Annotated in this window: 56 protein-coding genes (1 of these 56 running past the window's edge); 18 read left to right on the forward strand and 38 right to left on the reverse strand. The window is 55.5% G+C overall.

The genetic code is table 11. The features are described from left to right. Together QHG98_06610 and acs are read right to left on the reverse strand one after the other, a co-directional pair. Positions 1 to 750: AMP-binding protein (locus QHG98_06610; GenBank protein ID MDH7597388.1), on the reverse strand; the 750-nt coding region annotated here is incomplete at its 3' end. Between the two features lie 326 nt (positions 751 to 1,076). Beyond that, positions 1,077 to 3,059 (reverse strand): acetate--CoA ligase, encoded by a 1,983-nt coding sequence (gene acs / locus QHG98_06615; GenBank protein MDH7597389.1) that lies wholly within the window; start codon positions 3,057 to 3,059, stop codon positions 1,077 to 1,079. Positions 3,060 to 3,432: 373 nt separating this feature from the next. On the opposite strand from acs, the gene QHG98_06620 reads away from it, so the two are divergent. The 4 genes from QHG98_06620 (at position 3,433) to QHG98_06635 (ending at position 8,133) form a co-directional block, all read left to right on the forward strand. After that, positions 3,433 to 4,704, forward strand: coding sequence for an AAA family ATPase (locus tag QHG98_06620; GenBank protein MDH7597390.1), 1,272 nt, complete (start codon positions 3,433 to 3,435; stop codon positions 4,702 to 4,704). Positions 4,705 to 4,801: 97 nt separating this feature from the next. After that, complete coding sequence (locus tag QHG98_06625; GenBank protein MDH7597391.1) at positions 4,802 to 5,536, forward strand: hypothetical protein; 735 nt, start codon at positions 4,802 to 4,804, stop codon at positions 5,534 to 5,536. After that, the gene (locus tag QHG98_06630; protein MDH7597392.1) at positions 5,508 to 6,989 is read left to right on the forward strand and encodes a VWA domain-containing protein; all 1,482 of its coding nucleotides are present in this window, start codon (positions 5,508 to 5,510) and stop codon (positions 6,987 to 6,989) included. Before QHG98_06625 ends, QHG98_06630 begins: the two co-directional genes overlap by 29 nt. 217 nt (positions 6,990 to 7,206) lie before the next feature. After that, the gene (locus tag QHG98_06635; protein ID MDH7597393.1) at positions 7,207 to 8,133 is read left to right on the forward strand and encodes a deoxyhypusine synthase; all 927 of its coding nucleotides are present in this window, start codon (positions 7,207 to 7,209) and stop codon (positions 8,131 to 8,133) included. A gap of 625 nt (positions 8,134 to 8,758) precedes the next feature. Here QHG98_06635 and QHG98_06640 read toward each other — a convergent pair. The 9 genes from QHG98_06640 to QHG98_06680 all read right to left on the reverse strand — a co-directional run bounded on the left by QHG98_06640 (position 8,759) and on the right by QHG98_06680 (position 15,425). Then, positions 8,759 to 9,199: a Tfx family DNA-binding protein gene (locus QHG98_06640; GenBank protein MDH7597394.1), complete on the reverse strand. Its 441-nt coding sequence runs from the start codon at positions 9,197 to 9,199 to the stop codon at positions 8,759 to 8,761. Beyond that, positions 9,174 to 9,935 carry a phosphate ABC transporter ATP-binding protein gene (locus tag QHG98_06645; protein ID MDH7597395.1) on the reverse strand — a complete coding sequence of 254 codons (762 nt, stop codon included), beginning with the start codon at positions 9,933 to 9,935 and terminating at the stop codon, positions 9,174 to 9,176. Before QHG98_06645 ends, QHG98_06640 begins: the two co-directional genes overlap by 26 nt. Before the next feature lie 2 nt (positions 9,936 to 9,937). Further along, positions 9,938 to 10,624 carry an ABC transporter permease gene (locus QHG98_06650; GenBank protein MDH7597396.1) on the reverse strand — a complete coding sequence of 229 codons (687 nt, stop codon included), beginning with the start codon at positions 10,622 to 10,624 and terminating at the stop codon, positions 9,938 to 9,940. Continuing rightward, complete coding sequence (locus tag QHG98_06655) at positions 10,617 to 11,495, reverse strand: substrate-binding domain-containing protein (protein ID MDH7597397.1); 879 nt, start codon at positions 11,493 to 11,495, stop codon at positions 10,617 to 10,619. Before QHG98_06655 ends, QHG98_06650 begins: the two co-directional genes overlap by 8 nt. Positions 11,496 to 12,037: 542 nt before the next feature. Beyond that, entirely contained in the window at positions 12,038 to 12,412 is a 375-nt protein-coding gene (locus tag QHG98_06660) for a putative zinc-binding protein (GenBank protein ID MDH7597398.1), read from the reverse strand. 2 nt (positions 12,413 to 12,414) lie between these two features. Continuing rightward, a complete protein-coding gene (locus QHG98_06665; protein MDH7597399.1) occupies positions 12,415 to 12,648 on the reverse strand; it encodes a thioredoxin family protein in 234 nt (77 codons plus the stop codon). 17 nt (positions 12,649 to 12,665) lie between these two features. After that, positions 12,666 to 13,835 (reverse strand): rhodanese-like domain-containing protein, encoded by a 1,170-nt coding sequence (locus QHG98_06670; GenBank protein MDH7597400.1) that lies wholly within the window; start codon positions 13,833 to 13,835, stop codon positions 12,666 to 12,668. A gap of 284 nt (positions 13,836 to 14,119) precedes the next feature. Beyond that, a complete protein-coding gene (larE, locus tag QHG98_06675; GenBank protein MDH7597401.1) occupies positions 14,120 to 14,974 on the reverse strand; it encodes an ATP-dependent sacrificial sulfur transferase LarE in 855 nt (284 codons plus the stop codon). Next, positions 14,958 to 15,425, reverse strand: coding sequence for a pseudouridine synthase (locus tag QHG98_06680; GenBank protein ID MDH7597402.1), 468 nt, complete (start codon positions 15,423 to 15,425; stop codon positions 14,958 to 14,960). The genes larE and QHG98_06680 overlap by 17 nt, the downstream gene beginning before the upstream one ends. A gap of 111 nt (positions 15,426 to 15,536) precedes the next feature. Between QHG98_06680 and QHG98_06685 the strand changes: the two genes are divergently transcribed. From QHG98_06685 to QHG98_06705, 5 genes are read left to right on the forward strand one after another with little or no spacing between them, the layout of a single operon-like run. After that, positions 15,537 to 17,036, forward strand: coding sequence for an acetyl-CoA carboxylase biotin carboxylase subunit (locus QHG98_06685; protein ID MDH7597403.1), 1,500 nt, complete (start codon positions 15,537 to 15,539; stop codon positions 17,034 to 17,036). Continuing rightward, positions 17,014 to 18,012, forward strand: a complete 999-nt coding sequence (locus tag QHG98_06690) for a biotin--[acetyl-CoA-carboxylase] ligase (GenBank protein ID MDH7597404.1) — start codon at positions 17,014 to 17,016, stop codon at positions 18,010 to 18,012. The genes QHG98_06685 and QHG98_06690 overlap by 23 nt, the downstream gene beginning before the upstream one ends. After that, a complete protein-coding gene (locus QHG98_06695; GenBank protein ID MDH7597405.1) occupies positions 17,999 to 18,373 on the forward strand; it encodes a Mov34/MPN/PAD-1 family protein in 375 nt (124 codons plus the stop codon). Before QHG98_06690 ends, QHG98_06695 begins: the two co-directional genes overlap by 14 nt. 58 nt (positions 18,374 to 18,431) lie before the next feature. Continuing rightward, on the forward strand, positions 18,432 to 18,851 hold the full coding sequence (locus tag QHG98_06700) for an FAD synthase (protein MDH7597406.1): 420 nt from the start codon (positions 18,432 to 18,434) through the stop codon (positions 18,849 to 18,851). Between the two features lie 53 nt (positions 18,852 to 18,904). After that, positions 18,905 to 19,369: a phosphopantetheine adenylyltransferase gene (locus QHG98_06705; protein MDH7597407.1), complete on the forward strand. Its 465-nt coding sequence runs from the start codon at positions 18,905 to 18,907 to the stop codon at positions 19,367 to 19,369. 140 nt (positions 19,370 to 19,509) lie between these two features. On the opposite strand, the gene QHG98_06710 is transcribed toward QHG98_06705, so the two are convergent. The 6 genes from QHG98_06710 to QHG98_06735 form a co-directional block, all read right to left on the reverse strand. Further along, positions 19,510 to 20,151: a PHP domain-containing protein gene (locus QHG98_06710; protein ID MDH7597408.1), complete on the reverse strand. Its 642-nt coding sequence runs from the start codon at positions 20,149 to 20,151 to the stop codon at positions 19,510 to 19,512. Beyond that, positions 20,148 to 21,386 (reverse strand): 3-isopropylmalate dehydratase large subunit, encoded by a 1,239-nt coding sequence (locus QHG98_06715; protein MDH7597409.1) that lies wholly within the window; start codon positions 21,384 to 21,386, stop codon positions 20,148 to 20,150. The genes QHG98_06710 and QHG98_06715 overlap by 4 nt, the downstream gene beginning before the upstream one ends. Positions 21,387 to 21,693: 307 nt before the next feature. Further along, the gene (locus QHG98_06720; GenBank protein ID MDH7597410.1) at positions 21,694 to 23,652 is read right to left on the reverse strand and encodes a NosD domain-containing protein; all 1,959 of its coding nucleotides are present in this window, start codon (positions 23,650 to 23,652) and stop codon (positions 21,694 to 21,696) included. Positions 23,653 to 24,137: 485 nt separating this feature from the next. Next, a complete protein-coding gene (argH, locus tag QHG98_06725; GenBank protein ID MDH7597411.1) occupies positions 24,138 to 25,634 on the reverse strand; it encodes an argininosuccinate lyase in 1,497 nt (498 codons plus the stop codon). Between the two features lie 104 nt (positions 25,635 to 25,738). Next, positions 25,739 to 26,911, reverse strand: a complete 1,173-nt coding sequence (locus QHG98_06730) for a redox-regulated ATPase YchF (protein ID MDH7597412.1) — start codon at positions 26,909 to 26,911, stop codon at positions 25,739 to 25,741. A 55-nt stretch (positions 26,912 to 26,966) separates the two neighbouring features. After that, positions 26,967 to 28,055, reverse strand: a complete 1,089-nt coding sequence (locus QHG98_06735) for a Coenzyme F420 hydrogenase/dehydrogenase, beta subunit C-terminal domain (protein MDH7597413.1) — start codon at positions 28,053 to 28,055, stop codon at positions 26,967 to 26,969. Positions 28,056 to 28,124: 69 nt separating this feature from the next. Here QHG98_06735 and QHG98_06740 point away from each other — a divergent pair, with 69 nt between their 5' ends. Next, a complete protein-coding gene (locus QHG98_06740) occupies positions 28,125 to 29,132 on the forward strand; it encodes a hydantoinase/oxoprolinase family protein (protein MDH7597414.1) in 1,008 nt (335 codons plus the stop codon). Here QHG98_06740 and QHG98_06745 read toward each other — a convergent pair. The 14 genes from QHG98_06745 to QHG98_06810 form a co-directional block, all read right to left on the reverse strand. Then, positions 29,079 to 30,635, reverse strand: a complete 1,557-nt coding sequence (locus QHG98_06745) for a site-2 protease family protein (GenBank protein ID MDH7597415.1) — start codon at positions 30,633 to 30,635, stop codon at positions 29,079 to 29,081. The two genes, QHG98_06740 and QHG98_06745, sit on opposite strands and share 54 nt — an antisense overlap. 1 nt (position 30,636) lies before the next feature. Then, positions 30,637 to 31,161, reverse strand: a complete 525-nt coding sequence (locus QHG98_06750) for a KH domain-containing protein (protein ID MDH7597416.1) — start codon at positions 31,159 to 31,161, stop codon at positions 30,637 to 30,639. Beyond that, positions 31,162 to 31,959 (reverse strand): serine protein kinase RIO, encoded by a 798-nt coding sequence (locus QHG98_06755; GenBank protein ID MDH7597417.1) that lies wholly within the window; start codon positions 31,957 to 31,959, stop codon positions 31,162 to 31,164. Beyond that, positions 31,956 to 32,267 carry a translation initiation factor eIF-1A gene (gene eif1A, locus QHG98_06760; protein MDH7597418.1) on the reverse strand — a complete coding sequence of 104 codons (312 nt, stop codon included), beginning with the start codon at positions 32,265 to 32,267 and terminating at the stop codon, positions 31,956 to 31,958. Before eif1A ends, QHG98_06755 begins: the two co-directional genes overlap by 4 nt. Before the next feature lie 537 nt (positions 32,268 to 32,804). Beyond that, positions 32,805 to 33,983 (reverse strand): cofactor-independent phosphoglycerate mutase, encoded by a 1,179-nt coding sequence (locus tag QHG98_06765; GenBank protein MDH7597419.1) that lies wholly within the window; start codon positions 33,981 to 33,983, stop codon positions 32,805 to 32,807. A gap of 6 nt (positions 33,984 to 33,989) precedes the next feature. Next, complete coding sequence (gene mcrC, locus QHG98_06770) at positions 33,990 to 34,619, reverse strand: methyl-coenzyme M reductase I operon protein C (protein MDH7597420.1); 630 nt, start codon at positions 34,617 to 34,619, stop codon at positions 33,990 to 33,992. Positions 34,620 to 35,349: 730 nt separating this feature from the next. Further along, positions 35,350 to 37,326: a DUF460 domain-containing protein gene (locus QHG98_06775; GenBank protein ID MDH7597421.1), complete on the reverse strand. Its 1,977-nt coding sequence runs from the start codon at positions 37,324 to 37,326 to the stop codon at positions 35,350 to 35,352. Beyond that, positions 37,319 to 38,182: an RIO1 family regulatory kinase/ATPase gene (locus QHG98_06780; GenBank protein MDH7597422.1), complete on the reverse strand. Its 864-nt coding sequence runs from the start codon at positions 38,180 to 38,182 to the stop codon at positions 37,319 to 37,321. The genes QHG98_06775 and QHG98_06780 overlap by 8 nt, the downstream gene beginning before the upstream one ends. A gap of 23 nt (positions 38,183 to 38,205) precedes the next feature. Further along, positions 38,206 to 39,414: an isocitrate/isopropylmalate family dehydrogenase gene (locus QHG98_06785; GenBank protein MDH7597423.1), complete on the reverse strand. Its 1,209-nt coding sequence runs from the start codon at positions 39,412 to 39,414 to the stop codon at positions 38,206 to 38,208. 126 nt (positions 39,415 to 39,540) lie between these two features. Next, complete coding sequence (locus QHG98_06790; protein MDH7597424.1) at positions 39,541 to 40,017, reverse strand: phosphoribosylformylglycinamidine synthase subunit PurS; 477 nt, start codon at positions 40,015 to 40,017, stop codon at positions 39,541 to 39,543. Next, complete coding sequence (gene purQ, locus QHG98_06795) at positions 40,014 to 40,802, reverse strand: phosphoribosylformylglycinamidine synthase I (GenBank protein MDH7597425.1); 789 nt, start codon at positions 40,800 to 40,802, stop codon at positions 40,014 to 40,016. Before purQ ends, QHG98_06790 begins: the two co-directional genes overlap by 4 nt. After that, the gene (gene purL, locus QHG98_06800) at positions 40,799 to 43,105 is read right to left on the reverse strand and encodes a phosphoribosylformylglycinamidine synthase subunit PurL (GenBank protein ID MDH7597426.1); all 2,307 of its coding nucleotides are present in this window, start codon (positions 43,103 to 43,105) and stop codon (positions 40,799 to 40,801) included. The genes purQ and purL overlap by 4 nt, the downstream gene beginning before the upstream one ends. Before the next feature lie 326 nt (positions 43,106 to 43,431). Continuing rightward, positions 43,432 to 43,845, reverse strand: a complete 414-nt coding sequence (locus QHG98_06805; GenBank protein ID MDH7597427.1) for a hypothetical protein — start codon at positions 43,843 to 43,845, stop codon at positions 43,432 to 43,434. A 339-nt stretch (positions 43,846 to 44,184) separates the two neighbouring features. Continuing rightward, positions 44,185 to 45,174: a glycerophosphodiester phosphodiesterase family protein gene (locus QHG98_06810; protein ID MDH7597428.1), complete on the reverse strand. Its 990-nt coding sequence runs from the start codon at positions 45,172 to 45,174 to the stop codon at positions 44,185 to 44,187. A gap of 139 nt (positions 45,175 to 45,313) precedes the next feature. Between QHG98_06810 and pscS the strand changes: the two genes are divergently transcribed. Further along, positions 45,314 to 46,480, forward strand: a complete 1,167-nt coding sequence (gene pscS, locus QHG98_06815; protein ID MDH7597429.1) for an O-phospho-L-seryl-tRNA:Cys-tRNA synthase — start codon at positions 45,314 to 45,316, stop codon at positions 46,478 to 46,480. A gap of 14 nt (positions 46,481 to 46,494) precedes the next feature. Here the strand turns inward: pscS and QHG98_06820 are convergent, their stop codons facing one another. Beyond that, positions 46,495 to 46,761, reverse strand: coding sequence for a hypothetical protein (locus tag QHG98_06820; protein ID MDH7597430.1), 267 nt, complete (start codon positions 46,759 to 46,761; stop codon positions 46,495 to 46,497). A 128-nt stretch (positions 46,762 to 46,889) separates the two neighbouring features. On the opposite strand from QHG98_06820, the gene cfbA reads away from it, so the two are divergent. From cfbA to cfbD, 3 genes are read left to right on the forward strand one after another with little or no spacing between them, the layout of a single operon-like run. Then, the gene (cfbA, locus tag QHG98_06825) at positions 46,890 to 47,279 is read left to right on the forward strand and encodes a sirohydrochlorin nickelochelatase (GenBank protein MDH7597431.1); all 390 of its coding nucleotides are present in this window, start codon (positions 46,890 to 46,892) and stop codon (positions 47,277 to 47,279) included. A 5-nt stretch (positions 47,280 to 47,284) separates the two neighbouring features. After that, positions 47,285 to 48,493 (forward strand): coenzyme F430 synthase, encoded by a 1,209-nt coding sequence (cfbE, locus tag QHG98_06830; GenBank protein MDH7597432.1) that lies wholly within the window; start codon positions 47,285 to 47,287, stop codon positions 48,491 to 48,493. Between the two features lie 5 nt (positions 48,494 to 48,498). Beyond that, positions 48,499 to 49,620, forward strand: coding sequence for a Ni-sirohydrochlorin a,c-diamide reductive cyclase catalytic subunit (cfbD, locus tag QHG98_06835; protein MDH7597433.1), 1,122 nt, complete (start codon positions 48,499 to 48,501; stop codon positions 49,618 to 49,620). 144 nt (positions 49,621 to 49,764) lie between these two features. On the opposite strand, the gene QHG98_06840 is transcribed toward cfbD, so the two are convergent. Both QHG98_06840 and QHG98_06845 read right to left on the reverse strand, forming a co-directional pair. Continuing rightward, a complete protein-coding gene (locus QHG98_06840; GenBank protein MDH7597434.1) occupies positions 49,765 to 50,064 on the reverse strand; it encodes a YunC family protein in 300 nt (99 codons plus the stop codon). Positions 50,065 to 50,204: 140 nt separating this feature from the next. Further along, positions 50,205 to 51,092, reverse strand: a complete 888-nt coding sequence (locus QHG98_06845; protein MDH7597435.1) for a radical SAM protein — start codon at positions 51,090 to 51,092, stop codon at positions 50,205 to 50,207. 247 nt (positions 51,093 to 51,339) lie between these two features. Here QHG98_06845 and QHG98_06850 point away from each other — a divergent pair, with 247 nt between their 5' ends. The 4 genes from QHG98_06850 to ilvC are packed head-to-tail and all read left to right on the forward strand — an operon-like array spanning position 51,340 to position 55,987. Next, a complete protein-coding gene (locus QHG98_06850; protein ID MDH7597436.1) occupies positions 51,340 to 52,812 on the forward strand; it encodes a 2-isopropylmalate synthase in 1,473 nt (490 codons plus the stop codon). Further along, a complete protein-coding gene (locus tag QHG98_06855; GenBank protein MDH7597437.1) occupies positions 52,809 to 54,482 on the forward strand; it encodes an acetolactate synthase large subunit in 1,674 nt (557 codons plus the stop codon). The genes QHG98_06850 and QHG98_06855 overlap by 4 nt, the downstream gene beginning before the upstream one ends. Continuing rightward, on the forward strand, positions 54,479 to 54,976 hold the full coding sequence (gene ilvN / locus QHG98_06860) for an acetolactate synthase small subunit (protein MDH7597438.1): 498 nt from the start codon (positions 54,479 to 54,481) through the stop codon (positions 54,974 to 54,976). The genes QHG98_06855 and ilvN overlap by 4 nt, the downstream gene beginning before the upstream one ends. Positions 54,977 to 54,988: 12 nt before the next feature. After that, on the forward strand, positions 54,989 to 55,987 hold the full coding sequence (ilvC, locus tag QHG98_06865; GenBank protein ID MDH7597439.1) for a ketol-acid reductoisomerase: 999 nt from the start codon (positions 54,989 to 54,991) through the stop codon (positions 55,985 to 55,987). A 95-nt stretch (positions 55,988 to 56,082) separates the two neighbouring features. Here ilvC and QHG98_06870 read toward each other — a convergent pair whose 3' ends face one another. From QHG98_06870 to QHG98_06885, 4 genes are all read right to left on the reverse strand, one after another. Then, a complete protein-coding gene (locus tag QHG98_06870) occupies positions 56,083 to 56,403 on the reverse strand; it encodes a PDGLE domain-containing protein (protein MDH7597440.1) in 321 nt (106 codons plus the stop codon). A gap of 11 nt (positions 56,404 to 56,414) precedes the next feature. Continuing rightward, positions 56,415 to 57,104 carry a cobalt transporter CbiM gene (cbiM, locus tag QHG98_06875; GenBank protein MDH7597441.1) on the reverse strand — a complete coding sequence of 230 codons (690 nt, stop codon included), beginning with the start codon at positions 57,102 to 57,104 and terminating at the stop codon, positions 56,415 to 56,417. Positions 57,105 to 57,199: 95 nt separating this feature from the next. Continuing rightward, entirely contained in the window at positions 57,200 to 57,658 is a 459-nt protein-coding gene (locus QHG98_06880; GenBank protein MDH7597442.1) for a hypothetical protein, read from the reverse strand. After that, a protein-coding gene (locus QHG98_06885) for a hypothetical protein (protein MDH7597443.1) crosses the window boundary here: on the reverse strand, positions 57,651 to 57,671 show its final stretch. The gene runs 903 nt beyond the window's last position; only the last 21 of its 924 coding nucleotides appear in the window; its start codon lies off the right edge, out of view; the stop codon is at positions 57,651 to 57,653. The genes QHG98_06880 and QHG98_06885 overlap by 8 nt, the downstream gene beginning before the upstream one ends.

Raw genomic sequence — 57,671 nt, forward strand, 5'->3', positions numbered from 1 at the left:
ATCGCGGCCCTCCTTCATCGGGACGTCAAGCCCTGCCCTCTTGACCACAACAACCTTCTCGACGCTCGGGGCGTTCTGGACGGCCTCATCGACGTTCGGCTTGAGCGGGAGCGGCTTGCCACGCCTGTAGAAGCCATCCGTTGTCACAACAACCTTCGATTCCGCATCGAGCACCCTGCTCTGGAGGCCTCCAGCGCTGAATCCCGAGAAGACCACGCTGTGGATCGCGCCGATCTTTGCGCATGCGAGCATCGCTATCGGCGTCTCCGGGATCATGGGCATGTATATGCTGACCCTGTCGCCCTTCTTCACACCAAGACTCTTCAGGCCGTTTGCGAATTTGTTAACAGCCTTGTACAGATCCAGGTAGGTTATCTTCTGCACCTGCTGATCTGTCGGCTCGGGCACGAAGATATAGGCGACCTTGTCCTTCTTTGCGTCCTTTGCATGTCTGTCCACGGCGTTGTACGCGACGTTGCACTTCCCTCCGACGAACCATCTCGCATACGGAGGCTTCCACTCGAGGATCTGCGCGTATGGCTCAAACCAGTCCGCGTATGTCTTTGCCATTTCGTCCCAGAACTCTATGTAGTGCTGGCCTGTCCAGGCGCGCATCTCCCGCTCGCTGCTGAAACCCTTTTTCTTCATCCACTGCATGACGTTTGAGTTCTCAGCAAGCTCCTTCGGGGGATGGAATACTCTTGTCTCCTCAAGAAGAACCGCAGTTGTAGCAGCTTTTTGCTCAGCCATTTTGACACTCCTTAACAGTCATTCTGCCTCCAGCCCCCTCCCCGCTGTGCAAATCTGCCCTCCCACCAGGCAAATCAGGATGAGGAGACTCAGAGGCATTATTACGATTGATAATTATCTCTTTCATTTATAAACTTAACGTTTGAATGAAATTAATGTTTAATAATGATCTTTAACAATCATTAAAGTATTGTTAAAGTAAACAATTCTCTTTCCAATATTACATATTGTTGAATCATCATCCAAAGCGGATCGCCATCATATCATATAAAATTATTTAAGAAATAACAGCAAGAAATTTAATAAAAAAATAAAATGCAGACGCTCTACACGATCTTCGGTATAGCGTCCACTGCTTCTGGATTTGCAAGTGTGGAGATATCTCCGACAGGCTGTCCCATCGCCTTTGCCCTTATGACCCTGCGCATGATCTTTCCGGATCTCGTCTTCGGGACGTCCTTGACGAAGTATACCGCCTCTGGCATGGCTACAGGTCCAAGGGTCTCTCTTATGTGCTTTGCGATATCTTTCTTCAGCTCCTCGCTCTCAGGCACGCCCTCTCTGAGAATGGCGAACACTATTATGACCTCGCCCTTGACCGGATCCGGCTTGCCGATGACCGCTGCCTCTGCGACCTTCGGATGTGAAACTGCAGCTGACTCGACCTCCGAGTTCCCGATCCTGTGGCCTGCGACCTTGATGACATCATCGATCCTGCCCTGTATCCAGAAGTATCCGTCCTCGTCCCTCCTGCCCTTGTCGCCTGCCAGGTATGTTCCGGGCCGGACGTTCCAGTATGTCTCCCAGTATGTCCTGAAGTACCTCTGTGGGTCTTTGTAGAAGTCTCTCAGCATCGACGGATACGGCTCAAGTATGACGATGTTTCCGCCCTCTCCTGGAGGCACAGGCTTTCCAGCCTCGTCCCATACATCCATGCTGTATCCCGGGAGAGCGAACGTGCAGCTTCCTGGCTTGAGCGGCGTGATCGGGAGCGGAGAGCCTATGAACGTGCCGGTCTCGGTCTGCCACCAGGTGTCCATGATCTGGAGCTCATCCCTTCCGATGTTCTTCCTGTACCAGACCCAGGCCTCCGGGTTGATCGGCTCGCCCACGGTGCCCAGCAGCCTTAGACTCTTCAGGTTGTACTTGGCAGGCCACTGCTCACCGGCCCTCATGAACATCCTGATAGCAGTTGGTGCTGTGTAGAGCACGTTGACTCCGAACTCCTCTATGATCGACCACCATCTTCCGAAGTCCGGGTAATCAGGAGAGCCCTCGTATATTATGCTGGTCGCGCCGAGCGAGAGCGGGCCGTATACTATGTACGAGTGCCCTGTGACCCACCCGATATCCGCGGTGCACCACCAGACGTCCTCCTCCTTGAGATCAAACACCCAGTGCAGTGTCTGCGGAACACCCACGCAGTATCCGCCATGCGCATGCTCTATGCCCTTCGGCTTTCCTGTTGTGCCCGATGTGTACAGAATGTACAGTCTGTGCTCCGGGTCGAGCTGCTCGGTCTCGCATTCAGCAGGCTGATCTTTTACAAGATCATGCCACCAGATATCCCTGTCCTTGTTCCACGGAATATCCTGGCCTGTCCTCCTGTATACGATCTGATGCTCTATGGTTGGCGCATCCTGAATACCCTCGTCAGCCTGCTTCTTGAGCTCCACGATCTTTCCGCGCCTCCAGAAGCCATCCGCGGTGATGGATATCTTCGACTCCGCATCGATAACCCTGTCAGCATATGCCTTCGAGCTGAATCCTGAGAATACCACGCTGTGAATCGCGCCGATTTTCGCACAGGCGAGCATCGCTATCGGCAGCTCCGGTATCATGGGCATGTATATGCTGACTCTATCGCCCTTCTTGATTCCCAGGCTCTTCAGGCCGTTTGCGAGCTTGTTGACCTCCCTGTAGAGATCCCCATAGGTGAACTTCCTTACGTCGCCAAGTGGCTCTCCCACAGCGATGTAGGCTACCTTATTCCTTCTCCAGGACTTCGCATGCCTGTCCACGGCGTTGTAGGCCATGTTACACTTGCCACCAACGAACCACTTGGCATACGGGGGCTTCCAGTCGAGGACCTGCTTGTAGGGCTCAAACCAGTCCGCGTATGTCTTGGCCATCTCATCCCAGAACTCGACGTAGTTCTTGGAGCACCACTCGCGCATCTCTTTCTCTGTCTTGAAGCCCTTCTTCTTCATCCACTGCATGACATTTGAGTTCTCGACCAAATCCTTCGGGGGATGGAACAGCCTCCTCTCCTCGAGAAGGACCGCGGTCTTTGCGGTTTCCTCGGCCATTTTTATAAACCTCCTTTCATCTCCATCCGCCGCGTGGTCTGATGGCAGCTCGGCGGCAGATGTTAATGATAGATTATGTTCATTATTAATAAATCTATTGGTTCGCACCACCATTTGTGCACCATTTCTACGATAATATAATAAATAATAATTATAGTTGTTATGATGGTGCCATAACATGTATTTTTCAATTTAATACGATTTAAGTAAATGGATCGGCTTTTGGCAAATTATACATAACATATTTTTCCTATGGATATTTAAGTGGGCAGACGGAAGGAATGCATCAAGAACCTCGCTTGCAATCCTGCATGGCTGACTCTCCGGAGATGAAGGAAAGCCTTTAAGCCCACCGGGCGTTCCTGTGACCATCATGGAATCCTCTGCAGGCCTCCTCTCGAAGATCGCATCGCTCATGGATGCCCTGGAGGAGCTGCGCCTACATCTCGGAGTTAAAGATCTCTCCATCGGATCCAGAAGGTTCAACGCGCAGCTCATATTCTGCCTGGCCAATGCATGCCTCAGGAACAGGGCCGTTCTACTGTACGGGGGCATGGGCGCGAACAAAACAACACTTGTTAACCTCCTTGGAAGCGCCTTCATGAACATGAGCTTTGATGAGGTTGAGAACCTCATGGTTTCTGGACACCCAGAGCAGACAGAGGAGAAGATCATCGGCTTCATAGATCCAAGACAGTGGATGCAGCCATCCGGCACTGAGATCAGAGTCCTCTGGACGCCATGGGCGAGGTCGAGGTGGAAGCTCATCAACGAGATCAACAGGTTTCCCGCTGGAAAGCAGAACCTCTTCCTGGAGATCATCCAGAAGAGAAAGCTGACCTATGCTGGTCAGGTTCTGGTGCCAGGGGACACATGTTACTTCGCCACGATGAACCCGGAGTTCAGCTCCACGTATCCGGTGGATGAGGCTCTGATGGACAGAATATCAGCGTGTGTGCCTGCGGTACAGCCCGACTTTCTCGCGGGGCTGAACCTCGCAGAGCGCACTGAGGATCTGAGGGATCTGGCGGAGCAGCTCCCGAGGTTCTCAGCAGATGGGTTCGATGCGCTGCCTCACGCGGTGGATGCTGTACAGCTCGACCCTCTCTCAGAGCTCTGCATAATCTCACTCATCCGCGACTTCACGCTCTGCGAGCGCGCGCCGTGCTTCGACAAGACCCAGCTCTCCGGAAGGGATCCAAGCCACGGGCTGTGCTCCGGATGCCATTACTTCAACAACCCGGAGGTCTGCTGCTGGCAGATCGATGAGGGGCTCTCGGACAGGGTGCGCCAGGATCTGAGAGCGTTCACGAAGGCGGTCTCGTTCGTATGTGGGAGCAGCAAAGGATCAAGAATCGAGGTGCTGAGGGCGGTTGCACCCTACATCATATGGCACAGGGTGACGCCGAATCGCTCCATGCTCGAGAGGCCACCGTACTACGGCGCAAGGCGGCTGGAGTACATATCCGATCTGGTTCAGAAGAGTATAGACCGTACAGTCAACGAGCGCGGGGAGATGAACATGATATTCTCGAGGGCGATCGATGGGGATCTTGCAGTTGACAGAGCGGTAAAGGAGCTCTCCGAATACGATGATCCGATCGCCAGGCTGGATTACATCCCGATGCTCGAGAGGCTGAGGTAGTCAGGAAATACACAACATGCAGTGCGTTGTGAATCCAGAGGTGTGCGATGCTAACAAAGGACCTCGCTAGCAGTATTCCCATACCGGGGCTGGTATGATGGGCCTGAAGGATATGATGGAGAGCGCATACGGTGGAAGGATCCGGCACAGGAGGCTCGAATCCGGTGGAGGGGATAGGGTTATAAGCCTCGAGGATCTCGCAGACAGGCTCCCGGATCGTCCGGAGAAGGAGGAGGTCGCGGAGCTCGTGGGCGATGACATACTTCCAAGGCTTCTGTCGACCACGCCTCATGGAAAGAAGGAATCCTTGATATGGGGGTACGTCACAAGCATCGCAGCGGAGAGATCCGGACAGCCGGTCACGGTGCGCCCGATGGACTTCGCCGGGCTTGGGCTCTCATCAGGCACACTCATCCTCAGCAGTGATGGGAAGAGCAGACCATCACACGTGGGCGAGAGGATGAGTTCTGGCATGATCAGGCTGGGAGATGCGGGGGATTACCTCGGTCAGGGCATGACCGGAGGTGGGATAGTCGCATCCTCCTGCGGAACCTATGCGTTCAGGAACATGAGAGGTGGCTGGGGCGTGATCCTGGGAGATGCGGGGAGCTTCATAGGTGTCAGCAACTCCGGGGGCAGGATACTTGTGAAGGGCAATGCAGGCGAGAGGGCTGGCTGGCTGATGCGCTCCGGGCGTCTCACGGTGCTTGGCGATGCCGGGGATTACGCCGGGATTCTCGCTAAGGGTGGGGTGATAAGGATCTGCGGCGATGCCGGAAAGAACGCCGGCTGGAGGTCAGGCGGTGTCAGGATCGAGGTCGGAAGAAGGTGAGATGCTCAGGATATGGGAGGCGGCACGGAGCGAGTGGCACTACCCACCGCTCCCGCGCCCCGTGATCTCCTCTGGTGGCTCTGGCGTCTTCCCCTTCGATAACTACAGGATATCCGTAAGGGAAGAGGATCTGAGCGACCAGCTCTATCTGGAGAGCCTCTTCGAGCACCTTATCCTCCATTACATTTTCTGCCCCAGGTCGCTTGAGGTGGCCGGTGAACTTGTTCTCTCTGCGATGAAGGGCATCAAAAGAAACGACACGATCTTTGCGCGGGCGATCGTGAACATATTCAGCGATATAGTGATCGACTCCTTCAGGCTCGAGAGGAGTGAGCATGATGAGCAGAAGGTGATCCACCTCTGGAGGCGCACTGCAGAGTCTGCAGAATCAGATCTGGATATGGCAGTTCTATCGTTCCTCGAGAGGTACTGGTCTGCTGAGATCTGTGGCGCGGTCGAGAGAGCTGAGACAAGACTTCTGCTCCAGATCTTCGCCCCCGGCGTTCGGGACAGGTCCCTCTGGAAGAGACAGTGCCAGCAGATGGCGATGGTTCTCTCTACGCTCACACCGGGCTCTCTTGGGCGGGATGAGATAAGAACTCTGGAGATCCTCCGGGGGAATGCGAGATCCGCGCCGCTCTCAGGACTCGCCTCTGAGCTCGAGCCGGAGGAGTATCTGAGGTGTCTTGAGGTGCTTGGCGTCAGGGGGGATCTCAAGCGGTGGTACCGCGACCAGGGGTACAGAATAGAGATCGCGGCGAGCAGATCAGGCAGGAGAGATACATACCCCACAGGCACGTTGAGGTGGCGCTTCGATGATCCTCCTGATGAGATGGACGTGAACTACTCCCTCAGCATGAGCCCCAGGCTTGTTCCTGGAGTGACCACTTACAAGAGGGATCATGAATCATGCGGGATGTCTCCGGGCAGGTCAGATGTTCCAGACCTTCTCGTGGTTCTAGACAGCAGCAGGTCCATGGATGGCCACAGGAGGGGATCGAGGACATTCTATGCGACGCTGGCCGCATTCAAGGCTGCTCAGTTCGCATATGAGCAGGGTGCTGAGCTTGCTGCGATAAACTTCAGCGAGGGCTTTCTGGTGCAGCCCTGGTGCAGGGACCTCGATGCTGTGGAGGATGTCCTGGTTGAGTACCTCTGCGGGAGAACGAACATACCCGGGAGCAGGATCCTGGAGCTTGTGAAGGAGAGGAGGGGATGCCTGATACTCTGCATAACTGACACGGGTATACAGAACCTATACACACAGTGGGAGTATCTGAGGAAGGCCGCATCACTCGGCAGTTTTGTCCTCTTCTGCATAGATGAGAAGGGTAAGGACAGATACGTCCTGGAGGCTCTCGGCTCTCTCGGCAGGGTTTATTACATAAACACACCTGAAGATATCATATCTCTGGTCGTGGAGACCGCAGAGGATGCATATGGGAATGCTTAGCAGCCGGTGAATTGTGCGCGGCTCTGGCATTCCGATCGTGCCCTCCACACCATCATGTCATTCGATTCTGCAGTTCTCGGTGAGGCTACTAGAGTTCGGGATCGTCCGGGTCGCTTCAGCGATTCATGCATATGGGGAAATCCACCCAGAACACCAGATATCACCAAAAGAATGAAAGCACTCGACTTTCAATCACATCCCACATGGAGCGATGTTGATGGAGCATGTTCGGCAGCTTTCCGTAAGGCCTGAGATGGGCGTGGATGAGCTGGTGAGGGGCATGGAGGGCTGCGGCTTCGGCGCACGCAGGCTCGCGCATGCCGCTGAGATCTATCAGGAGATGGTGGAGGGTGATTACAGGAAGTTCTTCACCCTGGCAGGTGCGTTGGTGCCTGCTGGCATGAGGGATCTGATCTCCGATCTTATAAGGAGAGGCATGATAGATGTGCTCGTCACCACCGGTGCGAATCTGGTGCACGATATTGTGGAGTCATTCAGCCATCACCGTCTGGGATATGTTGAGGCGGACGACCGGGAGCTGAGGAGATCGGGGGTATCGAGGATATATGATGTGTACATAACAGACGAGGACTTCGTCAGGTTCGAGGAGCTGCTCCAGGATTTGCTTCCTGACAGGGATGACCCCATATCCGGAAGGGAGCTGCTGGCAGAGATCGGGTCGAGGATGGATGACAGGAGATCGATACTCAGGAGCGCCAGCGATTGCGGTGTGCCTGTCTTCTGCCCCGCGATAACAGACTCCATGATAGGCCTCCAGGCATGGCTACACAGGCAGACGAAAAGGCTGAACATAGATCTTCTCGACGATGTTAGGGAGATCGTCGATATATGCTACGAATCCGAGATGGCCGGAATACTCATTGTCGGTGGAGGGGTGCCAAAGAACTTCGCCCTGCAGTCGATGCTTGTGACCCCGAACAGCTTCAGGCTTGCGATCCAGCTCACAACAGATCATCCAGAGGCGGGCGGGCTCTCAGGCGCGACGCTATCAGAGGCGATATCCTGGGGAAAGATAGACCCTGAGGCGAAGCACGTCACGGTCTACGGGGACGCGACCATAACGCTCCCGCTGATTGTTGCATCTGTCCTGACCAGGGTCGAGGAGAGGCGTGCACGTGATTAGCGAGAGGTTGTCTGTGGAGGGATCACCATTCCTGCTCAGGTCGTGTGTGATGGCCAGTATTTGCTCAATACCGTGAGCGTGCTTGAGTTACTGATCAGGTGAGGCCGCCATTGCATAGTCGTTTATCCAGAAATCCGCCAAGAGGGCAACGCTCTCATCCATCTGATAACCTGCCCAAAGAGACACCGCTACTGCTCTGCGCTCCTTCTGGGGGAATGATTGCGTTCAGCAATCTCCAGGCATGACCCACAAGTTGTTGATTGCATAAGAGCGGAGGGCAATTTACCTTCGCTCTTATCCATATGTTAACTTGCCCAATAGAAGCACTGGGCTTGCTACGCATTCCAGGTAAATGAATAAGTGCGTTCAGCAGCCATATTACACGACCCGCAAGTTGCCAAACACATAAGAGCGTTTACCTCAACATATTGAGCATGCTCGAGGGCCATAATCGGCGTGTCGCTCTTCTGTATTTAGCAACTTGGATGTCATGTAGACAGGCTGCTGGAAGCACCTGTTCATTCTTCAGGAGCGAAGAGCATGATCAGTGCCGCTACATGCAAGTTATCATATGGATAAGAACGCTGCGTGTAAAGATGGCAAAACTATCTTCAAGCCTGATAGATCACATTGATCTGGATTCACAGCTCCCATCTGCTTCCTCGACATAGATCTCCCCGTCTTCTGTGACATAGATGTCAAAACTCCTCTCGATGAGCCTTCTTCTGGTGAGATGCGGTGCGATCTCCTTCAATCCAGCCAGGATATCTATCGAGTTCACCGGCAGCTTCAACCCCCGCCCGTCGGCCTCTCTGAATATGATCCCTGGCAGGGAGAAGAGGTCCGTGCCCTCAGGGATCCTTACGGCAACAGGCGCCTGGATCGTCTTCCACTGTTTCAGTGTCTCAAGCGCGCGGTCTATGTTCTGCATCGCCCTCTTCTCCAGGATGCTTACATTAGCTCTGGTTGTGCCGAGGAGAGCAGCCACCTCCTCCTGTGACATCCCTCTTCTTCTGAGGCGCAGGACCTGGATCTGTCTCTCAGTGAGAAACCCGCGCGAATTCATGAATCAACCTCCAGTCAACCGGTCTGAGCATCCCCGCATGCAGGAAGGCCCTCACGTCATCGGAATCAGACCTCATCAGGAGGTCCGCAGATCCGGACGATACCACCCTCCCGTCCATGATGATCACAATTCTGTCGGCCAGACGCACCGCCTGGGGCAGGTCGTGGGTCGATATGACCACTGTCATCCCTCTCATCTTCGCGCGGGATATCAGATCCTCTATGACATAAGATGTTCTGGGGTCGAGATTGGCGGTCGGCTCATCGAGAAGCAGGAGCTCCGGCGAGATCGCGAGAGCCCTTGCAAGCGCCACCCTCTGCATCTCCCCTCCTGAGAGCATCCCTGCGGGCCTTCTCTCGTATCCCTCGAGGCCGACATCAGAGAGGGCAGCTTTAACTCTCCCATCAATCTCATCTTTCGATAAATGGCGTATCCTGAGGCCGTAAGCCACGTTATCGTAAACATTGCCCCTGAGCATGACCGGCCGCTGGAAGACCACTCCGATCCTGCGTCTGGCTGCCAGCCTCTCGCCCTCGTTCTTCAGAGCTTCACCCCTGAAGAGCACACGACCTTTTGAGGGAACCTCGATGAGATCCATCACCCTGAGCAGCGTTGTCTTTCCGGCGCCCGTCGGGCCGATTATACCCAGCGTCTCGCCAGTTCTGACGTCAACGTTGATATCATCCAGTATCTGCCTGCCGTTTCTCTCAACGCTCACGCCTTCGATCCGGATCATCCTCACCACCCCTGGAGCCTGCCGACCACTGTGTTCACCACCAGAGATATCGAGATCAGGATCATGCCGAGAGCTATTGATACCTCCAGGTTTCCCATGGATGTCTCGAGAGCTATCGCTGTTGTGAGCACTCTTGTGTACCCTCTTATGTTTCCGCCTATCATCATCGCAACGCCCACCTCTGAGAGGGCTCTTCCGAAGCCGAGTAGCACAGCCGCAAGCACAGGTCCTCGCGCCTCCGCTATCACCGTCCACATCGTCTGCAGTCTGTCAGCGCCAAGCGAGATGGCTGTATCTCTGATATCTTCGCTTACACCGCTCAGAGCTGATATCGTGAGCCCGAGGATGACGGGCGTTATCAGAACAGTCTGACCGATGATCATTCCATAAGGAGTGTAGAGAAGCCCGTAGCTGCCGAGCGGACCCGCTCTTGAGATGAGCAGGAAGACGAAGAGCCCGACGGTCACTGTGGGTATACTGTAAAGGGTCTGGATGAGATTTATCAAAGCACTCCTTCCCGGGAAGCGATGAAAATGTATCAGGCTTCCAAGAGGTACGTTGATGAGAGATGCGATGGTGACCGAGGCGAGTGCGATTAAAAACGAGCGGAGCGTGACCTCGATCACCTCCGGATCCAGTTCGATTATCAGCTCAACAGCCCTGATGAACCCTCTTGCTATCTCATCCAAAAACGCTCACCATTTCTCCTGGACATTCTGTGGCATTGCATCCGATCTCCATGCAGTGACCAGCGGCTGGATAGAACAGCGCCCTCCCGTAGATATCCTTTCCGTAGCCTGCTATGATCTCCTGTCCCTCCCTGGAGACGAGAAACTCCACGAACCTGTCCGCGAGATCCAGATGCTCTGATGCGGAGACTGGTATTGCAGCGTACACATTGAGCAGCTCATCGCTCTCCGTCACCAGCGGCACGAGGCTCAGGTTGCCCGCGAAGGCCATGTACGTCGACATATCCGTGAGCGTGTATGCACTCTTCTCATCTGCCATGATAAGTGTCGCGCCCATCCCCTGGCCTGACTCCAGATACCATCTGCCTGCAGGCTCGATACCGGCGCTCTTCCAGAGCAGCCTCTCGCGTGCATGCGTCCCGGAGTTGTCGCCGCGGGAGACGAACTGCACGTTTGGATTCTTCTCTCCAGCTTCTGCAATCCTCCTGAACGCCTCGGATGCGTTCCTGCCCTTTATACCTGCGGGGTCCTCGGCAGGGCCGACGATGTAGAAGTAATTGTACGCGAAGCATCTCCTCTCAGTACCATATCCATCAGCTATGAACTCCCTCTCTCGCTCTTTATCGTGAACGAGAAGCAGATCCACATCCCCGCGCCTCCCCTGCTCAAGCGCGAATCCTGTTCCACCTGAGATGATGTCTACCTCTATCCCATACTCCTCCTCAAACCGGCTCTCCAGCGCATTGAGAAGCCCTGTATCATAAAGGCTCGTTGTCGTCGCAATTCTCAGCCTGTCATCCGTTGTCTCCCCTGCAGAGAGCGTGCTGATCAGGAATGCAACAAAAAGCAGCTGAACATAACGCCTTATCATACCACACCCTCCTGTAAACATTACAGCTAACAGTAATACTAATATGTAAGCGTTTTGGTATCAGAACGAGATGTATCTGAACAAGGAAGAAGTGCTCATAACAATCAGCATCTGCAAAACTCGAATGCTCTTATGTATTCAGCAACTTGAAGGACAGCCAAGACGGTTGCTGAATGCACTCATTCGCTCGCCACGAGCGCATAGCGTGACTGGTGCCTCTTCGGTCAAGTTATAAGATGAATAAGAGCGAACTCGAATACACGCGGCAGCTGTTGCGCCCCGGGCGGTGTTCACTTGTCAAGTTATAAGATGAATAAGAGCGAACTCGAATACCTGGCTCAGAACTCTTATCCGAGCAGGTCCTCAAACGCATCTGGGCTGAGCGATATGACGAACGATGATTGAGAAAATGAAGATTGGGAGTCAACCCTTGCAGATCACCTAAACAAGGGCAGACCAGAGGATCCGGTGATAGTTCAGTCCCATCGGTCGACTTCGTGTCGCACGTGCATGCCGGTATGAAAGTTCCCTGCGGTGCTGAGCTATATGCCTGCCATCTGTCCCTTTATCGCATCGACGACAATTCTGAGCTCCTCTTCGCTGATCGAGAGGTCCGGAGATTTCTTCACACCCAGCTCCGTTATCACAACACAAAGATCCGGCTGAAATCCGCAGAGCTCCAGGCTCTTGCGGCAGCACTCCAGGGAGCATCCATCTATGGAGATTATCGCGTCTGCACCCTGCGCAGAGGCTGTTATACCCCTGATGCTGGCTGTTATTCCGGCCAGGCACGAGATCCTGCCATATCCCTGAGCGGTCAGCTCCCTGCCAGCGGCATTTGCGAGCTGGCCGACATTCGAGCCGCCAGCGCATGTGAATATCGCGCGTCTGGCCTCACAGAGGCAACTCTCTGCCATACCTACCCCTTCAGCAGGCCCTTGATCTCCTCCACGCTCAGAACGCGGCCGACAGCTACAGTCTCTCCGTCGATGCAAAGAGCCGGGGTCATCATCACCCCGCGATCCATGATCTCCATGATGCTGTCCACCTTGACTATCTCTGCGTCTATGCCAAGCTCCTTGACCGCCTGGCGCACATTTTTCTCCAGACCCTTGCATTTGGCACATCCTGTGCCCAGAACCTCTATCTTCAAGCGCATGACCTCCGTGATCAGAATCTTCCGAGCTTCCTGTACCTCTCAGCCTGTATCTCAACAGATGTGCGTTTCTCGAAGCGCTTGGTGATCCCCCATGCTGAGAGCTCAACGCTCAGGTTGTATATCCCTGCGGGAACGCCAGACGCGTCCCAGGTACCTGTGTACACATATGCTGATACTGGATGCAGCATGACCCGTGAGATCTCTTCATCAGAGCTGTCCGTCACAACAGCCACAATATCAACAGCTTTCTCCGGGCCTGCTGCTCCGGTCTCCGCAGCGCCGATAACGTTCACGACCTTTCTCCCCGGTGATGTGTAGTTTCCGAGCCTCACGCCGGTGCTCTTATCCCTGCTGAGACCGCCGGTGTATATCGTTATGGGCTCGCATGTGACGCATCCCATCACGTTCATGCTGTCGTTTTTCGGGCTCTCGGAGAACGTGGCGGTTATCTTGACCAGTCGCTCCGTGCTCACATCTGCTCTGAGGTCTGAGAGCTCCATTCTGAGCTCTGGCTGGTGATCAAGCCAGTCCAGCCATGTGTAGAGCCTCGCATCGTATCCAAGGCTCCTGAGGGCGAACCAGACGAGGGATGCCTGTCCGCCGTTCAGGCTGTAAACGACCACCGGTCTCCTGGGGTCGAGATTGAAAAGGGATGCGAGCTCACTGGCGTTCTTCAGTCTTCCGTTGCTCAGGACAGATGAAGACTCCACATTCACCGCTCCAGGGATGTGTGCAGCCTGAAACTCAGCTGCGCTTCTCGCGTCCACGACCTGTGCAGCGCCGCTCTTAACATAATCATATGTGGCGAGGAGTTCCGGCCTGAGCTCAGGGGTGTAGTTTGCTGGAGGTCTGATCGATGGTCTCTCGCTCATGTTAGCTCCAATCCTCTCCATCTCCAGGATTCTGACATCCTCCTGCCCCAGATAGCTCAGCAGCCAGCAGATATACGTTGGATCGCCGCACTCCATGCAGCTCCCGTAGACGACGACAGTATCATTTCTTGTCAGGCCATGTGATCCGAGTATCTCACGGATCTCACGCACAGAGCGCAGCCTGCCGTCGGCGACGAACTCCGCTCGCGGAACGTGTATCGCGCCCTGGACGTAGTAACGGGGATTGTCGTTGCTAACATACATGATCACATCCGACTGTGAGATATCACCGACATCAACCACACCCATGGGGTCACGGAGTGGTTGGTGCAGCTGCCCGGTGTCGGACCGTGAGATATTACCGATATCAACCGCGCCCATGGATGATGCCGCTGATGTGAGGAGGATCAGCAGCACAAATGCGCTCCAAAGCAGGGCGGGAACAGCGTGTGATCTCTCCAGGTGGCGATTTGCCCTCATGCATGATTGCCAGCCCGGAGGGCACATGAGATTCATTTCAGGTATCATATTCTGATTAGCGTGGATTTATTTTGGTTATAAATTTTGTGTTTAAAGTCTGTGCAAATCGCTGATCAGTGGCGATCCATCAATGTATGTTGATCTGTTTTATCCGAGCGCCTTTTCATCCGCACGCCTGCATTCATGCTTCCGCTCCTGTATCCCTCCAGATCGAGCGTGATGTATACAAATCCAAGCCTTCTGAGCTCATTCACGATGCTCTCCCTCTGCATCAGAACCTGGTGTATCTCGGATTGCAGGACCTCGATCCTGGCGAGGTCGCCGTGTGCTCTCACGCGAACCTGTGATAGCCCCATATCCTTCAACAGATCCTCTGACTGCTCCACTCTTTTAAGCGTATTCAGATTTATGCGCATGCCGTATGGGATCCTGGATGCGAGGCATGCAGATGATGGCATGTTCCAGAAATCCAGTCCTAGTGATCTTGCAATCTCCCTGATATCAGATTTCGATATGCCGGCATCGACAAACGGATGGCATATACCCTCTTCATCACATGCCTTTATCCCCGGGCGGTAATCGCTATAGTCTGTCGTGTTGACGCCATCTGCCACGCAGCCGATGCCGAGAGAGCTCGCGATGCTCCTGAGGACTCTCGCAGAGGATTTCTTGCAGTGGTAACATCTCTCGTGGCTGTTCTCAACCACGCTCTCGAGATGGAGGATATCATGCTCGACAGCGATGCACTCCATCCCAAGACGTTGAGCAACAGACATCGCATGCTTGATATCCCTTCTAGGCATCAGCGGGGAGTCAAGGATAACAGCCACCGCCCTCTCTCCGAGAACCTCTCTGGAGATCGCAGCGAGAAGGCTGCTGTCGACACCTCCAGAGAAAGATACTAGCATGCTCTCTCTGGATGCGATTATCTTCCTGAGCAGATCGAGCTTCTCAGCCACTCCGTACATGCTCCTCTACTCCGTATCTCACTGAGACGGCCACACCCCTTTTTATCTGAAGCATCTCCTCAGGCGCCAGAACTGCCCTCCCGGTTGCGATCAACCTGTCGTTCTCATCAACGACCAGCACCTCATCGCCCGCCCTAATCTCAGGATCTGCGTACAGCACATGCCTGGCGAAGAGGTTCTTTCCGGCAGAGACGAACGGCACAGCCTCCTGGGATGCGACAACCCTCAATCTTGGATGCGGAAACGCCATGTGCAGCCTCTCAGCGCCGAGCATGCTGAGCGTCAGATGTGAGTCCCGGGCGCGCACGGTCGCTATCCTCTCATCCCCTGAGAGAAGATATCTCAGCCTCTGCGTGCTGGAAAGCTGGAAGGTCGTGCCGTCTGGAAAAAGAGCGGCTCCCGCTCCCCTCCCGAACTGAATGTCTGCAAGCATCCTGGCAAGATGAATCATGCGATGAGATGGGCAGCTGGGAGTTTAAGCTGTTCCCATCATGTTTAATATTTTATTTTATAAAAATTTTTTCCAAAAAGGTTTTACCTTTGTAGAGCGTTGGGTTTGGGGATGTTCAAGAAGATCCTGGTCGCAAACCGTGGGGAGATTGCAATCCGTATAATGAGGGCCTGCAGGGAGCTCGGCGTCCTGAGCGTTGCAGTGTATTCGGATGCGGACAAGAACGCGCTCTTCGCAAAGTACGCGGATGAGGCGGTCTACATCGGGCCATCTCCATCATCGGAGAGCTATCTCAACATGGATAAGATCGTAAAGGCAGCGCTCCAGACCGGAGCTGAGGCGATACATCCCGGGTACGGTTTTCTGGCGGAGAATCCGGAATTCGCAAGGCTGTGTGAGGAGAACGGAATCGTGTTCATAGGGCCCTCCAGCAGCTCAATCGATGCGATGGGCTCGAAGATAACCGCCAGGCAGATGATGAAAAACGCAGGGGTGCCGATAGTGCCGGGCACAGAGCGTGGCATATCCGACCCGGAGGAGATAGCTGATGTCGCGGAGCGAATCGGCTATCCTGTCATAATAAAGCCAGCAGCTGGAGGCGGTGGGATAGGCATGAAGATCGTCGACAGGCCTGAGGACCTCGCCACTGCTGTGGCATCGGCACAGTCGATAGCGACCTCAGCGTTCGGCGATGGAACCGTATATTTGGAGAAGTATCTGACCGAGCCGAGGCATATAGAGTTCCAGATAATGGCGGACAGCAGGGGGAGAACGGTCTACGTCTCGGAGAGGGAGTGCTCGATCCAGAGGCGCCACCAGAAGCTGATCGAGGAGGCCCCATCCCCGATAATGACCCCGGAGCTCAGGAAGAGAATGGGGGAGATAGCGGTGAGGGCTGCGAAGGCCATACGATACAGGAGCGCGGGGACGGTGGAGTTCATGTACTCTCATGGGAACTTCTACTTCCTGGAGATGAACACCAGGCTCCAGGTGGAGCACCCCATAACAGAGATGATAACAGGGATAGATCTCGCAAAGGAGCAGATCTCGGTGGCAGCAGGCGAGGATCTGAGCTTTAGCCAGAACGAGATAGAGATACGGGGATGGGCGATAGAGTGCAGGATAAATGCAGAGGATCCCATGAACGATTTCGCTCCATCACCCGGCAGGCTCAAGAGGTACAGGAGCCCCGGCGGGCCAGGAATCAGGGTCGACAGCGGCGTCTACACAGGCTATGTAATCCCGCCATACTATGACTCGCTGATCTCAAAGCTTGTGGCGCATGGGAGGGACAGAAACGAGGCGATAGCCAGGATGGAGAGGGCGCTCTACGAGTACATAATAGTGGGAGTCGCAACGAACATACCGTTCCACAAGGCTGTTCTGAGAAACGAGAGGTTCAGGAGAGGAGATATCAACACGCACTTCATCAGGGAGGAGAACATCCTGGATGATGTGAAGAGGATAGTGACCGAGGAGAAGGAGAAGCGCGAGAGCTTGGCCTCTGCGCTCGGTGCAGACACGAGAAAGATCGCCGCTGTCTCGGCTGCTGTGGGCGCGTACCTCTCTATATACAGATCTGGTGAGGATGAAGGAGAGGCGAAGAGCTGAGGAGATCTCCTGCAGCATCATCCGCAGGCTCAGGGCGGCTTCCGGAGAGTGGGTCTCGGGAAGGGAGATTGGGGATGCGCTTGGGATGAGCCGTGCAGCCGTATGGAAGCACATCATGCACCTTCGCTCGATGGGCTACAGGATAGAGGCCTCCACACGTCTCGGCTACAGGCTCCTCGGCCCTGAACCGCTGCATCTTCAGATCCCGGAGGGCATCTGCAGCAGGCTGATAATGCTGGAGAGCATCGGATCGACAAACGAGTTCGCCAGAGGGATCGCGAACGAATCCGAGAGCTGGACGGTGGTGATCGCCGAGGTCCAGACTGCAGGCCGGGGGCGGCTCGGAAGGGGGTGGCTCTCTCCTCCAGGGGGCATATGGATGAGCATCATACTGAAGCCGAGAGCCCCTCCATCGGAGGCGTTCAGGTACACGATGGCGGCATCTGTCGCTGTCTGCAGATCCCTCCGGGATCTCTACGGTCTGAATGCAAGAATAAAGTGGCCCAACGATGTGCTGGTGAATGGGAGAAAGATCTGCGGGATACTGACGGAGATATCGGCTGAGCTGGATATCATAAACTACGTGATCATCGGGATCGGAATAAACGCGAACATGAGCGCCTCCTCGCTGCCGGAGGAATGGAACGCGACCACAGTATCTGCGGAGCTTGACAGGGAGATCTCACGGGGCGAACTCATCACAAGAGTGCTTGAGGAGATGCGGGCGCTGCTGGAATCCGCGGATGTGTACAGGGAGTGGGTTGGGCTCTCTGATACGATCAACCGGCGGGTCCGGATCCAGGGGTTCGGCGATGTGTCCGGAGTTGCTGAGTCGCTGGATCCAGATGGTGCCCTGATCTTGAGGAGAGATGATGGCGAGCTTGTCAGGGTTCTGGCGGGAGACTGCATCCATCTCAGGTCTGCTGAGCAGAGCACAGGCTCAAGGTCAGAGGTCAGCAGGTATGCGCAGGGTTAAGGGAATAGCAGGGGAAGCTCTGGAGTTCATACTGGAGGCGAGCAGATCCACGATGCCGCGGGAGTTCGCAGGGCTGCTCCAGGCCAGGGATGGGGTGATATCCGAGATACTGATCCTCCCAGGGACAGATTCCTCCGAATGGATGGCCTGGGTCCCGATGTACATGCTTCCTAGCATGCCGGTTGTCGGATCGTGCCACAGTCATCCGGTGCCGAATCCTCTTCCATCACAGGAGGACCTGGAGTTCTTCTCTCACACCGGCAGCTACCACATAATCGCATTTCCACCATTTGATGAAAGGAGCTGGAGATGCTATGACTCCTCTGGAAGGAGGAGGGATCTGATGGTGATACGGGAGTGAGGCATCAGAAGCATCGTGCTGCAGAGCAGAGTTTCTGCGACACGCAGAGGGAGGTATTATGACAAGAGTGATGGCGACCGGCACTTTCGATATACTGCATCCAGGGCATCTTCTCTACCTCGAGCGCTCAAGAGCTCTGGGGGATGAGCTTGTGGTGGTTGTTGCAAGGGATATCAATGTGAGGCACAAACCAAAACCTGTGATTCCTGAGGATCAGAGGCTCCGGATGGTATCAGCCCTGAAGATGGTTGATATGGCTGTTCTGGGAAGCATGACGGACATCTTCGAGCCAGTCAGGGAGCTGAGACCGGATGTAATCACCCTGGGCTATGACCAGTACATGGACGAGAGCTGGCTTCAGGGAGAGCTCAGAAGGAGGGGTTTACAGGCGAGGGTCGTGAGGATATCTGAGAGGGAACCATGCGAGCTCTGCAGCTCGAGGCAGATCGTGGAGAAGATCATCAAGGAAAGATGCTGACGGATTGCGCAAGCGGTAGTTACTTATACCGATCCCTTCCTTCTGGCGCACGTATGGCCAGAGTCGCTGTAGGTGGAACATTCGATCCGATTCACGATGGCCATCTCGCTCTCCTTAAAAAAGCGTTCGAGGTCGCCGGAGAGGATGGGACGGTGGTGATAGCCCTCACATCAGATGAGATGGCGAGGAGCCAGAGGAAGAGGCCTGTCAGGGATTTCGATACCAGGCTCAAAAATCTCAGGAGGGTTCTGAGGGAGAAGCTCGGCGTGGAGAGCTTTGAGGTGGAGAAGATCAGCGACATCTTCGGATCAGCCATAGAGAAGGATTACGATTACATCGTCGTCTCCCCGGAGACCGCGCCTACCGCATACAGGATAAACGAGATAAGGCGGGAGAACGGTCTGAGGCCTTTGAAGATAGTGCAGATCGAGTACAAGATGGCCGAGGACAACATAAGGATCAGCTCCACCCGCATCGCAGAGGGGAAGATCGACACACACGGCAGGGTGCTGGTCTAGCAGGGCTCCTGTCAGGCGCTCGCATTATATTGCTCTCACGTCTTCGGCAACAAACTCATGCGATCGTTGCCAGTCATATTCATCTGACAGCCTGCCAGCGCAGGTCCGGCCATGGCCCATTGGCGGGCGAATCATATGCTCTAATGCCTGACCCTCCTGTAGATCTTCCTTGCAAGCCTCTTTGCCACAATCCCGAATGGAGTTCTGCAGCAATCTATCTCTGTTCTGCTCTTCCTTATCTCCTCCAGCACATCATCCTCGCTCGCTGCGTTCAGGATTGTGATGCCCAGGCCGACCGTCTCTGCGAGATGGGCGTCACTGCCCGCCACCATCGGTATGCACTGCCTTCTGGCCTCCAGCTTTGCTCTCAGATTCGATAACCCCAGGATGTACTTTGAGTTGCAGACCTCCACCGCATCCACAGGCGGTATCCTTCCTATGGAGTGCCTGAATAGATGGTAGGGATGCGGCAGGACCGCAATCCCCCCGAGATCGTGCGCCTCCTCGATTGTCTCCTCTGGTGTGATGCCAGGCTCAGGCATCTCATCAACACCGAGCACTATCAGATGGCCCTCAGAGGTATCAAGTTCAACACCTCTCACGACAATCAGCTCCCTGTAGCTCGATCTGCTGATCTGCAGAGCAGCCCTCGAGCCATCGAGCGTGTTGTGATCGGTCACCGCGATCCCATCGAGCCCCTTTCTCCTCGCGACCCTCAGGATCTCCTCTACGCTCGCCCTGCCATCGGAGTATCTGGAGTGGATGTGGAGATCAAACCTCATATGTCCCTTGGATCTGCGATCTTCCCCGTGATCGCTGTGGCTGCAGCGGTTGCAGGCGACGCGAGGTAGACCCTTCCGTTTCTGCCCATCCGTCCCGGGAAGTTTCTGTTTGATGTGGATAAACAGACCTCTCCATCTCCCAGAACTCCCATGTGCGCCCCAAGGCATGGACCGCAACCTGGAGGCCCGATCATCGCGCCTGACTCGACCAGAGTCTCCATTACCCCAGATCTCAGAGCAGCGAGGTACACCTCTCTTGAGGCAGGGATGACAAGAGTCCTGACCTTCACGCTCCTGCCCTTCATGATCCGTGCTGCGACCTCCAGATCCTCCAGCCTGCCGTTTGTGCATGTGCCTATGAAGACCTGGTCCACCTCGGTTCCGGCGAGATCTGTGACCGGATGAACGTTGTCAACGCGGTATGGGGCTGCGACCATTGGGGGAAGATCGCTCACATCGTACTCGATCTCCCTGAGGTATGATCCTGGGTCTGAGTGAACGTGTTTGTATGGACTCCTGGCTCTTCCCATCAGGTATGCGTCAACGCTCATATCCGGGGGAACGATCGCGGCCTTTGCCCCCATCTCGACACCCATGTTGCACAGAGTCATCCTGCCTGATATGCTCAGCCTCTCCACAGCTTCGCCGACGAACTCCACGGCCATGTAGCTGGCGCCGTCCGCACCCATCTCCTTAACCACGAAGAGCGCGAGGTCTTTTGCAGATACCATATCTCCCGGTGTGCCCACAAGGCGCATGCATATCGTCTCAGGCACCCTGAACCAGAGTCTTCCCCTGGAGTAGATCTCGGCCATGTCCGTCGCGCCCACACCCGTTCCGAAGGCACCCAGGGCGCCGTAGGTGCACGAATGAGAGTCGGCGCCCACGACAAGCGCCCCGGGAAGAGCGAAGCCCATCTCGCAGAGCACCTGATGGCATATGCCATGGCCGCAGTCGTAGAAGTTCTCGATCCCCTGAGCTCTCGCCCAGCCCCTCACCTCGGCCTGCAGTGTCGCAGCTGTCTCATTGTTCGCGGGCACAATGTGATCGAATGGTATCACTATCCTGCTTTTATCCCAGACCTTCTCAGACCCCATCTCCCTGAATGCCTTTATTGCAAGAACACTTGTGCCGTCATGCGACATCGCGTAGTCTATCGCGGCATCGACTATATCTCCTGCCTCTGCCTCTGTTCCCGATGCCCTGCTGAGGATCTTCTCGCTTATTGTCGGCAGTGGACCACCCCGGTGATGCTCTGCTGCAAAAGTAAATACGTTTTTGGCATGTATCGCCCCTGAAGATCCGAGACGTATCCTGTGATTTCAACCTCTGAGTTCAAATGCCTCTCATGTCATGTTTAGGATCGGCGGATCGCTGATTCTGGATTCAGAATCCTAGATGTATGCAGCATCTGGTCCGCCTTTTTGGCGATGTCTTCATGGTGATGGGCATTCAATTCCCAGGGGCAGCAATGCACCTGCAGTCTCTATCGGCAATCTCTGCAAAAGATATGCAGGAGCGATGGGCGCCTGCAGATCTACTTCAGGGTGCGCTGGTGCTCTCTGTTGTGTGCTCTCCTCGCAGCCTCTGAGCAGCCTCCAGGAGTGCAAGCCCGCTCCTGTAAGATGTGCCGGTTCGGTTGCTCACCGCATATGCGAGACTCCTTGGATATGGTGGGCTCCCGATGCTCACATTGGTCGAAGATACGTTTGTTGCGGTTATGTTGCCTGGCACCTCTCTGGGCAGCGTCCACCCGCTGACCTCTCCAAAGGGATGCCGGTCGATCGCATTTGAGCTTATGAGCTTCGCGAACCCTGTGCACGGCCGGCCTGTGCATCTGTGATCGCTCCAGTAGTTTCCTCCCTCCTCAGGCCCCATGTCCCAGAAGTTACCGAAATCATCAGATGCCTGCTCCTCGTTGTCGATGAGGTTGTTGTGGTATATTCTGTTCTCATATGAATTCGTCATGAGTATGCCCATCACGTTATTGGTGATATTGTTCCCATAGATGCTGCTCCTGTTGCTGTTGTCGAACCATATGCCTGCCTTCCTGTTCCCCGAGATTGTGTTGCCGGAGATCTCGTTCTCCTCAGAGTAGTTCGACCTTATCCCGTACTCGGTATTGTTCATTATGAGGTTCCATGCCAGCGAGTTTCTGTAGGAGAGGATCAGAGCCAGCCCGTTGTTCCCATTCTCATTCAAACTGTTGTTCTGAACCAGATTGTACGCCGTGCCGCGCAGGAACATGCCGGTATATTTTGTACCCGTTGCTGTGTTGTTCTTCAGCGTGTTGTTTGTCGAATCGATGAGACGGATCCCGCCATATGAGCCCCTGAGCATGTTCCCCTCAACAGTGCTGTTTGTGATCCCGTAGAGGAAGAGCGCATCATGTGCTATCCTGTTTCTGGAGATATCGCACCTGTCACAGTATGCCACTGTCATGTGTGCCGCTTCGTGATCCGCTATCCTGACACCACTCTGGTTGAATACGTACACCACAGGCATGCCATCTATGAGGTTTGTATCTGATATGCTGTTGGAATATGCCTCCCTTGTGCTGCCGTCGACGAAGAGCCCAAGCTCTGCATCTCTGATCTCGTTATCCCTGATGGTGTTGTTGAATGAATCGACCACCATCAGACCGGTTGTCACGTTCTCGATCGAATTCCTCTCCAGGAGACAGGAACTCGCTCCGACCAGGACGATGCCATCGTTCGATGAGGAGATCACGTTATCGATGGCAGTGCAGCGGCTCGTCGAGCCGAGAGCGATCGCCGTTCCGGTATTATTCACAACAGATCTGGAGAGCGTGATCCTGCTCGATCCCTCGATCACAATGCCGCTGAGTGCATCGGAGATGCTGTTCATGGTTGCCTGCGTCTCAGTTGCGTTAATCAGATGCAGACCCTCCCCTGCAGTGGTGATGGTGTTCCTCTCGATGATGCTGTGGTACGCCTCCTTTGCGATTATCGAGTAGTTGCACCGGCTGATCTCATTACCAGCCACACTGTTGCTTCTCGCTCCCCTGTAAAGGACTATTCCTCCGGTTGATTCCTCAACCCGGTTGTTCTCTATCCGGTTGGACTCACCGCCCTCGATTATGACACCAGCTCGGTTCTCGCGGAGGGTGTTGCCCTTCACGCTGTTCCCGCTCGAGGTGAGCAGGATTCCAGCCTCAGAGTATCCGGTGATGGTGAGGCCCTCCACTGTGCATCCACTGGCAGCGACCTTGATTCCCACCGATTTGCCATCAGCCCTCAGCACACACTCTCCCCTCTCTCCGAGAAGCGGCTTTATTGTCAGTGTTTTGTCCACAAGAACCTCCTCGCTGTACACACCGGGCTTTATGTATATTATATCACCATCAGAGGCGGCCCTGACAGCGCCTGCTATGCTCTCTGAATCCGCGAACCCATCGTCATCGACTATGTAGTTTCTGGATGTGCCTGTGGCTATCAGCAGGAGAATAACCAATGCAGAGATGACCCAAAGCCTGATCATGGACGAGAGGAGAGCATAAGTTCTTCATATACTTAATGAGCGAGTTGCTACTCAAAAGACGAAATACTGTGTCCATGGCGAATTCTCTCGGTCATACGCTCTTATGTATTCAGCAACTTGAAGGGCATGCAGGCCGGTTGCTGAATGCACTCATACCCTCGGAAGGAACGCATAGCGTGACTGGTGCCTTTTTGGGCCAAGTTATCAGATGGATAAGAGCGCGGTCATAAAACCTCCTTCGGAATTCCGAGCTACTCAAAGGACGAAATACCCATGGCGAAGGCAGCCTTACAGGGGGGCAAATTGCCCATAGAAGCACTGATCCTGCTGTGCATTTTTGGTGAATGAATAAGTACATTCAGCAACCACATTGCATGACCCACAACTTGCCAAACACATAAAAGCGATGTTTTTATACAACTTCTTGCAAGATATACGCATGTCTTAGGTAGACCACCGGTAATCGGGCCGCAGCTGACGCCCATTCAGCTCGAGCAAGCTGTGCGGTCGACGAGCTCCATCAGGTGGCTTATCGCAGACTCGACCCTGGCGCGCCTCTCTCTGAGCCTGAAAGATGCCGATTTCAGGTACTTCTTCCTGGCATCCAGCATCCTTGAGACCTCAGCCGGCGCAGGGCCGCCCGGCCTGGCGCGCATCGCGACGTTTGTTCTCGCGTCCAGAGCCCTCTCGAGATCTCCAGCAGTGAACCCCATCATGCTCAGCCTAACGTTTGCCACCTCCATGGCTATTCTGTCGAGGTCCTCCAGGCTGGGCTTCCCTGGAAGACGTGCAATCCTCCCCACAATCTGGTGGGCTGTTCTGAATGGAATTCCTGTGATTCTGACAATCGAATCTGCAAGCTCGGTGGCGGTTGTGAATCCATCCGTGGATGATCTCTCAAGCCTCTCAAAGTCAAATCTTAGCGTTGACATGCATCCCTTCATGACCCTCAGTGAGGATCTCGCAGCTCCAATCCCGCGCCATATGTGAGGCGTGAGCTCCTGCAGATCCCTGTTGTAGCTCATCGGAAGCGCCTTGCAGATGCTCAGCGCTCCCACCATGGATCCGATGACGGTCCCGCTCTTAGCCCTCACGAGCTCAGCCGTGTCCGGGTTCTTCTTCTGCGGCATTATGGAGCTCGTCGAGGCGAAGAGATCGTCCACCTCCACGTATCCGAACTCAGCGGTCGACCAGAGTATGATCTCCTCTGCGATCCTGCTAAGGTTGATCATCAGTATCGATGTGTCTGCGAGAACCTCAAGAGCGAAGTCTCTGCCTGACACAGCATCCATGCTGTTCTCCACAATCCCGGAGAAGCCGAGAAGCTCGCATGTCATGTGTCTGTCTATCTCGAATCCGGTGGATGCGAATGCAGCCGCGCCCAGCGGGCTCAGGTTGACCCTCTCGTAGGCGTCCTCGAACCTCTCAAGATCTCTTATCAGAGCGTCTGCATGCGCGAGAAGGTGATGCGCGAGGGTCGTGGGCTGCGCGTGCTGAAGGTGCGTGTACCCAGGAATGATGCGCTCCCGGGTCTCATCCGCGAGTTGTACAAGAACATCTATCATCTGCAGAAGTTCGTCCATCAGCCCGAGCATCTGCTCCCTGAGAGCGATCCGGATGCATGTGGCCACCTCATCGTTCCTGGATCGCGCTGTGTGCATCCTGCCGCCAGCTGGCCCCACGCGCTCTATGACGTAAGCCTCGATCGCCTCGTGGATATCCTCACCCTCGCCGAGCACATCAAAACCCTCTGCTAGCAGCTCCTTCAGCGCCGTGAGTATCCTGGCGCAGTCCTCCCGCTGTATCAGCCCCCTCTCGTAAAGCATCAGGAGGTGCGCCATGTCCACAAGAACGTCAGCCTCTGCTATCCACAAATCCGCATCCCTGGAGGAGATGAAATCCAGCACCTCGCTGGAGATATCTCCCAGCCTCGACCCTCTGAGCAGCATGTCCCGCTTTTCCTCATCTGCTGTTGAATCCACAGATGCATGATGATATTCCGTTAGTGCGCCACCAGCTCTGCTCCTCGCCCTGATCGCCTGACAGGAGTCCTGCCGAACTGCCTACCACGCAATCCCGAGTGGAATCATTTGGTTGCCACTATCTTTATAACATCCCCGTCCTTAAGCTCGTACTTCTCCCCGACACGCAGCTTCCTGCGTGCATCTATCGCGAAGAGGAAGCTCTCGCCCAGGTCTGTGTGGACCCTGTAGGCGAGATCGCGCGCTGTGGATCCTCTCTTCATGAGGTATGCATCCGGCAGGACCACTCCGTTTCTGTCAGTGAACTTGTTCTCGTCCTCCACAGGGTAGACGGTGATGTAGTCGAGGAGATCGAAGACCGCGCGGTTGATGCACTCCTGCACTCCGGTGGAGCCATACTCTTTCAGGAGTGCCCGTATCTTATCCAGGCCGGCCTTCTGAGCCCTGTTCAGCTCGCCCACGATCTCAAAATCGGGATCTCCCGGGAGGTATCTTATAACGCCTGCCTTATCAGCCATCCGGAGGGCGATCTCCGCAGCCCCGCTCACAGGCACCACGATCTCATCGAGCTCCATGAGCCTCCTGATGTTCTCCCTGGGCGCGAGATCTATTTTGTTGGCTGCTATGATCATGGGCTTGCTGGACTGCCTGAGAAGCTCTGCGAACCTCCTGAGATCATCCCTGCTCCAGCTCGCAGGATCAGAGTCCATTCGGGAGAGGGCCCATCGCACGTCCTTATCGGACACGCCCGCGCCGCCGAGCTGCTCGTATATGATCTGCTCAGGCTTCGCCTTCTCAGAGGTGTACTGGCGCATCAGCTTCGCCCAGTTCCTCTCCAGGATCCCGAAGAGCCACATGCTTATCTCGTGTTTGAGAAACTCCACATCTCTCAGAGGATCGTAGTTCCCGACACCGACCGGATTCCCCTCCGCATCTGTGGAGCCTGATGCGTCTAGCACGTGGATCACGGCCTCAGCCAGGCGGAGGCTGTCAAGAAACTCATTTCCGAGGCCTCTTCCAAGATGAGCATCTGGGACCAGCCCTGCGACGTCTATGAGCTCCACCGGCACGAATCTGCTCCCTTTGATGCATCTGCCGCATCCGCCTTCGATGCCTAGATCGACACATGGACACCTCACCCTCACGTATGAGATGCCGTGGTTGGCATCGATGGTTGTGAACGGATAGTTCGCTATCTCGACATCTGCAAGAGTTGCAGCCTTGAAGAACGTCGATTTACCGGCGTTCGGCTTTCCAGCAAGCCCTATCGAAAGCATACGATCTTCCCATCAACCGATGGCTCTTCCGGCCGGTCGCAAGCACATGGGCTTTTCAGATCCTCTTTACATCCAGCCTGCATCTGGATGCGTAATCCTCGAATCTGGAGACCTTCTCGGACGCGAGTCTCTTCATGAGAGCCATGCCCTTATCCGTCAGTGGCTTCTCCTCGATCACGCCTGCAGAGAGAGCGGATCTGTAGATCTTCTCCCCAGCGTCGGTCCTCACGAGCACCGTGGACCATCCGCCCGGGGATCCGACGCTGCCCACAGAGACATCCGCAAGCTCTGCTGTGAAGTCAAAGCACGGACCGCATCCAGCCCATGTGAACTCATCCGTCTCCTGAAGGGGTACCTCCTTCACACCATCCCTTGAGATGACCCTGAACATGCCTCTCTGTATCTCAAACCTCTCAATATCTGTGGGCTGCAGATTCATCTTGTCCCTCACCAGACCTGTCATGAGCCTCTGGTAATCGAAGTTCTCCATGCAGAAGAGACCGATCAGGAGGGCGATCTTATCCTGGCCGAACTGGTATGGCTCCTCAAGCAGCTGGGCCTTGCGAAGCGCCTGTATCTGGCAGGGCGTCCCCGTGAACCCGATCTTCGTGAACCCCTTGTCTATGGCCATCTGAACTCCAACAACACTTGGGGTTATGGTGTACTTGGTGCCTGCAGCTGCGATGATCTCCTCCGGGGTGGTAGCGACTTTGGGTATCGTCTGCCACCTTGAGTTTCTATCGGTCACAACTGCGCAGTCGATCACGCCGGTCTCGAGCGCATGGACCAGAAGAGCGGTTACAACCCCACCATCCTGAACCTTGCCGCGAACTGGCGCTGCCCTGGCGGCCATCGCGCTCCGGTATATTCCCAGGGTCTCCTCAGATCCCCTGGATCTCCCAAAGAGCTTCCTCTCAAAGAATGGCATGTCGAAGAAGCTCCTCGGGCAGTATGCATAGCATAAACCACAGAGGGGATCGTACTCCATAAGTGTTGGCTTTCGATTCTGCTGCCCGATCCTGGGACAGAGGGCTATACAGGTGCCGCACAGACAGCAGATCCCCCGCTGGACTACCTTGTAATCCAGATCGGCGAACCCGCACTCCAGAAAGGTGGGCTCAGGGTACATCTCCTTAGCAGCCATGATGAATCTCCGGAAACTCCATGGGCTTCATACCTAAAGCTTTTATGGTAAGGATATGCCTGCAGAAGTGTGATTCTCGGAGTCGACATTGGCGGGGCGAATACAAAGGCTGCGAGCTCCGACGGGCGGTTTGCGGAGATCAGGTACCTCCCCCTCTGGAAGAGATCCCCACTGGGAGATCATCTCGCCGGGCTGAGCTCCACGCTGAAACCTGATGCTGTTGGCGTGGTCATGACCGGCGAGCTCGCGGACTGCTTTGAGAGCAGAAGGAAGGGGGTGATGTTCATAGCATCAGAGGTCGAAAGGGCGTTCGATTGCCCGGTGCATTTCTGGGGACTGGGCGGATTTCACGAGAGCATTTCAGAAGATAACGCACTGGATGTGGCTGCTGCAAACTGGTCCGCATCTATCACGCTTCTCCTCAAGGATATCGGGAAGTGCATCTTCGTTGATATGGGTTCGACAACCACTGATATCGTACCGGTGGTTGACCGGTCGCTCTCCGGCTTCACGGATCTGAAGAGGCTGATGCGGGGGGAGCTTGTATACACAGGGGTGCTGCGCACAAACCTCGCAGCGTTGCTCCCTTGCGTCTATCTCTCCGGTGGTTCTGCGCCGCTCTCATCCGAGCTCTTCTCGATAACAGCAGATGCGTACCTCGCGCTGGGGGATATAGAACCTGATGCTTATTCATGCGAGACGCCGGACGGCGGGCCGAAGAGCCGTGAGGGAGCGCTCAGAAGGCTCGCGAGGACCGTGTGCTCGGATCTGGATGAGCTCGGGGAGGAGGGAGCGCTATCTATCGCGGCGCAGGCGAAATCCCGCCAGATATCGATCATATCCAGTGGCATATCCAGGATAGCTGAGAGGCACAGCATCCGGAGGGTTGTTGCAGCCGGCGTGGGCGAGTTTATTGTGGAGGCTGCATGCGAGCGCGCCGGCCTTGAGTGCATCCGTCTCTCAGAGATCTACACTGAAAGGCTGTCAGATGTATTTCCTGCTTTTGCCGTGGCCCGTCTGCTCTCAGAGCGGTATCCCGTGAGCCAGGTACGGGCCGATAACTGTGAAGATCAGTGAGGAGATCACGAGCCATGAGAGAGCGGCCACAATGCCTCTTGTGAACCGCTCGGCGCTCGTCTCGCTCATCACCCTGTCGAGTAGCGTCCGGATCATGTCGCGAACTATGTGGCCTCCGTCGAGCGGTATCGTCGGCAGGCAGTTGAAGAGACCCGCGTACATGTTGATCCAGCCTATCCAGAGCAGGAGGTTTGCGATCCAGAATATTTTATCACCCAGTGGCTCCGCCCAGCCGGCCGGCTCGAAGAGGTACAGCATCGGCCCGCTGAAGCCCTGGAACCCGTCTGATGTGAACCCGCCGATGCCCGCAAACGGCAATCCCATGAGCGTGTTGAACCCCCTCAACCCGCTCGATGGGATCGATCTCATGAGCGACAGGAACCTCTCCGCCTGGAACTCCTGGAGGATGACCCCTCTGATGTACAGCGCCGTGCCGGAGATGGCAACCCCCATCATGCCGGTGCCATCACCTTTGGGTGCGAGCTTCACGCTGTAAGTTCCCATGGTGGTGCTTATTTTCAGAAACTGTCCGGGAGAGGTGGAGTTCATGTAATCCCTGAAGCTCTCAAGAGATTCGATTCTGGTGTCATTTATCTCAGTGATCACGAACCTGTCCGGCATTCCGGCTTCCTTCGCCGGCGATCCGTCAAATGTGTCGATCACGAGCACCCCCAGAGCCGGCTCTCCGGAGATCGATGCTCTTCCAGCATCGTCGAAGAGCTCAAGGGATCTTCCCTCTGACGCGATCCTGTAAAGCTCCTCGAGGCTGCAAGAGCCTGATGCAACCATTCCCGCGCGTATATCGCCTGCAAATCCGTTTTCAGGTTCGACGCTCACAACGATGACCCTGTCGACTGGTGATAACGCATTTATGACAGGTCCGAAGAACAGAGCCAGTGCCAGCGCAGCTACCAGAAAATTCGCGATGACCCCTGCGGACAGTATTCTCATCCTTGCCTGTCGTGTTGCCTTTGGTGGGTTCCTCCCGTCCCCGAAGAGCTCGGAATCATCTGGTTCGACGAAGGCGCCTATTGGAAAGAGCAGAAATATCGCACCCATCGATTTTACCCGTATCCCCTCCACCCTGCAAAGGATTCCATGTGAGAGCTCATGAATCACTATCGTGACGCAGAGAGCGATCCATCCCCACACAAGTGGTATGTACTGATTGACTCCGGGTATGAGAAGAACGTTCCGCGGGGAGCTGTAGCTCCCGGGCTCGGGTGGCGCCCTCCACATCACATACACCATCAGAAGCAGCAGGAGCAGAAAGTAGATCATTCCCGCAAGGACGAGAGGCATGCAGAGTGTCGTTGTCAAACGCCAGAGGCGCCTCGCACCTGCAAGCCTGTCGAGCAGGCCGAGACCCCTGGTCGTTCTCACGAATATCACCGGCCCCCAGCTGCTGATCCCCCTCTCACCGCCAATCGCTGTCCCGAGTAGAGAGAGCAGCCCCAGAGCCAGCACGATCAGAATGAGCCACTGCTCGCTGCTGAAATCCATTTCAGAGCTCCATCTCCAGGAGGTCTCTCCGCTTCCTCTCGAGGAAGCTGTAAACGTTGCCGTGGGGTGCGCCATCGATCAGCATCTCGAGCGCAGAGCGCACGACCTTTATCTGTTCAGGGTATCCAATTATGGAGACCGTCTTTCCGTAGACTGAGATCCTGGCTCCTGTCAGGCTCTCCATCAATTCCCTGGTCCTGCCGTCCTTGCCTATGATCCTTCCCTTTATCCGGATCATGTCGTTCTTTGTCGCGGCCAGGCTCGAGAGATCCATTATGTCAAGCATGAGCATGTCGTCGTCAAGCAGTGCGAATGCCCGCTCTGGCGAGAATCCCCTCGCTATTGCTCTGAGAACATCCATCGCCTTCATGGCTTCCAGGGCATCCCCCTGAGAGGTCACGGTGACAACACCGCTCTCGCTGTCTATATCAAGCGATATCTTGCACCTCTCCTCCAGGTACCTCTTCGTCTCGCCATTCGGGCCTATTACCGCGCCGATCCTGTCGCTGGGAATCTTGATATTCATCTAAGAACCTCTATCTCCATTTGCAGCTTCATCCTCAGATTCAATCCTGCTCCAGATCTCATCCTCAGATCCCAAGCCGTATCGCTCCCTGAAGAACCTCACCAGATTGGATATATCCCTTCTGAGGAACTCCATCGAGTTCGGGTGGTCGAGCGTCACAGCCTGGCCCATGTCTATCAGCACAGGCTCCCCATCATAGAGTATGTTGAACTCGCTCAGATCCGCATGGACGAGCCCCGCGCGGTTGTGGAGGGTGACAACATAATCCGCGATCCTCCTGTAGACGCGCTCCGCCTCCTCTTTCTCGAGCTCCACCTCTCTGAGAAGGGGCGCGGCAACTCCATCGGTGCCGACCAGATCCATGACCAGGATGTTCTCCCTGACGGCGTAGGGGTGTGGCACACGCACGCCGACCTCCTCTGCCCTGAGCAGGTTCCTGTACTCCTTTCTGGTCCAGGCGTTCACAAGGCTGCGCTTGTTGCCCTTCACGCTTCTGAACCTCGGATCCCCCAGGATGTAGTCCTGCATCGCCTTGAAGTCGCTTGTCGCGACCCTGTAGATCTTCAGGGCGAGGTGCCTGCCTCCCCTGCCGAGCGCGTGGAATATGTTTGCCTCCTTCCCGCGGCTGATCGAGCCACCCAGAGCCTCGACGTAGCCCTTCTTGGACAGATGGTACAGGTTCATGAGGGTGCGCGTATCAAAAACGTCATCCCTTACCTTCAAATCGTTTGCATCCTTGATGCGCCTGCGGAAGAGATCGATACGCGCTTCGAACTCCTCCTCGCTCCTTCGCTTCATGGTGTTGATTTGAGGTATCCCTTGCGCTCAAGCCAGTCGACCTGAGGGCCGGTGTATCTCCATATCACATCTGCCTTGTCGTCCTGAAACTCCCAAGGGACCACTATTACGACGTCCCCCTCGCGGATCCATATCCGCTTCTTCATCTTTCCCGGTATCCTGGCGATCCTGGTCTGGCCGTCCATGCATCTCACCTTGATACGGTTCGAGCCCAGAAGGCTCTCCACGTACCCGAATACCTCCCTGTTCTGCTTGCGAGGGACCCTGACCCTCGTTACAACAGACTCATCAACATCTTTCTGATGCAGCCTATCACCTCAACCATTTTTTTATTTGCTGAGAAGATTTATATCGTCCATCAGCCTACATCATGTATCGGGATATCCTATATAAATAGTTTAGACGCGCCTGGACTGCGGCCCTGAAAGTCCCAGATTATGCTTTTAGATTTGTGAGCTGCCTCAAAGGGATGAGGCTTTCAACAGCCCTGAGCATGTTAGAGCATGCTCGGACCTACAGGATGGCTCAAATGCAGCCCCAAGACGATACCTGCTGTCATATCAGCATATCGGTCTGCTCCAGAAGGAGTGGCCAGGCTGTCGGGCATCACGATGGGATATAAGGTACGCTCATATGTGTTTGCCAAATTAGAGGTTGTGCGGCTGCTGGAAGCGCTCGTTCACCAGGAACAGAGGCAGAAACAGTGCCGCTTTGGCCAAGTCATCAGACGGGTAAGAGCGAATCGCTTTTGGGGGGCTCATGATGAGATTCTGAGAGATGCCCTTCTTCTGAGGCAGCATCTGAGCCCTATCATCTCGATCTGCCTCTGGATGTACAGCTGCAGATCATCCCGCGATGAGCAGTCTGATGAGGTCCTTCCCCTCGACACTTCCATAGCTTCCCCTCGACGCTGAGATCTCGTCAAAAACATCGACAGAATCCGCATCTATTCCAGACCCGGCTATCGCGAATGGGACCGGGTCGGTGGAGTGTGTTCTTATCTTTATGGGCGTGGGATGATCCGGGAGAAGAAGCACACGCCACGGCTCTCCAGATCTCTTCAGACCACTGATCATCGGGCCAACCACCCTCTCATCGAAGAGCTCTATCGCTCTTATCTTCTGTTCAACATCTCCTGAGTGCGCGGCTTCGTCCGGTGCCTCTACATGAAGATACACGATGTCCACTGAACCAAGAGCTTTGAGCGCGGCCTCGACCTTGCCAGCGTAGTTGGTATCGATCGTGCCCGTCGCCCCAGGAACATCGATCACTCGCCAGCCGGCATAGACCCCCAGTCCCTTCAGAAGATCAACAGCTGAGATCACCGCGCCATCCAAACCGTAGATGTCATGAAACCCGGGCATCGACGGCGCAGGCCCCTGCCCCCAGAGCCAGATCATGTTTGCGGGCTTCAAACCCATGCTCACGCGCCTGCGATTGACAGGATGGCTCTCAAGCAGCGGCCGGGCTCCCTCCATGATCTCCACGAGAATGTGCGCATCATCTCCCCTGGGAAGGTGATCTGATATAGGCCTGCCCATTATATCATGTGGCGGGGTGCAGACAGCATCCCTGCATGCTGTTAAAACAACGATGTTCCTGTAGCTCACTCCAGGATATATCCTGCCGCCCGGTATAACCTTCTTCAGGGATCTCGCTATCTCAGCGCCCTCCTCAGATGTGATATGACCGGCGCTGTAGTCGTCCATGATGCCGTCAATCACAGTGACGAAATTGCATCTGAACGCGATCTCGTTCTCCCCAAGAGGTATCCGCATCGCAGCAGCCTCAAGGGGGGCCCGCCCTGTGTAGTACCTCCTAGGATCATATCCCATTATGGACATATTTGCCACATCGCTTCCAGGGGTCATGCCATCAGGCACCGTCCGGGCGAGACCGCATCTCCCGATGCGGCCAATTAGATCCATGTTCTGCTTGCATGCAGCCTGCAGGGGCGTTCTCCCGCCAAGAGCCTCCAGCGGCCAGTCTGCCATTCCATCTCCGAGAAGCACCACGTATTTCACGCGCGATCACTCGGTTCTCTTCGATTCCATCTCAGCGAGGTGTTTGTTCAGAACCTTGGCAAGCGTGTTGAGCTTGCTCCTGCCACATGTCGCGCCTCTTGTCACTCCGGTGACGATATCCACAACAGTGCCCTTTGTGACCTGCCTGCTCTTCGGTGGCATGACGACCCGCGTTTTCACGCCCTCCTTTGCGAAGTCCTCGAAGTCCACCGGACACTGCGATACAACAACAGCGGGAATATCCACAAACGCGAGGATGTCTCTCGTCTTGTAGATAACATGAGACTTAACGTTGCCGAGGTGTATCACGGCTATCTTGTGCCTCTGAATCTGCTCGATCTCCTTTGGGGTCAAACCGAATGTCGGACCGTAGCCCCTCGACGCCTGGGGAAACGACTCGGGAACGCCTGTCCCGGCCTCCAGAACCAGAACGCTTGTCTGTATGCCCTCCCTTCTCAGCCCATAGGTTATCTCGCAGACGGGTTTTGTGATGTGCCTCCTCCCGGGTGACATCGCAATCGCTATGACATCCGGCCTCGCCGCCTCTGATAGCGTGCCCCTCTGCGCGAGCCCACCACCCTTGGCCAGCCCCATGCTCTCCCTGCAGTCCACGACCTGGGTCTGCCTGCCGATCATGCGTCAGACTCTGAGCTCAATGCTGATATAGTCTTTGCCCTGCAGCGAGAGGTTAATGCCATCTGGATCCGCAAAGCCCATCTTTTGCACATGCTCAATACGTTGAGGTAAATTGCCCTCTTGGCGGATTTCTGGATGAACGAGTATGACCGATGATATCGGCTTCACTTGATCAGTAACTCAAGCAAGCTCGCGATATTGAGCAAATACCATCTTTTTGAGAATTCCAGCACGCTCTTATCCATCTTATAACTTGCCCGAAGAGGCACCAGTCACGCTGTGCGCTCGTGGCGAGCGAATGAGTGCATTCAGCAACCGGCCTGCATATCCTTCAGGTCGCTGAATACATAAGAGCGTTGAGCAAATACCATCTTTTTGAGAATTCCAGCATTATAGTATTCCGCATAAGTTGATATAATATAACATATCACATAAAATAATCTATAAAGTATGACATATCCAGTAGCTTTTAAATGGATTTACATGAAGTGGCGCGAAGAACTATAGGTACCGACCAGCTCGACGAACAACAGACGCTCTTATGCATTCAACAACTTGTGGGTTATGCTTAGAGGTTGCTGAACGCAATCGTTCCCCCGGAAGGAGGGCAGAGCAGGGGCGGTTCTCTTTGGGCAAGTCATCAAATGGATAAGAGCGACAACAGAATGGGTTTCTCCGGATCTCCAGGGTATCAAGAGCTGCTGAAGAAGTGACACACTCCACGATCGAATCACGCATCTAAGAGGCTTCTCGATCGCCGCTTGGCCTCGAGCCTCTCCTCCCTCAGCCTCTCAGCCCTGTACTCCTCGATGATGCTTCTAAGCCGCTCGGCCCTCTTCTCCGCCTCGTATGCCTTTCTCTGCTCCTCCCATCTCTCCTTTGCGGCCTTCAGCATCTCAGGATCCACGAATGATATTCCGTCTATCGTCTTTATTGAGAGATCATCTGCGCTGAGCACGGGAATGGTTTTCTCCATGAAGTACTCCCTCATCCTCTGAGGCATATCCTTCATGACAACCACAGCCTCCACTTCAAGATCTGCGATGAGATCAGCCGTGTTCGGACCACCACCCGACGGATCCTGGAGCAGGATGAGATCCCCCCTGCCTATGGACCACCTGCTCCTCGCAGAGAGGATGGCCTCCTTTGAGAATACAGGAACAGGCTTCAGCTTTCTGTATCCTGCCATCTCCTCTATCCGCTCCGCCTTCCTGATCCTCTGCGCCTCTGCCCGGAAACTCCGCAGGCGTTTGCGCTCGGCCCTCAGCAGATTCCTGAGCCTCTCGATCTCTTTATCTCTTATCCGGATCTCGTGGTCGCGCTTCATCTCCCTGTAGGCCCTGTCCTGCAGCTTCTCCAGCTCTCTCTTCAGCTCCGAGATCTCTTTATCCTTGGAGGATATCTCAGCCCGGAGGTCCTCCACGTACTCCCTGAGGTTTCTGACCTGCTCTGTCAGAAGCCTCAGCTCCTCAGGCCTGGGCTGCGGGATCTGCGGAGGCTCTTCAGGTGACTGCACAGGCGCCTCATCCGCCTCCAGAAGCTCTGCCATAGCCTTCTCGATGGAGTAACCCCTCACCACAAGCGCCTTCACCTCGTCCGGGTTCACATCCCTCGAGATCTTCTTCTCCACCTGGCTGAACTTGTTTCTGTACTTTTTGAATGCGCTCATGGCAGCTGCAAGCGCATCCCTCTCGTGATCGTTCCTGTAATTGAACGGCCTTGCGAGCACAATTTTATCCTCGGCGGGCAGATCCTCTCCGGGAGAGAAGAGAACCGCATTGAACGCCCGCTTGATCTTCTCCACGGCCCCTGGTGCTGGCGAGACGTCCGTGGCCACTATCAGGGGTCTGCCGCGCGCCGCTATCCACTCGATGACATCCGAGGACGACATGGTCCTTGCCGAGACGATATCGACGAGCTCTCCCCTGAGATTGAGAGCTGCGAGCCCTGTCGTGGTTCCGGGATCTATGCCAACGATTATGTAGTCCCTGCGCTGCTGCAGTGGCACGAACTGCAGATGCTGCCGCGGGATCGGAGCGACCCGTATCTGGACGTCTCCCCTCGAGCTGGAATGCACCGGCACCCTGTCCCTGGGCGCCTCGACCATGAACTCGCATCTGATATAGCCGCCAAGCCCCTCCACAGCCTTCATTGTGAACTCCAGCCCGCTCTCCTTGAGATGGTGCTCGATCTCTCTGGAGAGAAGCTTCACGTTTCCGTGTATCTTCCTGGAGTACCTGTTCTGGCTCCATCCACCCCTTCCTGGAGAGCGCCTCCGGCTCACCTTTATCCAGGTCCTGTCCTCAAAGACGGATACTGCACACCCGATGCCCTTTGCGGCAAGGCGTGCACACGCCTCAGCCTCGTGCATCGGATTCAGCCTGTCAAAGACGATTCCATGCCATCTCGCCACCTTGACAAGCGGCTCTGGACGATCCCCTCCGGTCACCTGGACGATTCTGGTGCCTGAGGGGAACAGCCTCATGAGGAGCGTGAGCTCGTTCCTGTCCGCGGCGAGTTCGTAGATGTTATCCACAGCTATGATGTCCGGCTTCTTCTCTCTTATAATCCGGATGAGCTTCTGCCTGCTGACCATCTCATAGCAGTAGCTGCTCTCCCCATCTATCACAAAAAGCGCGTAGCTCGGCTGGCTCCTGCCTCTGGGAGAGCCGCTGGCGATATCCACACCGAATATCCTGCTATCCATCATCAACCTTTATCTTTCGGATGACCTCTTCCAGTTCCAGGTCTATTTTGTATCTGCGCTTAAAGTATTTCAGTATGTTGGAGACGTCTCTCCAGAGAAGCTCCTCCGCGCTCTCGTGATCCCTGCCAACTGCCTGAGGCCAGTCGATAATGGTTATGTCATCCCCCACAATGACGTTGTACTCGCTCAGGTCTGCGTGTATCACCCCGAGCCTGTAAGCCTTTCTTATTTCCTCAAGGATTCTGTTGAGATAGAATGCAGGATCGTCAAGATCCGCCTTTGTGAGAAGCGCCCCCGCGACTCTCTCCATCACAACGGCATGCCTGCTTCTGGCAACTGGTTTGGGGACAGCCACAGATGGGTAAAGCCTTCTCATAACCTCAAACTCAGTTCTGGCCGCAAGAGCTGAAGCATATATCCATGCAACCTTCGGCCTGTCCCTGAGATAGTCCCTGACCCTCCTCACCCTGGAGAAGCTGGTCCTCCCCTCCCTGTGGAACTTTATAACCAGCGGGATGTCATTCAGGGCCTCATGGACGACAGACTCCTTGCCGACGCCCAGCCTGTCGCCAAGCGATGCCACGAAGCCTCTCCTGACGAGATCGTGAAGGGCGAGAAGATCGTATGCTGCAAACTCGATCTGGTACCCCTCGTACGGCACACTCGTGTAGGAGACGAGCTTTCTGCCTGAAAGCAGCCTGAGATAGTACTCAGCCTTCGAGGCCGGTATGCCGGAGATGGCTGAGATCTCCTCGAGGGGCACCCACTCCCTCCGGCGCATTCCGGCCTCGATAGCTTTCAGTATGCATACATCCTCGTATCTGAGGCTGAGGAACCGCTCTGCCAGCTGTATCACGCTGATGATCTCGTCCTCTCAGGCTAAATCCCTTTGCCTGTGTAGGAGAGCCATCTGCTCTCAAGATCCTCAGAGTTCATCGTCTCTATAACATAATCCGCAAACTCCCTGCCTGTGGCTCCTCCCGGCCTGCCGGTCATCACCAGCTTCCTCTCGAACTGGCCGCAGATATCCAGGGCCATCTCGAGCCTCCTCGCCCTGTCAACCATCCCGACGTGACGGAGCATCATCGTCGAGGCGCGCATGATGCTCGATGGATCCGCGTACTGCGCCCTTCCCTCCTGGACCATCCTCGGGGCTGAGCCGTGTATCGCCTCGAACATGGCGTATCTTTTGCCTATGTTCGCGCTTCCCGCTGTCCCAACGCCTCCCTGGAACTCCGCAGCCTCATCAGTGAGTATATCCCCGTAGAGGTTGGGAAGAACTATGACCCTGAAGTCCCGCCTCCTCTTTGTGTCCACGAGCTTCGCCGCCATTATGTCGACGAACCAGTCATCAAAGGTTATCTCAGGGTACTCTTTAGCGATGGATCTCGCGATCTCGAGGAACTTCCCGTCTGTTGTTTTCACGACATTTGCCTTTGTCACCACAGATACCCTGTTGATATTGTTCCTCCTGGCATAATCGAAGGCAAGCCGTATTATCCGCTCCGAGCCCTGTGTGGTTATTACCTTGAAATCGACCGCGAGATCTTCGGTGACGTTGAGACCCTTGCTTCCGAGGACGTACTCGCCCTCCGTGTTCTCCCTGAAGAAGACCCAGTCTATTCCCTCGGATGGTATTGAGACGGGTCTCACGTTCGCGAAAAGGTCTAGCTCGCGGCGCATCGCCACGTTTGCGCTCTCCAGGTTTGGCCACGGATCCCCCTTCTTCGGCGTTGTGAGCGGGCCCTTCAGTATCACATGGCACCTCTTCAGGGCCTCAAGAGCATCATCAGGCAGCGCCTTCATCGCCCTTGCCCTCTCCTCTATGCTGAGCCCCTCGATCTTCCGGAACTCAACATCCCCGCGCTCTATCTCATCCCTCAGGAGGCTCTGGAGGACCCTTATGGCCTCGCCTGTTATGTAAGGTCCGATTCCATCACCATCGACGTATCCTATGATCAGTGGCTTCAGATTGCTGTAGTCTATCCACCCGCCGGCAGCCTTCATCTGCTCAACCCTGGCAAGCTGCTCCTCCAGAAGCCTGCCGAAATGCTCCTTCGCCCTCTCTATAGCCTCTTTATGGTTCATATCAAACCACTACCATGTGATATCAGATCAAGCTTTTTGTCTTTGGTGACTTCCTACTCGAAGGACGGAGTTTCCGCTGCTCTCTCCATCTCAGAGGATCCTTTGAATCCCGGGCAGATCCTGGAATCAGCTTAATTTAATAATTTCATATCTATCCTTGTTTGGGTTGACCAGGAGCTCCTCTGCGATCCTCCTGGCCACAGACTCCGGATCATCTCCGTCTATGTAGAGCTTCCAGATGTTGGCCCGCTGCACAGATCGGATCATCTTCAGACCCAGTCTCTTCACCAGACGATCTTTTATGGAGATTGCCTCGCCGTCCTCAATCCAGAGGCTCACCTTTACAGGAACACAGCCGTTGCTCAGCTCGAGGGAGCCCACTGAGACCGCAAAACTCTCCTTGTTCTCGTTGACAAGCTCTCGGGTGAGCTGTTTTATAAGAGAGTCAGGATCGCTCACATCATCAGACTCTATGCTCAGGAGCCTTTCGCGCCTGACATCCCTTATGATGCCCTGGTAGCCCATGCGCCTCAGCAGAGTGTTCTTCACAGTGGCTGCCTCTGCGTCGGGTATCTTGAGCCATACTCTCAGATTGATGATCATAATCGCCTCTCCTCTATGTATCTCCTCATCGATTCGAAGACAATCCTTCCAGGGCCATATCCCTGAACCCTGGGGTGCTTCCACGGGAGCTGCCATGCGAAAAACGCCCTCTCCGGATGTGGCATCATCCCCAGGACGTTGCCCTCAGGGTTGCATATGCCGGCGATGTTCTCAGTGGATCCGTTCACATTCACTGGAAACTCGCTGATTATATCTCCTCGCTCGCTGCAGTACCTGAAAACGATCTGGTCATCCTCGATGAGCCTCTCGATGACCTTTTTATCGGATGAGACAAGGTTCCCCTCAGCGTGGGCGATCGGTATGCTCAGGATCTCCCCTCTCCTCAGGATGTATGAGCCGCTGCATCTCCTCTCCTCAGCATCGTGCCTGAGCATCGTCCAGGCGCAGTAGTAGCCGCGACGCACGATCTCTCCCCCTCTGATCATGACGTTCTGCGCAAGCGCCAGCCTCACCCCATCCCCGAATGGAAGTATTCCTGACTCCACGAGTATCTGAAAGCCGTTGCATATCCCTATGATCGGCTTTCCATCTGCAGCCTCCTCCCTCAGCGTGGCCATGACAGGCTCCTTCGATGCTATAACACCAGCGCGCACCCTGTCCTGGTATGAGAAGCCTCCTGGTATCACATACCCATCGAACTCGCAGAGCTCCTGCTCAGGCCGGTTCCATCTGAAGATCTCCCCCTCCATGCCGCACTCCTTTACAGCCACCAGCGTCTCATGCTCGCAGTTCGTGCCCGGAAACTGTATCACAGCGACCCTCATCTCATCGCCTCCCTCAGGCCAGAGCTCCAGGCCTCTCTTGCATCCTCGGGATCGAGCCTCACAAGAATCTTCCCATCCCTCTCGATCTCGATGCCGCCGGTCGATACTCTGCCGATCCTCAACGGATTGAGATTGTAGCTCCTGGCGATGTTCACGAACTCCTGCTCTGCTCCATCCACAACCTCCACTATGAATCCTGAGGACTCTGAGAAGAGGAGCCTGTCAGGTCGCATATCGCCAAGCCCGGATATGTCGATGGAGATGCCATGATCGGAGAGCATGCACATCTCAGCCGCTGTTATCGCCATCCCGCCGTTTGATATGTCGTGGGCTGCCCGCAGAATCTCTCGATCCACAGCATCTATGACTGTGTAGATCATGGATCTCTCCAGCGGGAACCTGACAACAGGCACGTTCGCCCCTGTGATGCCCCAGATGACACGGTAGTATTCCGAGCCCCCGAGCTCATCAAACCTGGGCCCGAGGAGGTACACCTCATCACCACTTTCCTTCAATGACATGGTGATGGCCTTGCTGATGTCTTTCATTATACCAACACATGCGATGACAGGCGATGGGTCCACAGCCCCCTCAGGGGACTCGTTGTAGAAGCTCACGTTTCCGGAGACGATGGGGACAGGCTGGTCTGGATAACCCTTGAGCCAGAGGTTCCTGGCAGCATCAGCGAGACCGCGAACCGATTCCCTGAACTCCCAGAAGGCCTCGGGCTTCTCAGGGTTGCCGAAGTTCAGGCAGTCTGTGAGCGTCGATGGGGTCGCGCCTATGGCGGCGACGTTCCTCATCGCCTCAGCCACTGCCGTAGCCCCTCCCCAGTAGGGGCTGATCCTCCCGTAAAACGGGTTTGAATCCACCGACAGCGCGATCCCGAAGTCCCTTCCCCTGACCGGAGCGAGGAGGCCTGCATCAGCCTCTCCAGGTCGGATCACTGTGTTCCCCTGGACCTCTGTATCGTAGTACCTGTAGATGTGCTCCCTGGAGGCGATGTTTGGGGAGGAGAGTAGATCGAGCATCACCCTGTTGAGATCCTCGGGCATACTCACATCTGGCTCTAGGAGGTTTCTGATCCTGGGGCGCCACGCCCTCTCGTATCTTATCCCGCCGGTCAGATGCTTTATGGGGACGTTCACAACCTCATCGCCTCTGTGACGGACTATGTATCTGTCGTGTGTTGTCATCCTGCCTATCACGCTAGCCCTTGCGCCCTCGTAGACGTTCGGCAGATCCCAGTCCTCGTTGTATATCCTGAGAATCCTCTCGCGGAGCTCTCCCGGAGCAATAATCAGAAACCTCTCCTGGGTCTCGGCTATGCACAGAACCTCAGGCGGAAACTCGCCCGCTACGTGGAGCATGTCGAGATCGATCTCCATGCCATATCCCCCGGCTGCCCCCATCTCAGAGGTTGCACATGTGAGCCCTCCACCACCCAGATCCTTGAACCCTATCTCGACGCCCTCCTCGCGCACGAGCCTGAAGAGATCCTCGTTGGCCTTGAAGAGAACGTTCTTGAGGAACGGATCCGGGATCTGGACCGCGCCGCGGTTCGCCTCCTCCTCTTCCTCCCTGAGCGTGTCGGATGCGAAGATCACGCCACCGAAACCTGAGGAGTCGGTTGGTTTTCCAACGAGTATGACATCGTATCCCTTCTCGCCAGAGCCTGGAGGCGCGCGCGACCTTATGATCTCATCTCTTCTCACCACACCGATCGCAACCACGTTGACAAGGCAGTTGTAGTCAAAGCATCTGCTGAAAACCACATCCCCGGCGATGACAGGCACACCCAGGGCATTGCCATACTGCCAGATCCCATCGACCACACCCTCCGCAACCCAGCGCACCCTGCTTGACTCCCGTCCATACGGATCTCCAAAGCGGAGGGGATCTGCGGTCGCGACGACCCTTGCGCCCATGCAGTTCACATCGCGCACGATCCCGCCAATCCCGGTTGCAGCCCCCTCGTTCGGGAGTATCTGGCTCGGGTGGTTGTGGCTCTCGTGGGAGATGACCACACACCATTCATCGTCTATGCTCACAATACCGGAGTCCTCAACAGGGCCGAGAACAACATTAGGACCATCTGTTGGCAGGAACTCCCTGAGCACCGCCCTGCTGCTCTTGTATGAGCAGTGCTCGGACCACATGGCATCGTAGCAGAAAAGCTCGGCGCGCGTCGGATCCCTTCCCAGGATTGCGGCTATGGACCGCGCCTCTGATACAGACATGCCGATCCCCGCTTTCCTCAAGCTGGATTCAAGCTCGCTATCGGCAAGACCGATTACCTTCAATGGACCACACCTCGGATGTGAGCTCTCGGGTCAGGGCCGCTTATGAAGATATCGATGCAAGGAGAGGATGCCAGGGATGCAGGAGTGTATGAGCGGTCACCTGCCTTAAAATCGGAGCCTGCAGTCCCATCTGTTGAAGCAGGCACAATAACCCAAACGAGAGTCCAGCTCTGAGAGAGTCGATGGAGACGGCACTTCAGCGCATGCGCTTACAGAGTTCGGACAAGGGGCTGTTGGATGCGCCAAAATGAAAAGAGCGGGCCTGCAGCCTGAGCTGACCGCAGAGCCAGTCAGTATCAAAAATATGCCGCATGTGAATGCGGCCTTCAGTTCATCTGATGGAGCTTGTAGAGCCCGGTCTGGACGATCGGGACGGGACTCCCTGGGGTCCAGTCCTCTCTGAGGAAGTCGTAGATGGCGTATCCAGAGGCGAGAAGCTGCTTGTCCTTGTTCTGCCAAACAGCGTAATCGACAGGGGGCTCGAACTTGCTTGGCGTCCAGTCGCCCTTCAGAACACCGTATATGTCAGCTGTGCTGTTTGCAAGTGTCTTGTTCTTATCCGGCCATACCGCTGTATCGTTTATGGGCATGAATGTGCTTGGGGTCCAGCTGTCATTGAGAAACGCTGCCATCGACTCTGTGGTCACGATCTCTGACTCGGGGGATAGATAGCTCACATCAACCCCCATAACCGGGATCAGCATCAACAAAGCAACTGTGAGTGCTATGATCTCTCTCATGATTCCCGCGATACTACGGTAATGCGGATAAAGCTTTCTGTCGTCGACCGACAAAGATGCGCATAACACCATCTCATGGCGCAGAAGCCCATGTGTTCTGTATGACCCATCTCCGCGCATCATCGGAGATCCGGACCGAGAAGATCCTTTCCGGGATCGATGGACATCGGGTCGGGTACCCAATTCATTGAACGCCTTTCAGGAATCGCCTATCAACAGCACTGTACCTCATAAATCCTGCGGTGCCATATGATGTTGATTTCAATGATACGAGTACACGACCGGACATCGTTCAGCGTTTGTATGCTATGCTGTTGCTCCAATAATGGGATCGGCTGATCACCTGGTCATTTCGCCAGCATGTTTTGCCCTGCGAAAGCACCCTCTCCCGGTGGTCCCGAGAAATCTCTTTAGCTCCTCGGTTCCAGCATCCGGTCTCTCCTCGAGATACCTCGCGACCTCTGGTATGTGGACCAGCACGCAGTCGATGCACGACCAGAACCTCTTGCCTCTTTTTGTTCTCACAAACCTGCCAAGCTCCGGGTCCTTGCAGGGGTAGAGGGGACAGAAACAGTGGGTGCAGTCCTGCCCCTCGAAGTGATGACATGGATAGTACCTGCAGTTCTCCCGGCCGGTGTTTACTGGAGCTTCTTTAAGCACATCCCTTATCGCGCAGGGGTTGTCGGTGACCAGACCATCCGCCCCGAGCCTGAGCAGCCACGCCGCCCTCTCAGGGCTGTTGACCGTCCAGGGGTAAACTTTCAAACCCCTTTTGTGTGCGACCTTGAAGATGTTCGGGCTCACCCTCTTTGGGAATATCGCATCCGCATGCACATCCAGGGCTAAATCCACCGGGTTCACGGGCAGGGACGATATGATGATGCCCGTTCTTATATCCTCCACGCCCTTCCTCCCCCTGAGAAGGTCGCCGAACTCAAGCACGCTAGTGTGGTAAAAAGATGTCACTATGGCTTTAGATCCAAGCAGCTCCTCAAGAACGATCTCCTCCAATCCCTCCTCCTTCATCTCAACGACCGGCTGGACTCCGAGAATTTCCGCGAGCCTCAGCGCCTCCCTCAGCATCGGCACAGGCTCTCCGCCTGCATCCAGGCACCTGAGCTCCTGGATGCTCAGATCCTCAACCCTGCCGGAGCCGTTTGTTGTTCTGTCAACAGTCTCATCGTGCATCAGAACCAGAACTCCGTCGGAGGAGAGGCGCACGTCCATCTCGACCATATCGGCTCCGCATGAATGCGCCTTCCTTATTCCCTGCAGCGTGTTCTCGGGAGCCAGAGCTGGAGCACCACGATGTCCAATCAGTGAGACCATCGATCGAGTATGGTGGAGCCATGTATATTCCATTTTTGGAGATGAACACGCTCAGCACGCCATAACATGAAACGCCCCATCTGGCTCTCTGCTGTGGAGATGGAAAAAGTTATCACGAATGCAGATGAGCACCATTCTGATGCCATCCAGTATCACATCAAAGCTCGATAAGTTCAGGTGCATGAAGAGGAGCATCTCGGAGATAAACCTCGACCCCCTCCAGAGGGGAGGCATTCTCACTCCTGAGGCAAGGGCGGCTCTCGTCGAGTGGGGTGATGGTTATTCAGTCTGTGACTTCTGCGAGGGGATGCTCGACAGGGTGAGGAATCCCCCTGTGGAGGAGTTCGTTCACGAGATTCTTCCCCGGTTTCTGGATGTGGATGATGTGCGCATAACCCACGGGGCCAGGGAGGGTATGTACGCTGCGATGCATTCTCTATGTGATGCGGGCGATTACATCGTTGCAGATGGGAATGCGCACTACACCACCGTTCTCGCCGCAGAGCGCGCAGGCCTCGAGATCTCGTATGTGGAAAACAGCGGGGAGCCTGAGTACACCATAAACCCGGAGGGATACAGGGACGCGATAAGGGATGCTGCAGACCAGGGATACAGGGTGAGCATGGCAGTGCTCACGTATCCCGATGGCAACTACGGGAATCTTGTGGATGCGAGAAGGGTTGCGGAGATCTGCCACGAGGAGGGTGTGCCGCTGCTCCTCAACGGGGCGTACTCCATAGGGAGAATGCCCGTGAGCGCCCGCGAGCTCGACGCTGACATAGTTGTTGGCAGCGGCCACAAGTCCATGGCATCATCAGGTCCGATAGGGGTCCTGGGCGCGAAGCAGGAGTATGCGGATATCATATTCAGACGCTCGAAGAGCAAGAAGAACAAGGAGGTCGAGCTCCTGGGGTGCACTGTTCGTGGTGCGGGGCTTCTTACCATGATGGCAAGCTTCCCGCATGTCCTGGAGCGCGTCGGAAGGTGGCAGGAGGAGGTTGATAAGGCGCGATGGTTCTCGTCAGAGCTGGAGGAGCTTGGAATCGAACAGCAGGGCGAGAAGCCTCACAACCATGATCTGATGTTCTTCAAATCTGAGCGGCTCTACGAGATCTCGAAGAGCGCCAGGAAGGGCCGCTACTTCCTTTACCACGAGCTCAAGGACCGCGGGATATGCGGTATCAAGCCCGGGCTCACAAGGCAGTTCAAGCTTAGCACGTATCTCATCCCCAGGGAGGATCTGGAGCGGGTGGTCTCAGCGTTTCATGAGATCATCGAGATGGGCTCCAGGGTGGAGGCTGAATAGAGCGAAGACGGCGCTCATGCACACCTCTCCCTGATCTCGGCGAGCTCGATGAGCGGCTCAAGCACCTCTCTCGGTATGAATATGCTCCCGCCGGTTCTGTTCATGGCGACCCATGTGTTGAGCGATGTGCATATTGTAAGGACAGATCTCTCATCTGAGACCCTGGATGCTATCTCTGAGACGATCTCGCTCTTGTTTGTGATCGTCAAACCATGAGCGCACTCGATCGCCTTCAGGTGCATCAGCGCCCTTCCGGCGACCCTGGATCCGGATTCCCCCATAACACATTCTCAATTAACCTCACAGACCATAATTTTTCCGGTGGATCTCCATGGGGTAGATTTATTACACATGAGATCGAGCTGCATTAACACTGAAATATGAAAAAGTAGCAAATGGAGCTTTGAAGATGGAGGACATAGGACTTCTTGTGCTCGGGCATGGCAGCACGCTGCCTTACAACAAGGCGCTGGTGGAGGAGCTGGCAGGGATGATAAAAAGAAAGCATCCAGGGCCGGTCAGGACCGCTTATCTCAATGCCAATGATCCGAAGATACCAGAGGGTCTCATGAGCTTTGCCGGCACCAATGTGAGGAAGATCGTGGCCATTCCGCTCTTCCTCGCAGCCGGGGTGCACACACTGGAGGACATCCCAAGGGAGCTGGGAATACCGAAGGGCAAGCACGTTGGTGTTGTTAAAATAGATGGCAGGGATGTGGAGGTGACATGCGCCGAGCCGCTCGGCGTCGATGAATGCATTGCGGATCTCGCCTATCGGAGGGCCAGAGAGAGCTTCTAGGGCCGGTGGCCGTCCTCGACTCGATACATGGCGCAGGGATCATAGCATCGAGACTCAGAGAGCTCGGCATAGATGCAGAGGCGCTAGAGGTATACCACAGCAATCACAGCGTGGAGAGGTTCTCGCTCGTTGTTGCTCCCGTGCACCTCTCCCCTCAGAACAGCTCACTGTCAGAGGCCAGACGGCTTCGAAAGAGGATCATATCGCACCACAGGGCAGTGGGGATGATCCTGGGCGAGCGGGACTTCAGGGCTGTTGAGATAACGGGGACGAGGGGGAAGACAACCACCGCCCTCCTGCTGGCGCTTATGCTCTCGCACGATATGCGCGTCGTCTCGCACACCACCAGCGGAATCGAGCTCTGGAACCGCGGGAGAAGATCGCTCATCAGATCCGGCCTGAGCATAACCCCCGGGAATCTCATAGCAGCTCATCAGATCGCATCAGAGGAGAGAGCTGATTTTCTGATCTCAGAGGTATCACTCGGTGGCACCGGAGCATTTGATGTGGGGATTATAACAAGCCTCGCAGGAGACTACCTCATAGCAGGCGGGTCGATGTGGGCGAGCACCGCCAAGCTCCAGATGCTCTCTCTCTCAGATCCGGATGCGAGGATCGTGGCGAACACGGATGCGAAGCTCTCTGCTGATATCACATTTGGCCATGGCGGTGATGTGAGGATCTGCAGGAGATCTGCTGAGATCAGGGGGAGATCGCTTCCCCTGTCGCTGGACGAAGCGCTGGATCTTCCCGCATATTCCGATGGGATCGCCGGTGCGCTGGCAGCCGCCATCTCGATTGGAGTGGATGTAAAGGATGCGGCGGATGCCCTTGAGGGCTTCCAGGGCTTCGAGGGCCGGATGGCGCGGTATCAGCTCGATGGTGTCAGCTTCATCGATAACTCGAACTCCGGGCTGAAGGTCTCAGGCATCGAAAGGGCGCTCGATCTCGCCTCTGGTGGTCGCACATGTCTCGTTGCGGGAGAGGATGCAGAGAGCGTCTGCGAGGGTCTGGATATTGATGCTCTTGTGAAGATGATCAAGTCGAGAAGGAATGAGATAGACGAGCTCGTGCTGGTCGGAAGGAGGCTTGAGCCGTACGCCCAACAGCTCGGAGGATGCACGGCACGCAACTTCCAGGAGGGGCTCGAGGTCGCTCGCAGACTCGTCTCCGCGGGGGACCATCTGGTTTTATGTGTTAAATGCTTCAGGTGATATCGATGAGTACAGAAGTTCAGGTTATTCACCCACGCCCCAGCTCGATAGTGGCGGCCCTTTACACCCTGCGTGATCTCGGCGTGGATGTGATCATACTCCACGGCCCCAGCGGATGCTGCTTCAAGCACGCGAGGTTGCTGGAGGAGGATGGTGTCAGGGTTCTGACCACAGGCCTCGATGAGAAGGGCTTCGTCTTCGGAGGGCAGGAGCAGCTTGTGAGGCTGCTGAGAAGAGCTGTGGAGCTGTTCCATCCGAAGATCTTAGCTGTCGCTGGAACATGCAGCAGCATGATCATAGGCGAGGATCTGCACAAGGCTGTGGTGGATGCGAATATCGGTCTCCCGGTAATAGAGGCTGAGGTTCACGCTGGATACAGGGACAACACAAAGGGTGTGATCATAACACTTGAGGCTGCGAGGGATGCTGGCATAATAGATGATCAGGAGCTCCAGCGCCAGAAGAGGCTACTGGAAAAGGCGACAGAGATAGAGCGGCTCTACGGCGCTGCGAGCAGCGAGTACCTGCCGCCGGAGAGGGGTGACGTCAAGTTCGTCGTTGCCTCCAGACTCCTGGAGCTTCTCATGGATGGCAAAAGGGGGCTCAACATACTGAACGCGAAGAAGGAGACCGCATACATGTTCGCGGACATCAATCTCTCACTCATAGAGATTGCCAGGGCTCTTGGGTGTGAGGAGAGGATAAGAACGCTTGCGAACCTCGACTCTGATGTGGGACTGCCAAAGGTCAGAGGGGATGCGAGGAACATAGCAGATGCTCTGAAAGATAAAGGCGTGAATTTCGAGATCACAGGAGGTCTTGATGAGTATCCAGTTGCGGGAGAGCGTGTGGCGGATATGATCGAGGGAGAGGAGTACGACTTCGCCTTGATATCCGGGGTTCCGCATGCGATACCGATCTCTGCACTGGATAAAATGGAGATCTTCTCGGTAACCAACGGGCCCCGGCAGGTCAGGCCCCTGAGGGATCTGGGCCATCATCATGTTGTTGTGGAGATAGATCTCCACCCCAAGACCATGGGCGTCAGCACGCTCGTCGAGTCTGAGTTCGGCGCCACCCTCAGGGAGGTCGCCAGGCGAAGGGGCATCCTTCAAAAACAGATCTGAGCCGCATCCCGCCAGGCGGAGCAGTCAGCATCTCTCCATAAGCTTTCGATATGCTCAGAGGATCCGGCTTGTGGCAACCTCGCCGTTCATGGGCCAGGGTCGTACGTGCGTGATCCAGCGCACTTTTGAGGGCCGGAGCATCCGCTACAGCAGCTCAAGCGCCTCGCGCCCTGACATCCCCTCTTTTATGCCGAGCTTTCTGGCCGCGCTGTTCGCCTCGAATACCTCCCCTCTCAGGAGATCATCCACTGTTGCCATCAGCCCGCCGGTGCTGGACCTCACTCTCGCTGCCGGATAGCCATGCCGATCAAGGGCGCTGACATCATATGCTCCACATCCCACCATTCCACGGTCGGTGACCGCGCAAACCAGCTTTAGATAGCCGAGATTTATCACGTAGCCATCCGCGACCTTCCTGCTCAGCTGGATTATCTCATGAATCAATCGATCATACCTCCTTCATCATTTTGAGTCGAGTGGTGCACTCGTATTTTAGATCGATAATATGTGACCTGCAGAACTCATGAGGGTCTGTATCAGATGCCGATCGTTACATCCTCTTCGGTGATCCGAGCCGCCTGCCTCTAACACGTCTGGAAGTATATCTTCCCGTCGCGGATGCTGCGGGATATCCTCCCTGCATCCTCGAGTATCTTCATGTACTTCACCGCATCCTCATAGATCAAACCAGATTCTCTCTGAAGATCCTCCAGTGTCATGGGCTCACGAAGGAGCTCTGCGATCCTCCCCTCCACCCCCTCAGGCACACTCCAGTCCCAGTCCGGTATCAGCTCAGCACCTCTGAAGATACGGAGCATGCTGAGCATCTCATCTCTCCTCAGCGGCAGGACAGGCTCGGCTGGCGGCCTGACCACAGTGTTGAGCTGTATCCTGTCCGGCTCGATCTCCTCCGCAGCCCTGGCGATCATCGGTGCATCAACCTCGTTTACGTCCCGGACAAGCATCACCTCGAGCCATATCTCTCCGCCGAATTCAGATCTGAAGGCCCGCAGACCCTCGATGATGTTCTCTATTCTCAAACCCGCAGCCGGCCTGTTTATCCTCTCGAAGGTCTCCTGGGTCGCCGCATCCAGTGAGGGGAGAACGAGATCTGCTTTGGCCACCTCCTCTCTGACATGTCTGTCAATGAGAAGGCTGCTGTTCGTTATGACCGCAATCGGCCTGTCGATCTGCTTCTTCGCAGCCCGTATGATCTCCCCCAGGCCTGAGTGGAGCGTAGGCTCCCCCGATCCTGCGAACGTCAGGTAGTCAAAATCGATATCTGACACCCTGGAGATCTCCCTGATAACTGCCTCCTCAGGAACGTAGCGATCCCTCTTCATTGTCAGACATGTTGTGGCGCCTATCTCACAGTAGCAGCAGTCCATGCTGCACGTCTTGAGCGGCAGAAGATCCACGCCCATAGAGAGACCGAGCCTCCTTGAGAGAACAGGCCCGAAGATGTACCGCATTCCGTAACACAGATGCTTATCTCATTATATCTAAGTTTTGAGGGGATATCCTCTCATCAGTCTCACTGCAGCTCTGCCCACAGTTTCTCAGGAGCCATCCGATTGATCATCCATCGATGCGCTCGGACCGCATATCCTGAGGTCCAGATGCCCAAACCGTCAGATTTATCAATGTGCATCATCAACGTAGCTGAACCACATTTGAGGGTGAAAGAGATGAACGCGTGGGATCGCTTTATCGGGTGAGATAAGATTTCTCGATACCACACTGCGTGATGGCGAACAGACACCAGGGGTCTCCCTGAGCGCGGATGACAAGCTTCACATCGCGCAGCTTTTGGATGAACTGGGCGTCGATGTGATCGAGGCCGGATCCGCAATAACATCTGATGGTGAGCGCGAATCGATCCGTGCCATCGCTTCTGCAGGGCTGAGGGCCGAGATCTGCTCTTTTGCGCGTGCCAGTCGGAAGGACATCGACGCTGCGCTTGATTGCGATGTCGATTCCCTGCACCTCGTCGTTCCGGTCTCAGATCTCCACATCGAGAGGAAGCTGAGATCTGACAGGGAATCCGTGCTCAGAAAGGCTGTTGATGCCACTGAGTACGCTAAGGCTCATGGCCTGATCGTTGAGCTCAGCGGCGAGGACGCGAGCAGAGCCGATCTCGATTATCTGGAATCAATTTACCGAGCCACAATCGAGGCGGGCGCGGACAGACTCTGCTTCTGCGATACTGTGGGCGTGCTTCTTCCTGAGAGGACTGCGGAGATATTTCAGCGCCTGAGCTCTCTGGGCAGACCCGTGAGCATCCACTGCCACGACGACTTCGGGATGGCCACCGCGAACACTGTGGCCGCCCTCAGAAATGGCGCTGCACAGGCGCATGTCACCATCAACGGCATCGGCGAGCGTGCAGGCAACACCAGCCTGGAAGAGGTTGTGATGTGCCTGGAGAACCTTTATGGTATCAGGACAGGCATAAAGTGCAATCTTTTATATCAGATCTCCAGAGTTGTCTCAAAGAAGACCGGCATACCTGTGGCGCCGAACAAGGCGATCGTCGGGGAGAACGCATTCACGCATGAGGCGGGTATACACGTCCATGGCCTGATCGCAGACACATCCACATACGAGCCGATGCGCCCGGAGCAGGTCGGCAGGAAGAGGCGTATCGTCCTCGGGAAGATGTCGGGGAGAGCTGCGGTCGAGCTTGCCCTGCGTGAGTTCGGGATCACAGTAAACGAGGAACAGCTGAACGAGATAGTGAGCAGGGTCAAGGAGCTGGGCGATAAGGGCAAGCGGGTCTCGGATGCAGATCTCCAGTCGATAGCGGACACGGTGCTCGCAAGGGAGCTGAAGCCCAGGGTACTTCTGGAGGAGCTCACCGTGGTCAGCGGGAACAGGGTGACGCCCACCGCTAGCGTGAAGCTGATCCTGGACGGAAGAGAGACTCTGGAGGCTGGCGCAGGGGTGGGCCCTGTGGACGCTGCTGTGAATGCCGTCAGAAGGGCGATCTCGGGCGTAACAGATATTCGGCTTGAGGAGTACCATGTGGATGCCATAACGGGTGGAACAAATGCCCTGGTCGAGGTATGGGTGACGATGGCTATAGGAGACAGAAGCATAACAGCCAGGGGCGCAGGGGCTGATATCATAATGGCCTCCGTCGAGGCTGTTCTGGAAGGTATAAACAGGCTGATGCTTTTGGAGGATAGATGATGGTCAGGATGACAGGAGCAGAGGCGATTATAGAGTGTCTCAGGCGGGAGGGAGTAGAGGTGATATTCGGCCTTCCTGGCGGAGTTCTGCTTCCGCTGTACGATGCGCTGTACAGCTCTGAGCTGAGACACATACTGGTCAGGCATGAGCAGGCGGCTGCGCATGCAGCTGATGGATACGCTAGGGCTACTGGCAGAGTAGGTGTATGCCTGGCCACCTCTGGTCCTGGCGCGACCAACCTGGTCACAGGCATAGCCACAGCCTACATGGATTCAGTGCCAATCGTCGCAATGACCGGCCAGGTGAACACAGGCCTTATCGGAAAGGATGCGTTCCAGGAGGCAGATATCACCGGCATAACCATGCCGATAACAAAGCACAACTACCTGATCAAGAGCTCCAGGGATATACCCAGGGTCTTCAGGGAGGCATTCTACATAGCGAGAACCGGCAGGCCAGGACCGGTGCTGATAGATCTGCCAAGAGACATAACAGTGGACGAGCTCGAGTTCGATTATCCGGAGATAAACCTCCCAGGCTACAATCCATCAACTAAAGTCCACCAGCTCCAGATAAGAAGAGCCGCAGAGGCGCTGATGACTGCGGAGCGGCCTGTGATATACGCCGGAGGGGGCGTGAGGTATGCGAACGCGCACGAGGAGCTGTTCCAGCTAGCAACGCGACTGAACGCTCCTGTGACGACAACGCTGATGGGGATGGGGTGCTTCCCGACAGACCACCCACTCTCCCTTGGAATGCTCGGGATGCACGGGACCAAGTACGCGAACCTCGCAGTCCAGGAGGCGGACGTGCTTCTGGCAGTTGGAGCACGGTTCGATGATCGCGTCACAGGGAAGATCGCGAGCTTCGCACCAAAGGCCAGGATAATACACATCGATGTGGATGCGGCTGAGATCGGCAAGAACGTGAGGGTGGACATCCCCGTTGTCGGCGATGCCAAGATCGCGCTCACGGAGCTGCTGAAACATGTTCAGCAGAGGCCCTGGACAGAATGGAACGAAAAGATACTCTCCTGGAAGAGGGAGTACCCGCTGCGGTACACCAGGGATGAGAACGTGATAAAGCCGCAGTTTGTCATCGAGAAGATATGCGAGCTCTGCCCGGATGCGATAATAGTCACGGAGGTCGGACAGAACCAGATGTGGGCAGCGCAGTTCTTCAAACACAGAGATCCCAGAAAGTTCATAACCTCCGGCGGCCTGGGCACGATGGGTTATGGATTCCCGGCTGCGATCGGCGCGAAGATCGGGAGGCCAGAGTGCGAGGTGATCGACATCGCCGGAGACGGGAGCTTCCAGATGAACATCCAGGAGCTCGCAACCGCTGTTGTCAATGATATCCCTGTGAAGATCGCGATACTGAACAACGGGGTGCTGGGCATGGTCAGGCAGTGGCAGACCCTCTTCTTCGGAAAGAGGTACTCGCACACGACTCTCGGCGACGTGCCTGATTTCGTCAAGGTCGCTGAGGCATACGGCGCCCTCGGTCTCAGAGCCACAAAGCCCTCAGAGGTCGAGGATGTGCTCAAAGAGGGGCTTGCGTCAGACAGGCCCACGGTCATGGACTTCATAATTCACAGGGACGAGAAGGTATCGCCGATGGTGCCGGCGGGAGCATCACTTAGCGAGATACTGGAGCTGGATTCATGAAGCACACCATCGCAGTCATCGTCGAGAACAAGCCCGGGGTCCTCACGAGGATTTCCGGGCTGTTCAGCAGGAGGGGCTTCAATATAGAGAGCCTCTCTGTGGGAGCCACTGACAATCCCGCCTACTCCAGGATGACCATCTCCGTCGAGGGCGATGATGTCGTTCTGGAGCAGGTCGTGAAGCAGCTCAGCAAGCTGATCAATGTCATAAGGGTGAGCAGGCTCGATCCGGAGGAGTCGGTGGAGCGCGAGCTTGCGATCATAAAGGTCAGCGCGAACAAGGATACGCGATCTGAGATCATGCAGATCGTCTCTGTCTTCAGAGCCAGAATAATCGACGTATCCCCCAGATCTCTCATCATAGAGGTCACGGGGGATGAGAAGAAGGTCGATGCGCTGCAGCACATGCTCCGCCAGTTCGGGATCAAGGAGATGGCCAGGACAGGCAAGGTCTCCATGGTCAGAGGAAGCAAGGTGGTCCAGGCTGGACCATGAGGAGGAGTTGTTTTGGCAACAATATATCGTGATAAGGATGCGGATCTTAGGGTGTTGAAGGACAAGACGATAGCCATAATAGGCTACGGCAATCAGGGGCATGCGCAGGGTGCGAACCTCAAGGACTCCGGGCTAGATGTCATAGCCGCAGATCTGAAGGACTCTCCTGCGTGGAAGAGAGCTGAGAAGGATGGCATCAGGGTCATGACCGTGCCAGAGGCCTCAAAGGAGGCGGATTTCATACAGATACTGCTCCCCGATGAGCTGCAGCCGAAGATCTACAGGGAGCAGATAGCTCCATACCTCGAGGAGGGAAACATACTGGGATTCTCGCACGGGTTCAACATACACTTCAACCAGATCATACCCCCTGAGTATGTGGATGTCGTGATGGTCGCGCCCAAGGGCCCGGGCGATCTTGTGCGCCGCCAGTTCCTGGAGGGCAAGGGTGTTCCGTGTCTCGTCGCTGTGAAGCAGGATTATTCCAAGAGCGCGAAGAGAATCGCGCTGGCATATGCAAAGGGCATCGGCGGGACACGCGCCGGGGTCCTTGAGACCACATTCGCAGAGGAGACCGAGACGGATCTCTTCGGGGAGCAGGTCGATCTCTGTGGAGGAGTTACAGCGATGATAAAGGCTGCATTCGAGACCATGGTGCAGGCCGGGTACCAGCCTGAGATCGCGTACTTCGAGGCATGCCATGAGCTCAAGCTGATAACAGATCTCATTCATGAGGGCGGCCTGATGAAGATGTGGAACTCTGTATCGAACACAGCAGAGTACGGTGGTCTCACCAGGGGCGAGAGGATAATAAACGAGCAGTCCAGGGAGGCGATGTGGGAGATACTCGAGGAGATTAGGTCTGGAGAGTTCGCCAGGGAGTGGATACTTGAGTCTCAGGCAGGACTGCCGGTGAAGAAGGCCCTGGAGCAGCAGGAATCGGAGCATCTGATCGAGAAGGTCGGAGCAGAGCTCAGAGCGATGATGCCCTGGCTGGGCGAGAAGAAGTGATACCACCAGCTCCACCAAATTTTTTATAATAAAACAGGCCTTGCCCGCAGGTTGTGCTGAGACATCTGGCAGCCACAGCTGCGGGCTCTCAGACCTCAATCGGATCTGCCGGCAGTGAGCTTTTTGCCGATTATGTAGAGAAGCCCTGCGCAGATCGCAACGCCTATTATCGCGGATGCTATGTACGCCAGTGCAGACTCTGCGAACGTCTCAGCGCCCGGGAAGGAGTAGTCAGGTATCGGCGCAGACCAGAGAGAACCCAGCGACTCGATGCCACGCGGGACATATCCGAGCTTCTCCTTGACCTCCTCCGCACCCCACTCGCCGAAGGTCTCACCGGTCGCGAGCAGCCCCAGCGGCACCAGCACTGTGAGAACTGCAAGCGCTGCTATCATCTTTTTAGTGGTTCTGTCCATATCATCTCCTCCTATGCCCTTGAGGGCCTGCCATACGAGAGCAGGGATGGGTCTGCCCTCTGGACGTAAGCAAAGATCAGTGCAGTCACAATCGCCTCGAGGAAGCTGAAACCGAGCGCGTGCTCAATGATCATTGCAGGAAGCGTCACATCGAGCCCGTATGGCATGTAGAGCGGATATCCTGCAGCGTCCCTGTGCAGGAGCGGCTGTATCCCGAACATGAATCCGGTCATCGCAGCCGCCAGCGTCAGCGAGACGTACCCCGCGATTGCCGCAGCTATCGTCCTTCTGCCGGATGTCACTTCAGAGCTGCCGCTTATTATCTTATAAACATAATACGCTGAGAATGGCATCAGTACAGCCATGTTGAAGCAGTTCGCAGCTATCGCTGTTATCCCACCATCCCCGAACATCAGGGCCTGGAGCACAAGTGCGACAGATATTGATATCACAGCAGCCCACGGCCCGAGGACTATGCCGATTATCGCACCACCAACAGCATGTCCGGTGCTGCCTCCGGGTATGGGGACATTGAACATCATTATCACAAAAGAGAATGCAGCGGAGAGCGCAAGCAACGGGACCTGTCTGGATCTCAGCTCCCTGCCAAGCCGCCTTGCAGAGTAGACCCAGATGGGGATCATTATGAGCCATGTGGCCACGATCGTGTATGGCCCTAGGTATCCATCCGGTATGTGCATATAATCACCAGATGCCCATATCGCCTTTGGTTATAAATTGATTTCGCATGGATATACTAACTAATATGAAAATATTTTATAATATTACTAAGATCCTAGCGCGCTTGCCTGGAGAGGATCCTGCGTATCCTTGATTCGAGGAGATCAATCTCAGCAGTACCTGACCTGGACCTGAGCAGAGCGAGATCGCGACGCAGAGGGCCGGCGAGGAGCTCTCTGTCCCCCTGAGCCCGCTCAGCTGCATCTATGAGCTCATGTATCCTTTTGATGCGTTTCTTCACATCTGCAGCGTCCTCTACCGCCTCCCTGAGCATCCTGAGCGCCTCAGCTGCCCTTCTTCCAGGGCTGGTCAGCTCCGCATACCTCACCCTTCCCTCAGTCCGGGTGGAGACCAGCCCCGCCTGCTCAAGCTGCGAGAGTATCCGCAGCGTGTGGGCGAACGTCGAGTCGATTTTTTTGGAGATGAGAGATGCATAGGCATGATCGAGCTCGAGGATCGCCAGGAGAGCCTGGCAGGGCTTCTCCTTGAGGAGAAGCCTCTCCATCTCATCCATTCGAGACACCGGA

It is taken from the genome of Methanothrix sp., from assembly GCA_029907715.1.
Lineage (GTDB): Archaea > Halobacteriota > Methanosarcinia > Methanotrichales > Methanotrichaceae > Methanothrix_B.

What these genes read in the sequence shown, in the direction of transcription:
- acs (MDH7597389.1), bottom strand. Translation starts at nt 3,059, where the DNA reads ATGGCCGAGGAAACCGCAAAGACCGCGGTCCTTCTCGAGGAGAGGAGG.
- QHG98_06620 (MDH7597390.1), top strand. Translation starts at nt 3,433, where the DNA reads ATGGAATCCTCTGCAGGCCTCCTCTCGAAGATCGCATCGCTCATGGAT.
- QHG98_06625 (MDH7597391.1), top strand. Translation starts at nt 4,802, where the DNA reads ATGGGCCTGAAGGATATGATGGAGAGCGCATACGGTGGAAGGATCCGG.
- QHG98_06635 (MDH7597393.1), top strand. Translation starts at nt 7,207, where the DNA reads ATGGAGCATGTTCGGCAGCTTTCCGTAAGGCCTGAGATGGGCGTGGAT.
- QHG98_06640 (MDH7597394.1), bottom strand. Translation starts at nt 9,199, where the DNA reads ATGAATTCGCGCGGGTTTCTCACTGAGAGACAGATCCAGGTCCTGCGC.
- QHG98_06645 (MDH7597395.1), bottom strand. Translation starts at nt 9,935, where the DNA reads ATGATCCGGATCGAAGGCGTGAGCGTTGAGAGAAACGGCAGGCAGATA.
- QHG98_06655 (MDH7597397.1), bottom strand. Translation starts at nt 11,495, where the DNA reads ATGATAAGGCGTTATGTTCAGCTGCTTTTTGTTGCATTCCTGATCAGC.
- QHG98_06660 (MDH7597398.1), bottom strand. Translation starts at nt 12,412, where the DNA reads ATGGCAGAGAGTTGCCTCTGTGAGGCCAGACGCGCGATATTCACATGC.
- QHG98_06670 (MDH7597400.1), bottom strand. Translation starts at nt 13,835, where the DNA reads ATGGGTGTGGTTGATGTCGGTGATATCTCACAGTCGGATGTGATCATG.
- larE (MDH7597401.1), bottom strand. Translation starts at nt 14,974, where the DNA reads ATGTACGGAGTGGCTGAGAAGCTCGATCTGCTCAGGAAGATAATCGCA.
- QHG98_06680 (MDH7597402.1), bottom strand. Translation starts at nt 15,425, where the DNA reads ATGATTCATCTTGCCAGGATGCTTGCAGACATTCAGTTCGGGAGGGGA.
- QHG98_06685 (MDH7597403.1), top strand. Translation starts at nt 15,537, where the DNA reads ATGTTCAAGAAGATCCTGGTCGCAAACCGTGGGGAGATTGCAATCCGT.
- QHG98_06690 (MDH7597404.1), top strand. Translation starts at nt 17,014, where the DNA reads ATGAAGGAGAGGCGAAGAGCTGAGGAGATCTCCTGCAGCATCATCCGC.
- QHG98_06695 (MDH7597405.1), top strand. Translation starts at nt 17,999, where the DNA reads ATGCGCAGGGTTAAGGGAATAGCAGGGGAAGCTCTGGAGTTCATACTG.
- QHG98_06700 (MDH7597406.1), top strand. Translation starts at nt 18,432, where the DNA reads ATGACAAGAGTGATGGCGACCGGCACTTTCGATATACTGCATCCAGGG.
- QHG98_06705 (MDH7597407.1), top strand. Translation starts at nt 18,905, where the DNA reads ATGGCCAGAGTCGCTGTAGGTGGAACATTCGATCCGATTCACGATGGC.
- QHG98_06710 (MDH7597408.1), bottom strand. Translation starts at nt 20,151, where the DNA reads ATGAGGTTTGATCTCCACATCCACTCCAGATACTCCGATGGCAGGGCG.
- QHG98_06720 (MDH7597410.1), bottom strand. Translation starts at nt 23,652, where the DNA reads ATGATCAGGCTTTGGGTCATCTCTGCATTGGTTATTCTCCTGCTGATA.
- QHG98_06730 (MDH7597412.1), bottom strand. Translation starts at nt 26,911, where the DNA reads ATGCTTTCGATAGGGCTTGCTGGAAAGCCGAACGCCGGTAAATCGACG.
- QHG98_06735 (MDH7597413.1), bottom strand. Translation starts at nt 28,055, where the DNA reads ATGGCTGCTAAGGAGATGTACCCTGAGCCCACCTTTCTGGAGTGCGGG.
- QHG98_06745 (MDH7597415.1), bottom strand. Translation starts at nt 30,635, where the DNA reads ATGGATTTCAGCAGCGAGCAGTGGCTCATTCTGATCGTGCTGGCTCTG.
- QHG98_06750 (MDH7597416.1), bottom strand. Translation starts at nt 31,161, where the DNA reads ATGAATATCAAGATTCCCAGCGACAGGATCGGCGCGGTAATAGGCCCG.
- QHG98_06755 (MDH7597417.1), bottom strand. Translation starts at nt 31,959, where the DNA reads ATGAAGCGAAGGAGCGAGGAGGAGTTCGAAGCGCGTATCGATCTCTTC.
- mcrC (MDH7597420.1), bottom strand. Translation starts at nt 34,619, where the DNA reads ATGATCGGCAGGCAGACCCAGGTCGTGGACTGCAGGGAGAGCATGGGG.
- QHG98_06775 (MDH7597421.1), bottom strand. Translation starts at nt 37,326, where the DNA reads ATGGATAGCAGGATATTCGGTGTGGATATCGCCAGCGGCTCTCCCAGA.
- QHG98_06785 (MDH7597423.1), bottom strand. Translation starts at nt 39,414, where the DNA reads ATGAACCATAAAGAGGCTATAGAGAGGGCGAAGGAGCATTTCGGCAGG.
- QHG98_06790 (MDH7597424.1), bottom strand. Translation starts at nt 40,017, where the DNA reads ATGATCATCAATCTGAGAGTATGGCTCAAGATACCCGACGCAGAGGCA.
- purQ (MDH7597425.1), bottom strand. Translation starts at nt 40,802, where the DNA reads ATGAGGGTCGCTGTGATACAGTTTCCGGGCACGAACTGCGAGCATGAG.
- QHG98_06805 (MDH7597427.1), bottom strand. Translation starts at nt 43,845, where the DNA reads ATGAGAGAGATCATAGCACTCACAGTTGCTTTGTTGATGCTGATCCCG.
- QHG98_06810 (MDH7597428.1), bottom strand. Translation starts at nt 45,174, where the DNA reads ATGGTCTCACTGATTGGACATCGTGGTGCTCCAGCTCTGGCTCCCGAG.
- pscS (MDH7597429.1), top strand. Translation starts at nt 45,314, where the DNA reads ATGCCATCCAGTATCACATCAAAGCTCGATAAGTTCAGGTGCATGAAG.
- QHG98_06820 (MDH7597430.1), bottom strand. Translation starts at nt 46,761, where the DNA reads ATGGGGGAATCCGGATCCAGGGTCGCCGGAAGGGCGCTGATGCACCTG.
- cfbA (MDH7597431.1), top strand. Translation starts at nt 46,890, where the DNA reads ATGGAGGACATAGGACTTCTTGTGCTCGGGCATGGCAGCACGCTGCCT.
- cfbD (MDH7597433.1), top strand. Translation starts at nt 48,499, where the DNA reads ATGAGTACAGAAGTTCAGGTTATTCACCCACGCCCCAGCTCGATAGTG.
- QHG98_06845 (MDH7597435.1), bottom strand. Translation starts at nt 51,092, where the DNA reads ATGCGGTACATCTTCGGGCCTGTTCTCTCAAGGAGGCTCGGTCTCTCT.
- QHG98_06855 (MDH7597437.1), top strand. Translation starts at nt 52,809, where the DNA reads ATGATGGTCAGGATGACAGGAGCAGAGGCGATTATAGAGTGTCTCAGG.
- ilvN (MDH7597438.1), top strand. Translation starts at nt 54,479, where the DNA reads ATGAAGCACACCATCGCAGTCATCGTCGAGAACAAGCCCGGGGTCCTC.
- QHG98_06870 (MDH7597440.1), bottom strand. Translation starts at nt 56,403, where the DNA reads ATGGACAGAACCACTAAAAAGATGATAGCAGCGCTTGCAGTTCTCACA.
- cbiM (MDH7597441.1), bottom strand. Translation starts at nt 57,104, where the DNA reads ATGCACATACCGGATGGATACCTAGGGCCATACACGATCGTGGCCACA.
- QHG98_06880 (MDH7597442.1), bottom strand. Translation starts at nt 57,658, where the DNA reads ATGGATGAGATGGAGAGGCTTCTCCTCAAGGAGAAGCCCTGCCAGGCT.